Here is a 54,672-nt window from a genome sequence, read left to right on the forward strand (position 1 = left end):
CGCGCGCCACGCGCAGCACGTCCATGTCCGGCGCGCCGCCGGGCGGCGCGAAGCGCTTGTAGACTTTCTCCGTCATCAGCCAGTTCGTGACCTCGTCGTAAAATTTGACGTTGAACCAGTCGACGAGGCGACGCGTTTCGATGCGCGCCGACATTTCCTGCGGCAGCAAACGTTGCGCGCCACGTTCCGGGCCATAAATCTCGTCGATATATTCGGCGATGAGGCCGGCGCCAGGAACGATCGTCCCGTCGTCATCAACAAAAACCGGCGTGCGGCCGGCGGGGTCAAGCGCGAGAAACTCCGGGCGGCGGTCGCTGGCGCGTTCTTCGACGAGCGTCGCGTCAATGCCGTATTCGGACAGGATCAGCCGGATGAATCGGGAATGCGGGCAGAGCGGATGATGATAAAGCGTGGGCATGAGGCTTTCGAGAAGACGCGTGACGACGATCGGGCCGGGGTTCTGTATGCTGTTTGGATTAACGCCGCTACCGGGCGGTTTTGCGGCCTTGATAAGCTCAATGGCGCTCAGCTTTCGCTAGGATATGCCATGATTCGTTTCCTCCTCGCACTTTTGCTCGGCGCGACTCTCTTCTCGGCCGCCGTCCGCGCCGACACGCTGAAGGATGGCGTCCCAAATCTCTCAGTCATTGGCGAGGCTTACGAGGACGTAGCGCCGGACGTGGCGATTCTGCGCTTCGGCGTCGTCACCGAACGGCCGTCCGCCGCGGACGCCGCCACTGAAAACGCGCGCGCGGTCGAGGCTATCCTCGCTCAGCTGAAGGAGCTTGGCGTCGCCGACGCCGAAGTCGAGACGCTGGGCGTGACGCTTGCGCCGGCGACGATGGAAGAGCGGGACCCCAAGACCGGCAAGCTCAAGACGACGCAGAAATTGTTCCGCGCTCGAAATGATCTCCAGGTGCGGGTGACCCCGATCGCCAAGGCCGGAGAAGTCGCCGGAAGCCTGATCGACAAGGGGGTCAACAGTTTCGAAGGCGTCGATTTCGCGGTTGCGCATCCCGAGCAAAGGCTCGACGTCTTGCGGCGCGAAGCGGTCAAGGACGCCGAACGTCAGGCGAAAATCTACGCGGACGCCGCAGGAATGCGGCTGGCGCGCGTTTTGGAAATTCGTCCGATCGACGAAGCCGACATGCGTCCGCGCGCTTTCGCGGCGAAGGCCGGCGCTCCGGGCGCCGCCATGGAAATCCCGCTGCGCCCCGGACTTCAGCGTCTCTCGTCCCGCGTAAACATCATTTGGGGACTCGCGCGTTAGAACGCATCTGCCCGCCAAAGCGGCGCGGAGCCACGAAATTGCCTGCAATTTCCTCGATTAAGCCCATTTCGCGCCGCACAATTTCGCGCTAAGCTTTCACTGGCGCATGGGGCAAAGTGAGGGTCGCGGATGGCTCACGTGATTTTTTACGAAAAGCCGGGCTGCGCCGGCAATGCGCGGCAAAAGTCGCTTCTCCGCGCTTCTGGACATGAAGTCGAGGCGCGAAGCCTCGTGAGCGAACCCTGGACCGCATCCAGCCTGCGTCCCTATTTCGGCGCAAAGCCGGTGCCGGAATGGTTTAACGCCGCTTCGCCGCGGATCAAATCCGGCGAAGTCGACCCGGAGAAAGTCACGCCGCAGGAAGCATTGGTGATGATGATCCTCGACCCGCTGCTCATCCGTCGCCCGCTGATGCGCATCGGCGACCATTGCGAGGCGGGCTTCGATCCCAAAGCGGTCGACCGTTGGATCGGCCTGAAGGAAACCGGAGAGACGGTTGGCGACGGATGCCTGCTCTCCGCTGCGGACGACGCTGCATAGAGCGTGTGTTGACGCGAAGGACCGGGTTCCGTTTTTTCGCGAACCGCGAGCCAATCGCCGGCGTCGGCGGCCGGGCCTTTACCCTCAAGACCGCATGCGCTAAACCCCGGCGGTAACGAGCCCCGACGTTACCACGCGGGGCTTTTTCTGTTGGAGATTGAGATACGGCCATGGCGAATGTGGCGGTGGTCGGCGCCCAATGGGGCGACGAAGGCAAGGGCAAAATCGTCGATTGGCTGTCGCTCGAAGCCGACGTGGTCGTGCGCTTCCAGGGCGGACATAACGCCGGGCATACGCTGGTCATCGACAGCGTGACCTATAAGCTCGCGCTGCTGCCATCGGGAATCGTGCGGCCTGGCAAGCTTTCGGTCATCGGCAATGGCGTGGTCGTCGATCCGCATTTTCTGGTCGGCGAAATCGACCGGCTGCGGGAGCAGGGCGTCGAGATTTCGCCGATGAATCTCAAGATCGCGGAAAATGCGCCGCTGATCCTTTCACTGCATCGCGAACTCGACGCGCATCGCGAGGAAGCTGGCGGCGGCGCCAAGATCGGCACCACCAAGCGCGGCATCGGCCCGGCCTATGAGGATAAGGTCGGGCGCCGCTCGATCCGCCTCATGGACCTCGCCGAGCCCGATCTTCTCGACGACAAGATCGCGCGCGCGCTCGCGCATCATAATCCGCTGCGCCGCGGCCTCGGCCTGCCGGAGGTCAACGCTGGCGCCTTGCGCGAGGAATTGCTCAGCGTCGCGCCGCGTATTCTCCCGTTCATGGATGCGGTGTGGGAGCTGCTCGACGATGATCGACGCGCCGGCAAGCGCATCCTTTTCGAAGGCGCGCAGGGCGTGTTGCTCGACGTCGACCACGGCACCTATCCTTACGTGACTTCATCCAACACGGTGGCGGCGTCGGCGGCGAGCGGCTCTGGGCTCGGGCCCGGCGCGATCGGCTATGTGCTGGGCATCGCCAAGGCCTATACGACGCGGGTCGGCGGCGGCCCGTTCCCGACCGAGCTTCATGACGCGATCGGCCAATTGATCGGCGACCGCGGCCATGAATTCGGCACCAATACCGGGCGCCGGCGGCGCTGCGGCTGGTTCGACGCCGTGCTGACGCGCCAGGCGGTGAAGACCTCCGGCATCAACGGCCTCGCTTTGACCAAGCTCGATATTCTCGACGGTTTCGACGAGATCAAAATCTGCACCCATTACATGCTCGACGACAAGCGCATCGAGCGACTGCCGGCCTCGCAGGCGGCGCAGGCGCGCGTGCAGCCGGTCTACGAGAGCTTCCCCGGCTGGAAGGAATCGACCAGCGGCGCGCGCTCCTGGGCGCATCTGCCGGCGCAGGCGATCAAATATGTCCGCCGTATCGAAGAGCTGATCGAGGCGCCCGTCGCGCTGCTCTCGACCAGCCCCGAACGCGCCGACACGATTCTCGTGCACAATCCGTTTCAGGATTGAGCGTTCACCGTCCCCTTGAGGGGGAGGGTCGGCGCGTAGCGCCGGGGTGGGGTGGAGCCGCGCCGCACATCATTCTCGTTGGACCGCGCCGCCCGCTGTGCCTTTTCTGACGAAATTCTTCCGACTGTCACCCCACCCCGCATTGCGTCGCAATGCGACCCTCCCCCTCGAGGGGAGGGTGGGGAAGCGCCCTTCGGCGATTCTCGAAAGACCTAAGCGAGCGCCGTTCGTGAGGCTTGCGTCGCCGCACGCCCTTCGCCATATCGGGCGGAGGAGGAGAGGACATGGAACCGCCCAGCCGGCCTTGTGAAAAACACGCCTTGCGCCTGCATGCGCTCGACGGCGAAGACCTTTCGCTGCTGTCGGCGCATGTGCAGGACGCTCTGGTGCGCGTTGGCGACATCGCCTTTCTTCCCGACAAGCGCCGCTTCGCCATGGTCGGATCGCGTTTCGACTGGGCCGCCGAGCTTGACGGGCGTCTGGAGCGCTGCCGCTGCGGCCTGCATTTCGAAGGGGTGCAGCGCGTGCGCTGCCAGCGCGTCGCGCGCGAGCATCCTGAGGCCATTCTCGAACTCCTCGCAGTCACTTTCGAACCTGACCCCGAGCCGCCGTCTGGCGTGATTCGCCTCCATTTTGCCGGCGGCGCGTCGATCGCGCTCGATGTCGAATGCGTCGAGGCGCAGCTGTGCGACGTGGGTCCGCGCTGGAAAGTCGGGGCCCGCCCGGCCCATGATCTTGGCGGCGATCTTGGCGGCGAACTCGGCGGCGAACTTGACGAGGGCGCTCCCCGAGGGCCATGACAGCCGGACTTCCGGCTGGAGAGGATCATGACCCTGCGTTTGGACGCCGCGGCGCCCGATTTCGAAGAAGGTTTCGCGTCGCTGCTCGCCATGAAGCGCGAGGCGTCCCAGGACGTCGACGCGACCGTTCGCGGGATCATCGAGGATGTCGTCGCCCGCGGCGACGCGGCGCTCGTCGACTATTCCAAACGCTTCGACCGCATCGACCTTGAAGAAACCGGCATCGCCGTCTCGCGCGAGGAAATCGCGGCGGCGGAAGCCAAGTGTTCCGCCGAACAGCTTGCCGCGCTCGATCTCGCGCTCGAACGCATCACCGCCTTTCACGAGCGGCAGAAGCCGCAGGATTTGCGCTTTCGCGATTCAGCCGGCGTCGAGCTCGGCTGGCGCTGGTCGCCGCTCGACTCGGTGGGTCTGTATGTTCCCGGCGGCACCGCCGCCTATCCCTCTTCCGTGCTGATGAACGTCGTGCCGGCGAAGGTCGCCGGCGTGAAGCGCATCGTTATGGTGGTGCCGACTCCCGGCGGCCATGTCGAGCCGCTGGTGCTCGCCGCCGCGAAGCGCTCGGGCATCGACGAAATCTACCGAGTCGGCGGCGCGCAGGCGGTGGCGGCGCTCGCCTATGGCACGAAGACGATTGCGCCTGTCGCCAAGATCGTCGGGCCGGGCAACGCCTGGGTGGCGGCGGCGAAGCGCCGGGTGTTCGGCCAGGTCGGCATCGACATGATCGCCGGGCCGTCGGAAGTGCTGGTCCTCGCTGACGCGACCGCAAACCCCGACTGGATCGCCGCCGATCTGCTCGCGCAGGCCGAGCACGACGAATCCGCCCAATCAATCCTCATCACCGACGATTCGACGCTCGCCGACGCGGTCGTCGCCGCTGTCGAACGGCATCTCTCGACGCTGTCGCGCAAGGAGATCGCCGGCGCCTCCTGGCGCGACTATGGCGCGACGATCGTGGTGAAGCGCCTCGCCGACGCCATTCCGCTCGCCGACCGCATCGCCGCCGAACATCTGGAAATCATCAGCGAGGAGGCCGAGGCGCTGGCGGCGCGCGTTTCGAACGCCGGCGCGATTTTCATCGGCGCCTATACGCCGGAAGCCGTCGGCGATTATGTCGGCGGCTCGAACCATGTGCTGCCGACGGCGCGCTCGGCGCGATTCTCATCGGGCCTCAGCGTGCTCGACTTCGTCAAGCGCACCTCGATCCTCAAATGCGACGCCGACTCGCTGCGCGCCATTGGCGCCGCCGCGGTGACGCTCGGGGACGCCGAAGGCCTGGAGGCCCACGCGCGCTCGGTGTCGATCCGCCTCAATCAGCTTGGGGCGTAAGGCGTGGAGTCAAGCGAGTCGAAGCGGCTGATTTCCGTCACGCTCGACGAAAATTCGATCGGCCGCGGCTCCGCGGATCAGGAGCATGAGCGCGCCATCGCGATTTACGATCTTATCGAGGAGAACAGCTTCTCGCTGATCGGCCATGACGGCGGGCCTTACGCGTTGCTGATTTCGCTCGTCGACGCGAAGCTGGTTTTTAAAATCTGCGACGCCGAAGGCGCCTGTCTCGTCACTCACATTCTCTCGCTGACGCCGTTCAGACGCATTCTCAAAGATTACTTCATGATCTGCGAAAACTATTATGCGGCGATCCGCCATGCCACGCCGAGCCGGATCGAGGCGATCGACATGGGCCGTCGCGGTCTTCATAACGAAGGCGCGCAGCTCCTCCTCGAACGCTTGAAAGGCAAGATCGATACGGATCAGGACACGGCGCGCCGCATCTTCACGCTGATCACGGCGCTGCACTGGAAAGGGTGAACGCGGCGCGCGATCGCTTTGGCAGTTGGAACGCTTCGCATGGGCAAGAATAATTCGGATCATTTCGCCGAGCTGCGGCTGTCGATGGAAGCGGAAAGCGGCGAACTGCTGCGCGCCTTCGTGCGCGAAGCTTCGCTTGTCGAAGGCGTTCCGGCGGCGACAGCGAGCCTGATCGCCGGCGACGCCGAGCAGATTTGGCGTATTCTCTGCCAGTCGAGCGCGGGCCAGGAACGCGCTACGGCGCTTCTATCGTCATCCAAACGCGAAGTGCGCGTGCGGATTCTGCTCGACGGCCATTCCCGATTTTCGGCAATCCTCCTCTCGCTCGGCGCCCAACTGCGGCGGGAAGCAGGCGTTTCCTACCGGGAGCGCGGCGTCGACGGCTGGGAGATCGCGCTTCATCGCGGCATCGAGATCGCTCGCCAAGCGGCCGGCGCGGATGAGCAGCCGGCCGAAGTGTCGGCGCCGACGGAAGAAGTGCGGATCGACGCGCCTCGGCAAAGCGACTCGGCGGCGATCGCGCGCTGCTTTCTCGCCGTCTACGGGCATAATTACATTCATCGCGAAGTCTTCTCCCCGCGTCGCTATTGGCGGAAAGTCGAGAGCGGCGAGCTGATCCCGATGGTGAGCCGCGACGCGCGCGGCGAGGTGATCGGCCATGTCGCGCTTGAGCGCGAGCCCGGCGCGATGGTCGCCGAACGCGGCGAGGCGGTGGTGCTGCCCACTTACCGGGGACGCCATCTGCTGGAGCGGATGACCGAGCGGCTGACCGAAGAGGCCGTAAAACTCGGGCTCGTCGGAATCTACGCCGAGCCCGTCACCACGCATACATTCTCGCAGCGTAATGACGAGCGCGCCGGCATGCCGACGACCGCCATCCTGCTCGGCGCGGCGCCCGAGACGCTGCATTCGAAGGATTTGCCGGTGCCGACGGCCGGGCAGCGCCAGAGCCTTCTGTTGACCTTCCGTTTCCTGCAGCCGTCGGGCGATTACGAAATCGTCGCGCCGCAGGAATATCGCGACGTCATTTCGGCGACATATGGGCGTCTTGGAGTTAGCGTTTCTCCGCTCGATGGCAGGACGCCAAAAGAATCGCGATCGATGACCAGCATCGCCGTCAACGACGGCGGCTACGGCAGGATTCGCTTCGAGACGATCGGATCGAACGCCGCCATCGAGCTGGCCCAGGCGATGAGCGACGTCGACGGTCTGGGCGCGCGCGCCGTGCAGCTTTCCGCCCATATCGGCGATCCCGGCCTGCCGCTGCTGGTTGAGGCGGCGCGCGCTTGCGGATTTTTCTTTTGCGGCCTGGCGCCGGCCTTTTCCGATGTTGGCGACCTGCTGCTGATGCAGCGGTTGAGCGAGCCGCTCGACATCGGCGCGCTGCAATTATTCACCGATCAGACGAAGGAGCTTGCCGCCTTCATTGAACAGGACCGGCAGTGGACGACGAGCCGGCGATGAAAGCGGGTTAGCGACGTGACGCGACCCCAGTCGATCCTTTTCGCCTGCACGCTAAACACTGTTCGATCGCCCATGGCCGAGGCGATCGCGAAGCATTATTTTGGCCGCGAAATCTATTTCGCTTCGGCGGGATTGAAGCGCGGCGCGCCGGACCCTTTCGCCATTGCGGCGATGGAGGAGATCGGCGTCGATATTTCATCTCACAAGCCGCACAGTTTTGAAGATCTCGAAGATTCCAACTTCGATCTGATTGTGACGCTGTCGCCCGAAGCGCATCACAAGGCGTTGGAGTTTACCCGCACCATGGCGGTCGACGTGGTCTATTGGCCGACGCCCGACGCGACCGCCGCGCAGGGATCGCGCGAAGCGATACTCGACGCCTATCGCGACGTGCGCGAGAGGCTGACGGGTCGGATCAAGGATCTGCTCGGACGCCGGCCGCAGCCGAGCGGCTGAGGTCGGCCGCAGCGCTCACAGAGCTTCGCCGAAGTTGAAATGATAGTTGACGCCAAGTCGAGCAATGATGCCCTGATAATTGAAATTGGTCGTCGCTCCATTAATGATCGCAATCGAATTCGGGGCGGCCGGATTAATTACCGGACTGAATTGGCCGCGCACAGACTGAGACCCAAAATTGTAGTATAGCGCCTCGACTTTCGCGCTGCAGTTTTGCCAGAACATCCATTCCGCGCCGCCGCCAACGGTCCAACCAACGCTGATGGCGTCGAACGAAGTCCATGTCGGAACAACCGGATTATCGGGGTGCGCCGTCTCGTGTCCGGGGTGCCAGTGATAGCCGGTTGTGAGGACGCTCGCGTAGGTGTTTCCATAAGCGAAGCCGCCGGTGGCATAGAGCAGGAGTGACGGATTCGCCAAAAAGCCGACGCGACCTCTGACCGTGCCGATCCAGCCCAGTCCGGAGGAGACGTTTACTGCGCCGCTCTGCAGGTGCAGGAAGTTTTCATGAGGATCTAGCGTATTTCCAGAGCCGCCAGCGAGACCGTAACTCGCCCCGTTCCCCGATATGCCGCTTCCCTGAATATCGGTTTCGACGCCGAGCACGACGTTCGGATTGACCTGGAAATTATAGCCGAACTGTCCGCCGCCGACGACGCCGGTCTGCCCGACATTGGCGACGCCGCTCCGGTACCCCGAAGTCCAGCCGAACGGCAGATTGTAGACGCCTGCCGCCCAATCAAAGGCGGAATAGCCGATGGTCGAGACGCTCGTTGACGTGTTTGCGCCGCCACCCAAGTTCAGACCGGCGTAGAAGCCGGTCCACATCGGCGGCGGCGGAGCCGCGAACGCGGATGTGGCGGTCCAAGCAACCGCAGTGATGGTCGCCAGAGGACGTTTCATTGCTCATCCACCCCAATAAAGTCGATATTCAAGACCGATCCGCATCCAATCTGCATCCAATGCTCGAGGTCAATTGCGGACGCGCCGCAATGTCCGAAAAAGCCGACTGCGTTGCAGAAATGCATCAAAGGGCCAAAGCGCCGAGCGCGCGCCATAGACAGCAGGCGGCGCCGACGCGAGTGATCGGCGACCCAGATCAAGACCCCATATTTTTGGATTGTCTTTAAAGCGACTTCTTCATCTGCGCGCAGAGGCGCTGTGCGAAGGCGATCAATGCGCGATCGGCGCCATGGCGGCCGACGAAGGACAGCGCAACCGGCGCATCATTGGTTGGAAGCGGAATGCTGATCTGTGGCAGGCCGAAATAGCTGGCGATGAGAAAGAGCCGCATCATCTGATAGCGCTTGGCGTCGAGCGTTTCTTCGCTTTCGCTGAGCAGCGGCGCGCGAAACGGCGTCGTCGGCATCACGATGAATCCGCGCGCGCCGAGCACCGTGTCGATTTTTTTGCGCGCTTCGTCGCGAAAGGCTTCGGCGGCTTTCTTCTGGTCGGCGGTGACTTTCGCCGCATAGGCGAAACGCTCTTCGACGCCCTTGCCGAAGGCGGGGCTGTTCGCCGTGATCCAGTCGCCATCGGACGCCCAGGCCTCGAACGCCTGCATGTTGCGGAAATGCCCGAGCGCCGTCTTGAAGAATTCCTCGCCGAGCGTCGCCTCGCGCCAGGGCTCGAACGCCTTCAAGGCGTCGATCGGCTGCGCCGCCGCCGAGGCGAAGTCCATTTCGACTCCTAAGAAGGCGTCGGTGAGCAGCACGGCTTCGCCGACCTCGGCGTTCTTGGCATCGGCCGGCAACAAAACGTCGCCGACCGACGCCATGGCGTCGATGTCGCGGGCGAACCAGCCGATCGCGTCGAAGGACGGCGCCAGCGGAATGATCCCCTCCATCGACACTGCGCCATGCGATGCGCGAAAGCCCAAGACTCCGCAAAAAGCGGCGGGCGCGCGGCAGGAGCCGGCGGTGTCGGTGCCTATGGCGAAATTGACCTGGCCGGCGGCGACGGCGACCGCCGAGCCTGTCGACGAGCCGCCAGGATGCCGGTCCTGCGCGGCGGGATTGATCGGCGTGCCGTAATGCGGATTGGCCCCCAGCAGACTATAGGCCATCTCGTCCATATTGGTCTTGCCGACGAGACGCGCGCCCGCGTTAAGCAAGAGATCGACGACCGGCGCATTGCGCGCGGCAGCGGCGTGTGTTTTCGCCCATGTCGGATGGCCGTTCGTCGAGACGTGCCCGGCGACGTCGATGTTCTCCTTGACGACGAATGTCGCGCCGGCGAGCGGCCCCGGCGCTTCCGTGCCCTGGTTGAGAACGACGGAGAGCGCGCCGAGATCTACTTTCATCGCGGCATCCTTCCTGGTGCGGCCAGAGCGTCGGCGCGGCGGGATGAGAATTGCGCCTGAGCCGAATTATACTCAAGATTGTGGCGAGACGAAACGCGCGGGCCCCAGGCGCTACAGTTGCGCGGCGCGTGGGCTTTCGACAAAGTGCCGCCGCGGCGCGGGTTATTGGAGAGGCGAGATGGATGAATTCGGCGGCGGCTTCGTGCGCAACATGATGATCGGCTTCGCGCTGGCTCTGGCCTTTTCCATCGTCTACGTTTGGTACACGCGATAGGCGGCGCGCGAATGTTGTGGCGGGCTGCGCCTCAAAGCGAATGCGAGATTTTCACTATCGCAGCATTCGGTAGATGACGCTGAACAGGGTGGCGTTGACCGTCGCCAGGATCATGACGATCAGTAACGTCTCAGCTATTCGATCATAATCCCGTCCAGGCGACATTTGGCGCCTCGCGCATTCAAGTTGCGCAGCGACAAGCTAGTTAGCGCGCCGACGCCAAGCGACAATTCGCGGTTTTTCGAGTTGTCGCCTGCCAGCGGCGTCGGCTACGCCTTGGCGAATGAGCTGAACCAGTTGCGGTCGGCGCGGTTGGAGCCTCGCGTCAGCCCTTTTGCCCGCAGAAAAGAGCCGGCGCACAGCTCCTCTTTCATTCAACATGTCGACAACGCCATCGATCATGCCGTAATGGCGCAAAGGACGCACGCCAATCGCCGCGTCAGTAGGGCGATCGCCTATCTGCGCCGCGCGCGCAGGATCGCCTATGGGACCCATTTGGTGAGATTCTCGCGCAGAGGCGCCGCTTTGGCGAAGAAGGCGCTGGCGCAGCTTCAGGCGGCCGGGTGAGAGTCAGACCGACGGCGGATATTGGTCGGAGTGGCGGGATTCGAACCCACGACCCCTTGTCCCCCAGACAAGTGCGCTAACCGGGCTGCGCTACACTCCGACTGGCGCCCTTATAGTGAGCCGGCGCGGCGCTGGCAACGCCGGCTAGAGCTTGGTCAGCCTGAGCAGGCGCTTGCATTCTTCGAGCTCCGCGAGAACTTCGCGCAGCAGGCGCGCTTCGCGCTCGGCCGCTTGGCGCGGCTGGGCGCGATGTCCCGACGGCGCAAGAGTCGGGTCGTTGTCTTCGTCTGAAGCCGCATCGTCCTGGTCATCGGCCTCGGCCTGATCAGATTCGGGCGGACCGTCCTCGTCGTAAAGCGCGCCAGCCGGGAATGGCAGGCGCGGCGCGCCGATCGGCGGCTCCCCCTCCTGCCGGCGGCCGGCGCCGGCGATGACCGCCTCCACCCCATTTTCCTTGAGGATGCGCTGCACGCCCCGGATCGTATAGCCTTCTTCATAGAGCAGGCGCCGGATGGCGATGACGAGATCGATGTCGCGCTGGCGGTACAAGCGCCGTCCGCCGGCGCGCTTTAGCGGGCTGATCTGCTTGAAGCGGGTCTCCCAGAAGCGCAGCACATGCGCGGGAAGGTCGAGGCTCGCCGCGACCTCGCCAATCGTGCGCATCGCTTCTTCGGTCCTGGCCACCTGATTCCTCGACTCAAGGCAGGCTTATTCATACATCCGTCACAGCGCTCTTTTCAGCCCAAAATCGGGCCGCCTTGCGGGCGCTGGCCGCAGGGTGTGGACAAGCGGGCGCCCCATCCCTTAACTGGCCGCCGTATTTCGGCTCGAAACCCTCGGCGTCTCATGGAAGATTGGCTGCACTTCCCTCATCCGGTTCCCGCGATCAGACACCATGTCAACGAAGAGAACGCCATTGCCGTGCGCAACTGGCTGTGGGTGGTCGCGGCGCTGGTGTTTCTGATGGTCGTCGTCGGCGGCGCGACGCGGCTGACCGAATCGGGCCTCTCGATCGTGCAATGGAAGCCCGTCACCGGCGCGCTGCCGCCGCTGTCGCAGCAGGAATGGCAGGACGCCTTCGAGGAATACAAGCAAATTCCCCAATATAAGGAACTGTTCCCGGACATGGACCTTGCCGGGTTCAAATATATCTACGCCTGGGAATGGGCGCATCGCCTTCTCGGGCGGCTGATCGGCGTGGTTTTCGCCGTGCCGCTGATCTGGTTTTGGGCGAGAGGCCAGTTGCCGCGCTCGCTGAAGCCGAAGCTCCTCGGCATTCTCGCGCTCGGCGCGCTTCAGGGCGGCGTTGGCTGGTGGATGGTGGCCTCTGGCCTCGTCAATCGCATCGAGGTGGCGCAGGAGCGGCTGGCGATTCACCTGCTGATCGCGGCGCTGATTTTTTCCGCCTGTCTGTGGGTGGCCGGGGGTCTGGGACCTCGCGCCGTCTCTTTGGTGCATGAGGGCGCGGGCCGGTTGAAGGCGGTCGCGCTGACGATCCTCGCTGTGGTGTTTTTGCAGATTTTCGTCGGCGGCCTGGTCGCCGGGCTGCGGGCCGGGCTGATCGACAACACTTGGCCGCTGATGGATGGCGTCTTCATCCCGCCGGCCGATGTGTTGTGGCGATTGGATCCGGTCTGGACCAATCTCGTCGACAATCCGGTGACCGTCCAATTCTTCCACCGCATGATCGCCTATCTGATTTTCACACTGGCGCTCGGGCATCTCATCGACGCTTGGATGAATGCGGAAGGGCGCGCGCGGCGCGGCGCCGGAATCGTCTTCGGCCATGTGCTGATGCAGATCGCGCTCGGCATCGCGACACTGGTGCTGGTCGAACCGCCCTTCGCCGGCGCGCCGCATCTGGGGCTGGCGCTTGCGCATCAGGCGATCGGCATGGCAGTGCTGGCGGTCGTGACGCTGCAGGCGCGACGCCTTGCGCGAGACGCGGTTATGCATTGAGGCGGCGGCGTGCAGAATCTTCCCATTCTCAATCTTCCCGGCCCGGAATTTCTCAATGTCTTCGGGCTCGTCGTTATCATCGTGCTGGCCGCCGTTTATCTTTGCATCCGCCTCGCGGATCGCACCGATCGCCGCCCGCCGCCGCCCGTGCCGCAAAGCCCCGATGCAATCGAGGTCGCCTTCCTGCAGGGCGGCGTCAATCAGATCATTCGAACGCTGATCTACGATCTGGCGCAGCGCGGCTTTGTCGCGCTCGCGCCAAAGGATCATGTGGTCCCCACGGAAAGGCAGCCGCAGCCGGGCGATGTTTCCGCGATGGAGGCGGTTTTGCTTGACGCCGTTCAGGCGAAGCCGAAAGCGCATGAATTATTCGAAAATCGCGATTTGCGGCGGCGGCTGCTGGAGCAGCTCGCGCCGGTGCGCGCCAAACTTGCCGCGGAAGATCTGATCAAGCCGGAGTCGGTAAAGGCCTGGCGTCGCCGCGCGCAGATTGGCGGAACCCTGATTATCGTCAGTCTGGCGCTGGCGAAAATCTATGTCGAATCGGCGAAGGGTCCGGGAAACGTCGCCTATCTTATCTTCCTCGCGGCCGCCTCTGTCGCGGCGTTGTTCGCGCTCGCCTATGTGCTGACGCGCGTCCACGCCAGCCGCCGCGGCCACGCCTATCTCGAAGCAATGCGGCTCGCCTATGCCGATCGTCTCAAAACGGCGCTGGCCCATATCGGCTCGCCCGGTCCGGAAGCGCGCGCCTTTCACGGCGCGTCGCTCTTTCTCATCGGCCTTTACGGCTTTTCGGTTCTCAAAGGCACGACGGAAGCAATGTTCGCCGAGTCCTTCAAACGCGGCTCAGGGAGCAGTGGCAGCAGCTGTGGAACGAGCTGTGGCGGCAGTTGCGGCGACGGCGGCGCGGGCGATTGTGGCGGCGGCGATTGACGCGCCGGCGTCCGCCTTTTCGTTAGGGGCGCTCGGCTCCGGCCTCGGCTATCGCCCGCAGTTTCGCGCCGATCTTTTCGCGTTTCGAGAGAAGGTCGACTTCCTTGAGATCATCGCCGATCACTATCTCGACGCATCGCGCGAAAAGCTCGACGAGCTCGATCTGCTAAAATCGCACTTCACGCTCGTTGCGCATGGCCTCGATCTTTCGATCGGCAGCGCCGATGGCGTCGATTCGCGCTATCTCGACAAGGTCGCCGCGCTGCTCGAACGCATCGATCCGCCTTGGTGGAGCGAGCATCTGTGCTTCACGCGCGCAGGGGGCGTCGGCATCGGCCATCTAGCGTCTCTGCCCTATACGCAGCAGGCGATCGACGTCGTCGCGCGCAATGTCGAATGCGTGCGCAGACGCATAAGGACTGCGTTGATCCTGGAAAACATCACCTGCGTCGTGCGGGTTCCGGGCGCCGAAATGGACGAGCCCGAATTTTTATCGCGCGTCATTGAGGCGACGGGATGCGGCTGGCTGTGCGATGTCGCCAACATGCATGTCAACGCGATGAATTTCGGCGCCGATCTCGATGCGCAATTCGAACGCTGGCCATGGGACAGGCTCGTGCAGGTTCACTATGCCGGCGGACGTGAACGCAATGGCGTGCTGATCGACAGCCATGACGCCGCGACAAGCGATGCGGTTTGGAGGATCTATGAACGCGTTGTCGCGCGCGCGCCGGTCAAGGGCGTCGTTCTCGAGCGCGACGAAAACATTCCGCCGTTCGACGACCTCATCGATGAAGTGGCGCGGGCGCGCGCGACGCTCGTGGAAAATCGCCGATGGCGCTAGCCGAGACCCAGGCGCTGCTGGCGCGCCTCTTCACCGATGATGAGCTGCGCCGCGAATTCTTCGAGGAGCCGATCACCGTTGCGGCGCGTTACGGGCTAGGTGCGGATGAAGTGCAACGCCTCGCCGCACTCGATCGGCGCGAAACGGAGGCCTTTGCCAAAAGCCTTATCGGCAAGCGGACGCTTTATGCGCGTCGGGCGTTGCCGCTCACCGCGCGCCTATTGAGCGATCGGTTCGATGCGCTTCTGCGGGAAGCGATTCGCCGGCCTGCGAGAGGCGGAAAGCGCCGCACAGACTCGGCGGCGCTTGTCGCGCTTCTCAAAAAGAATCATACGGAGCGTGATTTGGGGCCGGTCTGGATCGTCGATCTGGCGCGTTTCGAACTCGCGTTCATCGAGGCGGGCGGTTCCGGCCCGGCGCTCGTTCTTCGACGATTCGACTTTGACGTAGCGTCGATCGCAACGTCTCTTGCCAGAAGCGAAGCGGTCAACGCTCTTCGTCGAGGAACATTCGGCGTTTGGGCGCGCCCGCCGCGCGGCAGGCTCCGCTGGCGGCTTTTCAGGAGCTAAGCGCGGCGAAAGGCCTCGGGCCTTTCGGCGTGGCGCCGATCGGCGACGACATCGATCATGCGTTCGGCCCCGCGGTCCCTCGCGTCCTGGCTTTGAGTCTTGGCGAGGTCTTCACTCGCTTCCTTATACTGCGCCTCGGCCTCATCGAGCTGCCCGCGCAATTCGTTGATCGACGCGAGGATATTCTCGCGCCGCGCGCGCGCGGCGCGCGCATAGGTCGGATAGGCGAAATGGTTGAGGTCGGTGATGTTGGCGCGCCGCTCTTCCTGGCCGATTTCACGTTCCAGCTCGTTCGCCATGCGCGTAAATTCGGCGATCATTCCATTAAGCTGGATGACGCGCCGGCGTTTTTCCTCGGTCTGAAACCGCTTCAGACGGACAAGCGTATCCCGCGACTTCATGCGACATGCTCCGTTACGCGAATTATGCGAAACAAATTCTTAACTCCGCGAGACGAGGCCTAATATGCCCCGCGGAAGTTGCTCGTTTGTTACCGGATGTGAATTTTTTGCCGGCTGTGGCCGCGGCGCCGCAGTGTCGGAAGCCGGAGAGTCCGTTCGCTTGAGGCTTGTCATTCCCGGAAGGCCGAAGGCCTGAGCGGGAAACCACGGTCAATCCAGAAGCGCTGCTGCATTGCGCGCGTTGGCAACGACATCCGAGCCGTTCAAACGAACTTCATATCAGGCGAGGAGCGCGAGTTGGCGACGCAATCTCTCGCGGCGGCGTTGTGTTGACGTCCGCACTAACGCTACGCCGTCTCTTTGGCGCGCGCCGTTGACGCCGAGGCGCCGCCATAGCGGCGGTAGGTGAAGTCGGGCGCGGGCGCATGCGATTCGACTTCGGCGTAAGCGGCGAAGCGCGCATGATCCGGCGACAGGTGGCAGGCGGGATCGGTCGCCGCCACGTCGCCGGCAATCGCGTACGCCTGACAACGGCAGCCGCCGAAATCGATGTCGCGGCGATCGCAGGACCGGCAAGGCTCCTTCATCCACGCCGCGCCGCGGAACGCGTTGAAGGCCGATCCGTTTCGCCAGATGTCGGCAAGAGATTTCTCGCGCACGTCGTCGAAGGTCAGTCCCGGCAAGGTCTGCGCGGCGTGGCAGGGCAGGGCCTTGCCCGACGGCGTCACCGCCATGATCGACCGGCCCCAGCCGCCGGTGCAGGCCTTAGGTCGCGTCGCGTAATGATCGTGGATGACGAAATCGAAGTTCAGCACGCCGACGAGACGCTTCTTCGCCTCATCAACGATTCCGACCGTTTCCATAAAGGCGTCGCGCGTCGGAATGAGCGCGGCGCGATTGATCTGCGCCCAGGCGTAATATTGAATATGAGCAATCTCGATGCGCTGCGCGTCGACCTCGACGGCGAAATCGATGATCCGTGAAAGATGCGCGATGTTCTGGCGGTGCATCGGCGCATTGATCGTCAATCCCAAGCCGACGTCACGCGCCCATCGCGCAACGTCGCGCTTCTTTTCGACGCCGCCTTGGAAGGCTGAGATGCGGTCGGCGCTCTCGGGAACGACATCCTGGATCGAGACCTGCACATGATCGAGACCAATCTCGGCGAGGCGCTGCAATCGCTCTCTCGTCAGCAGCACGGCGGAGGTGATGAGATTGGTGTAGAGTCCGGCGTCGACGGCATGTGCGAGTATCTCTTCGAGATCGCGCCGCGCGGTGGGTTCGCCGCCGGAAAGATGCAGCTGCAATGCGCCGATCGACGCCGCCTGACGGAAAGTCTCGCCCCATTCATCGGCGGTGAGTTCCGCATTCGAGCGCTCAAGCTCCAGCGGATTGGAGCAATAGGGACATTGCAGCGGACAGCGATGCGTGAGTTCGGCGAGCAGCCCCGCGGGCCCACCGGCAAATGGCGCGATTGACGCGGCGAAGGCGGAAGGCGCCGGCGCAGAAAATTCATCGCGCCCATCACGCAGCAGCCGCTTGTCGGCGAGCCCCTGCAGCAGAGCGCTCACGTCGCGCGTGATAATGTCGAGCGGCGCGGAATATTGCTCGGCAAGGCGCGCGCAAAGATCGGCGACGCGCGTTGCGCCGTCAATGGCGCGCAGAACGATGAGCCCGATCTGATCGAGTTCATAGGCGCGCTCGGGCGCGAGAATGACGGTGCGCGAACGCGCGCGGTCTTCGTGCAGCCGCGCATAGCGCGTGAAGGCCGGACGCGAGTCGGGGCCGATCACGAAACGCGCGGCATGCGCCTCAGACATTCGTTTCTCCGGGCCGCCATGCGCCGGGCGGGATCAGAGCCGGCGTGACGTAAGCGTGATGTAAGGCGTCGAGCTGCGCCCACAAGACGTCGCATTTGAACCGCACGGCGCCGACACAGGCTTCCTGTTCGGCGCGAGTCCTGGCGTTGTCGAGGACGAAGCCAAGCGCGAATTCGGAGTCGCGCGGCGCCTGGCTCAGCCGGCGCTTGAAATAGGCCATCACCTGGTCATCGACGAAGTCGTAATTTTCGAGCATGCCGGCGATACGCTCGCGATGAATCGACGGCGCGAAAAGTTCCGTAAGCGAGGAGGCGACCGCGACCGTGAGCGGCTGCTCGACGACGAAGCGCACATAGGCTTCGACCGCGAATTTCGTCGCGGGCAGGGCGCCGCGGCGAGAGGTCACGTAATCGCGCGAAAAACCGAGCGCGTCGGTGAGCGCGAGCCAGCGCTCGATGCCGCCGCCTTCCTCGCCGAGACCGTCGTGGTCATGGATGCGATGAATCCATTCGCGGCGCAATTCGCGGTCATGGACGCGGCTCATGAAGGCGGCGTCCTTGCGCGGCACCGCCTCTTGATAGCAGTATCGGTTGAGCGCCCAGGCGGCGACCTGGTCCTTATTGAGTTTGCCGCCATGCAGCAGCTTATGAAACTCATGCTTGTCGTGATAGCGCTCGGCGCCGACGGCGCGGATCGCGGCTTCGAATTCGTCGCGGGGGAGCGGCGCGGCCTCGCGCCAATCGATGGCTACGATCTCGTTCACAGTCTGACCTCCATGCCGTCCTCGCCGATTTCCCAGCCGGCCGCATGGGCGATCGCATATTCGTTCGAGAACGCGTTGAGCAGCGGATTGGAATTATTGATGTGCACGTAGATTTTGCGTTTCACGCCGAGCGGCGCGAAGGCGGCGATTGAGCCGTCGGCGCCGCTCACATTGATGTGACCCATGCGCGAACCGGTTTTGCCGAGCAGACCTTGCTCGATCATCTCGTTTTCCTGAAACAGCGTGCCGTCGAAGAACGCCAGCTTGGCGCCGCGCAGACGATCGGCGAGCGGCGCATCCACCTTCGCGCAGCCCGGGATGTAGAAGAATGAATCGCCGGTCGCGGCTTCAATGATCTCAAGTCCGAGCGTGTCGCCCGCGCTTGTGCCGAAATTCGGCGCATTGGCGTTTTCGAGATAGAGCGCGATTTTGCCCGGCACCGGAAAGGCGCGGATGGCGAGCCCCAGTTCGAGGCCGGCGCCTCTTATGGCGACTGCTTCGTCCATATGCAGTTCGATGCGCGGCACGAGCGGCGTCTGCAAGATTGTGAAAATCGGATTGGCGCCGAGCGCATCAAGAACCCGACCCGCGGCGTAAAGGCTGAAGGGCTGCGCTTCGCGCATGTTGAGAAGGCCGGCGACGTGATCGACGTCGCCATTGGTCAGCGCCACCGCCTTGATCGGACTCGCGCGCAGGCCGTCGTCGGCGTTTGGCGCAAGCTCGGGCGCAGCTGAGATTTGCTGACGCAAATCGGGAGAGGCGTTGAGCAAAAGCCAATCGGCGCCATTGGCGCTGACCGCGAGAGAGGACTGCGTGCGCGGTTTGAATCCTGGCGTTCCCGCGCGGACGGCGCGGCAATTGCCGCAATTGCAGTTCCATTGCGGGAAGCCGCCGCCGGCGCCCGACCCTAAGACCTTGATTTGCATTGGTTATTCCGACATGGCGGACGCGCCGCGCCGTCGGCTCTCCCTTACGTTGTTTTCTTGGCACTATGCGCAGGCGGGCGGCGTTCGCGCAAGTGCGACTGATTTGCGCGCCCTCATGAAATGATGAGACTTTTTCCCTGTCGCGACGGGCGTTTCGCCCCGCTTTGGTCGTTTTCTCGGGGCAAGAGAGAGGAAGGAGAGGCTATCGTCAGTCTGAGAGCGCCGATGTCTTCGACCGGCGGCTCATCGAGCCAATCAATTTGCGCAACCTTTGGATGAACATAGTCACGCGCTTATGCGCGCTGTTGCTCGCCGCGTCGCTTGCCTCATCGCTCGCCGGCTGCGTGTCGGACGGCGTGCGCATGGTCGACGGCCATGTCAACAATGCGGTGTCGTTCGTCGCGGGACCGGAAGGCGAGCCAGCGAATGTCGCGATTTTTGTCGCGTCGACCCGGCGTTCGGAAGGCGCGGCGGACGACGGGCGCGCGCATTTTTCGCTGACCTCGATCGGCGTGCCACTCAATCATCGCGCCGGAAGCGTCGAACGGCCAAGCTTCGGCGGAGCCGACCGGCGGCGGCATTTTACGGTGCTGTCAAAGCGCAATATGGATGGGCAGGAGTTCCGCGACGAGGTCGCCTCGCATGTCTCCGGCCGTATCGGCAATTCGCGCGACGTGCTGCTTTTCGTGCATGGCTTCAATACGAGCGCCGAGGACGCGCGTTATCGGCTGGCGCAGATCGTCGCCGACGGCCATTTCTCTGGAGTCCCCGCGCTTTTTGTCTGGAATTCCCGAGGCGGATTGTTCAATTATGAGTCGGACAAGGAAGCGGCCACCGTGTCGCGCGACGCGCTGGAAAAGCTCGTCATCGATCTATCGCACACGCCGGGCGTCGGACGAATCCATGTGCTCGCTCATTCGATGGGCGCATGGTTGACAATGGAGACGCTGCGCGGCGTCGCGCAATCAGGCCATGCCGATCTCGACGGGAAGCTCGGCGAAGTCATGCTCGCGGCGCCCGATATCGATCTCAATGTGTTTCGTCAGCAGGTCGCTCGCGTCGATCCTCGGCATGTGTCGGTATTCGTGGCGAATAATGATCGCGCGCTGTCGCTCTCGTCGCGCATCGCCGGCGACCGTCCGCGTTTGGGCGCGATGAATCCCAATGACCCTGAAGACCGGGCGGAGCTCGATCGGCTCGGCGTCGCCGTGCATGATATTTCGTCCTTCTCGACCGACTTCGTCGGCCATGGCGCCTTCGCCGAAGCGCCGGACGTGGTGCGAACGATCGGCGCGCAATTGACCGCGCCGCGCGCGGCGGAGGCCGACACGCAGGCGGTCATCGACGCGAGCGGCGGAACAGCCGCCGCCGGACCGCCACCGCTCAATCAGAAGGTGGAGACCCAGCCGCTGGCGCCGCTGGCGGCGCGGTAGACTTGATTTCAAACCGATCAGCTTCTATTTTCTTACGAATTAGCTATCGATCAAACGTCAGTATGAAAATGTCGGACACCGCCACGCTTTCCGCAAAATTTCAAATCTCGATCCCAAAAGCGGTTCGTGAAGCGCGCAAGTGGAAGGCTGGCCAGGAGTTCGCCTTCATCCCTAAAGGGTCGGGCGTGCTACTGGTTCCCGTTCCTGAGCGCGATCAGCTTGCAGGGATCGCAAAGGGAGCGAAGCCGAAAAATTACCGTGATCGCCAAGATCGCTTTTGATGCGGCTCGTCGATACTTCGGCTTGGATTGAATGGCTGATTGGCTCGCCCACGGGAAAGTCTCTTGAGTCGGCGATTCCTTCACGCGACGAGTGGCTTGTTCCAACGATCGTTCAACTGGAACTGTTCAAATGGATGAGCCGCGAGGCGGACGAAGATAAGGCAGAGCAGGTGATCGCCTTCACGCAGCTTTGCACGGTGGCTACGCTTGATACAAAAATTGCGCTCACAGCCGCGGAATTATGTTCAAAACATCATCTGGCGACCGCTGACGCCATCATCTACGCCACGTCCTTGGAGCATGGCGCAGACGTGTTGACGTGCGACGCGCACTTCAAGAATTTGCCTGGCGTCCTCTATGTCGCGAAAGCCAAGTCACTGTGACTGCCGCGCCTGTGACGCCTCGGTCGGCGCCGCCTTTTCCGCCTCCGCTTTCGCGAGCCTGTTGTAACGCCTCACACTGAGCGGAATGGCGGCGAGGAAAGCGACGCTGAGAACCGCGAGCAGCTCCATCGGGTAGATCGCCAGCAGCAGCGCCGTGACGCCCACCCCGAACAGGACGGGAATGACCAGATCGCGCGGGATACGGCCAATCTTTTTGCCGGAAAAATGCGGAATGCGGCTCGCCATCAGAAAGGCGATGCCCAGCACATAGACGATGTAGAAGGGCGTCAAGGCCTTGGACGCCGGCAGCTCCAAAACTGAAAAATGCAGATAGAGGGGCAGCAGCACCGTCACGGCGCCGGCCGGCGCCGGCATGCCGACGAAGAATTCGGCCTGCCATGCGGGTTTCGCCGGGTCGTCGATCGACACGTTGAAGCGCGCCAGACGCAGCGCGCAGGCGATGGCGAAGACCAGCACGGCGAACCAGCCGAGGCCTTTGATCTCTTGCAGCGTCCAGAGATACAGCAGCAGGCCGGGCGCGACGCCGAAATCGACGAAGTCCGACAGCGAGTCGAGCTCCGCCCCGAAGCGCGAGGTTCCTTTGATGGCGCGGGCGAGGCGCCCGTCGAGGCCGTCGAGCACCGCCGCCGCCATTACCGCGGTAACCGCCGTCTCGAATCGTCCTTCGATCCCGTAGCGGATCGCGGTCAGACCCATCGACAGCGCGAGCAGCGTCACGAGATTGGGCAGAACGATGCGCAGCGGAATATTGCGGAAACGCAGCCGACGCCGTTCCGAGGGCGTCAGCGCGCCCTCTTGCGAATCATGCCCGGAGAAGAAGGGATCGGCCATGGCGATATTCAACCCGCCTTGAAGCTGAGCGCGGCTGAGCCGGCGGTCATGTCGGCGAGAATCGTCTCGCCGGCGATTGCGCGCGATCCTACCGCCACCATCGGTCGCGCCGATGACGGCATGTAAACGTCGACCCGTGAGCCGAAACGGATCAGGCCGAAACGGTCGCCGACGCCGATCTGTTCGCCTTCCTTGACGAATCCGACGATGCGGCGCGCGACGAGGCCGGCGATCTGCACGACGCCGAAACGCCCATACGGCGCGTCGATGACCATGCCGCTGCGCTCATTGTCCTCGCTCGCCTTGTCGAGGTCGGCGTTAAGGAACAGGCCTGGCTTATAGGCGATTTTCGAGATGCGGCCGGTGATCGGGGCGCGATTCACATGCACGTCGAACACGCTCATGAATACGGAAATGCGCTGCATCGGCTCGGCGCCCAGTCCAAGTTCCGCCGGCGGCAGAAAGAAGCCGACCGCGCTGACCACGCCATCGGCGGGCGAGACGATCAGCCCCTCGCGCAGCGGCGTGATCCGCTGCGGATCGCGAAAGAAATAGGCGCACCAGGCGGTGGCGATGAAACCGATCCAGCCGAGCGTCGGCGACAAATAATCGAGCAAGAAGGCGGCGAGCGCGAAACCGGCGACGAAGACATAGCCCTCCGGATGGATCGGAACGAGCGATTTGCGGACGGAATCGATGATCGACATTCGGGCCTGCTTTCGTGGATCGCCGGCGAGCGCGCGCTTCCTTTGCCATGTTGCGGCGCCGGAGTCACGAAGGCGTGGCCTCGAATCAGGGCAGCCGAAGGATGCGACAGGGATCGCCCTTCGCTGCCGCCGGCGCGCCGGGCTCGCGGATCAGCAGCGCTTGGGACTGAGTCAGCTCGGTGAGGAGCGAAGAGTCCTGCAACGGCAGCGGCGTGGCGACGAGCGCCCCGTTTTCGTCGGCCGTAAGCCTCGCGCGCATATAGTCGCTCCGCCCCTTATTGGCGGGGAGGGCGCTGCCTGCGATCGCCAATTCGGTCCGATCGGCGCCTGCGTCAGGATCGCCCTGCAGGGCGCGCAGCAGCGGTGCGAGGAAAATCAGTGCGCATACATACGACGCGACCGGGTTTCCAGGCAGGCCAAGGATGCGCATGTCGCCGAGCGCGCCGTGGATCAGCGGCTTGCCCGGCCGCATCGCGATTTTCCAGAAGTCGAGCGACATGCCCTGGCGGGCCAGCGCCGGACGCAGCAGATCGCGGTCGCCGACCGAGGCGCCCCCGAGCGTGACGAGAACGTCGGCGCGCGCCTCGCGGGCAAGGGCGACGCCGCGTTCGAGTTCGGCGAGATCGTCGCGGAATATGCCGAGATCGACGATTTCGGCGCCGGCGTCTTCGGTGATGGCGGCGACCGCCAGATTGTTGCAGGAAATGATTTGCGAGGGGCCTGGCTCGGCGCCCGGCGGCACGAGTTCGTCGCCGGAAGCGATGATCGCCACGCGGGGGCGACGGGCGACCGCAACAGCGGCATGGTTCATCGCCGCAGCGAGGGCGAGCTCGGCCGGGCCGAGGCGTGTGCCGACCGTGAGCGCGACCACGCCTTCGCGAAAGTCGAGGCCGGCTGCGCGAATATGCGGGCCGGGCGGGGCGCTCGCGGTTAACGCATCCGCAGCGACGCGCGCGTCTTCCTGCAGCAAGATCGCGTCGGCGCCATCTGGAACAGGCGCGCCGGTGAAAATGCGCACGGCCTCGCCAGGATTGAGCGCCGCGCCATAGCCGCGACCAGCGGCGCTTTCACCGACGATGCGCAGCGGGCCGGCGGCAAGATCGGCGGCGCGCAACGCAAATCCGTCCATGGCCGAAACGGCGACCGGCGGCTGGGTGCGGCGCGCCGCGAGATCGGCGGCGAGCGTGCGTCTCCGCGCCTGCGCCAGCGGCGCTGATTCTTCGCCAAGGCGCCAAGCTCCCGCGAGCACGCGCACGAGGGCGTCCGAAACCGAAAGCAGCTTATCCAATCGAAACCTTATCCCCGCTTCGCGACGCGTCGGTAGATGAAAGCGCAGAGGCTTTCGACCGCGAGCGCGACCAGCACGATCACCGTCGCAAGCCCGGCGTCAATGTCGACGCTGGGATAGGCGAAGGTGAACGCCGCGCCAAGGGCGATCGCCAGCAAAAAAACCGCCACGACCCGAGGAAGGGACATTTTCATTTCGGCGCCTCCCCGCCGCTCTTCGCGGCCTCGGCGAAATGCGCGATGTCCGCCACCGCCGCACTGACCGGCTGCACCCAATCGGCGGCGGTCAGGACGATATTGGCGAGCTGGAGACGGAAATCGGAAAGACGCGCGCCATCGGAGAAGTCAGGTCGTTTCACCTGTGCGGCATAGGCGGCGACGAACAGCGAAAAGGCGCGCGGCCGCACATTAGTAAGATCGACGAAAAGGAAGGGCGGGGGAAGGGGCGAAAGATCGCTGATCTTGGTCGCATAGGTGAGAATATAGGGACCGCCGGAAAGATCATTCGCGCAAAGCTGGGCAACCGCCGGCGCCGGTCTGTCGCATAAATGGAAGAGCAAGCCCTGCGCCATGCCGAAATCATAGCTCCTGTCGAGGAAGCTCGTGAGCGCCGCCGTCTCGGCGTCGGCGGGGAAGGCGGGTTGCCCGCGCGAAGAAGCCTTTGTCGGGAGGTACAGGATGTTGATCCGCTGCTTCGCCTCGGTAACGTTCGACGCTGCGGGAAAATGGCCCACAATCTCGCGCAAAAAGGCGACGGCGCGTTCGCTGGGTCGTGGCAGGATGACGTAGGAATACAGGCCGTAGCCCGCCGTCTCGGCGCCTGGCGCGTAGAGGAAATCATAGGCCGTGCCCAGGATGGTGGGCCTTTCGGCGGGGCCGCCGCCTCCGCCGCCGCCCGGCTCCGATGGAGTCGCAGGGCTCGGCGCTCTAAACGAGGGCGCACGCCGATAGGCGTGCGGCCCGCCGGCGCCGCCCGCCGGATAGCCATAATGGCTCGGAGGATTGCCCATGCAGCGCCGATAGCAGGCCGCGTCGTCGCCGCACTGGCTCCGGCATTCGCTCGCGCGGTCGGCGACCGCGGGCGCGCCTGCGAGCAACAGCAAGGCGATAGCGAAAATAAAATGACGCATGGCGGCGCCTCCACCAATCATTAAATATGTCGAATTGTTACGATATCGAGCCGCGCAGCCCAAGTCGAACCATTCATTGCGGCCCAAGTCGAATTATTCGTCGCGGCGCCAGTCGCCGGATTTGCCGCCGCGTTTTTCGACGAGTTCGACGCTTTCGATGCGCATGGCGCGATCGACCGCCTTCAGCATGTCGTAGATCGTCAGACAGGCGACCGAGACGGCGGTGAGCGCCTCCATCTCGACGCCGGTCTTGCCGGCGACCGACGCTTCGGCCAGCACACGTAGACCCGGCAGGGCCTCGTCCGGCGTGATCTCGACAGAAATGCTCGACAAGGGAAGCGGATGGCAGAGCGGAATGAGTTCGCTCGTCTTCTTCGCCGCCATGATGCCCGCAATGCGCGCGGCGCCGAAAACGTCGCCTTTCTTGGCCTGGCATTCGACAGCGAGCCGCAAGGTCTCGTGCGCCATCTTAACCGCGCCGCGCGCGCGCGCCACGCGAGCGGTCTCGGCCTTCGCCGACACATCGACCATATGCGCTTCGCCAGCGGCGCCGAGGTGAGTCAGCGCGCTCATGTCATGCGCCGGCCGCTGACTTTGCTGCGCCCGAATTATGACTGGCTTGCGCGCCTTGCAGAAGTTCGCGCGTCGCGGCCTCCACATCCTGCTTGCGCATCAGGCTTTCGCCGACGAGGAAGGCGAAGATATGCGACTTTTCGAGGCGCAGACAGTCGTCATGCGTCGTGATGCCGCTTTCCGCGACGATGATTTTATCGCGCGGAATTTTCTCGGCGAGTTTTTCGCTTACTTCCAGCGAGACGTTGAAGTCATGGAGATTGCGATTATTCACGCCAATCAGACGCGTCTCGAGCTTTAGCGCGCGTTCAAGTTCGCTCTCGTCATGCACCTCGACGAGCACATCCATGCGCAGATCATGCGCGGCGGTGTTCAGCGCTCTCGCTTCGTCGTCGTCGACGGCGGCCATGACGATGAGAATGCAGTCGGCGCCGAAAGCGCGGGCCTCATAGACCTGATAGGGGTCGAACATGAAATCCTTGCGCAGCGCCGGCAGATGGGTCGCCTTTCGCGCTGCTTCAAGGTCTTCGAGCCTGCCTTTGAACGACGGCGCGTCGGTCAGCACCGACAGACAGGCGGCGCCGGCGGCCTGATAAGCGCGCGCCAGTTTCGGCGGATCGAAGTCGGGCCGAATGATTCCTTTCGACGGACTCGCCTTCTTGATTTCGGCGATGAGCGCGATGCGGCGTTCGTTGAGCTTTTGCTCGATCGCATGCACGAAGCCTCGCGGCGGATCGTGATCGCGCACCTTGCGCTCGAGCGTCGCCAAGGGCATGCGCACCTTCGCCTCGGATATCTCGGTGCGCTTATAAGCTTCAATCTTTCTTAAGATGTCCGTCATCTGTTCGCCTGCGGCGAAGTGGGGCCGCGACCGCCTCGCTCGAATTCATTCCGTCAACTGCCGGCCCGCTATGAATAGCCGATAAACGGCCGCAATCCTATCCCGATCGGACGGCGGTCAGGCGTCTCGGTTGGAGCAGCGGATCAGCGCGTCGAGCTTGTCCCGCGCCGCGCCCGAATCGAGCGCCGCCTCGGCGAGCGAGACGCCTTCGCGCGGATTGGCGGCCAGCCCGGCGACGACCAGCGCCACGCCGGCGTTAAGCACGGCGATGTCGCGATAGGCGTTCTTCTCGCCGGCTAGTACCGCGCGCAGCGCCCTGGCGTTATGGGCCGCATCGCCGCCGACGAGTTCTTGCGTCGTGGCGCGCGGCAATCCCGCGTCTTCGGGCGAGAAGTCGAAGGCGCTTATGACCCCGTCTTCGAGCGCGACGACATGCGTGAAGCCGGTCGTCGTCGCCTCGTCGAGTCCGTCGCTTCCATGCAGCAGCCAGACGCGCGTGGCGCCAAGTTCACGCAACACATTCGCCAAAGGTTCGAGCCAGTCGCGGGAGAAGACGCCGATCGTCTGACGCTCGACCCGCGCCGGGTTGCAGAGCGGTCCGAGCAGATTGAAAATCGTGCGCACGCCGAGTTCGCGTCTGACCGCCGCCGCGTGGCGCATGGCCGGATGATGCGCGGTGCCGGCCATGAAGCAGATGCCCGCCTCGCGCAGGGAGGCGGCGGCGGCGCCTGGAGTAATTCCGACCTTGACGCCGAGTTCGGCGAGCACGTCCGAAGCGCCGGACAGCGACGAAGCCGCCTTTCCGCCGTGTTTCGCGACGATCGCGCCGGCGGCCGCTGCGATGATCGCGGCCAGGGTGGAAATATTATAGGTGCCGGCGCCGTCGCCGCCGGTGCCAACGATGTCGATCGCGCCCGGCGGCGCTTCAACCGGCGTCATGGCGGCGCGCATCGCCTCAGCCGCCCCGATGATTTCGTCGATGGTCTCGCCGCGCAGCCTCAAGCCCATGAGAAAGGCGCCAAGCTGCCCCGGCGTGACTTCGCCCTGGAAGATCGAAGAGAACGCCGCTCGCGCCTCGTCGCGCGCGAGCGGCGCGCCGGAGGCGAGGGCGGCGATGTAGGATTTGAAGTCGGTCATGCGAGGAATAGTGAGTAGTCAGAGATTAGCTTCATCCTACTCACTACTTACTATTCACTACTCGCTCCGTCACCGTCACGCCGCCTTCTCGCGGCGGCGCGGCCCGTCGTTCCATTCCCGCGCAAGGTCGAGGAAATTCTGCAAAATCTTATGGCCGTGCTGAGAGGTGATGCTTTCGGGATGGAACTGCACGCCATGCGTCGGCAGGGTCTTATGCGATAGCGCCATGATCAAGCCGTCCGGCGTCTCGGCCGTGATCCGCAGGCTGTCGGGCAGGGTGTCGCGACTGACGATCAGCGAATGGTAGCGCGTCGCCTGAAAAGGCTCGCCGATGCCACGAAATACGGCGTCGCCATGGTGCAGGATCGTCGCCATCTTGCCATGGATCGGCAGGGGCGCGCGGATCACGTCGCCGCCAAAGACCTCGCCGATCGACTGATGGCCGAGACAGACCCCGAAAATCGGCACGGTCTCGGCGGCGGCCGAGATCAGCTCCATGCAGATGCCGGCCTCATGCGGCGTGCAGGGGCCCGGCGACAGCACGATTGCGTCGGGCCCGCCAGCGAGCACTTCGGCGACCGACACCGCGTCGTTCCGATGCACCGTCACATTCGCGCCTAGCTGGCCGAAATAATGGACCAGGTTGAAGGTGAAGCTGTCGTAATTGTCGATGAGGGTGACGTTGGACATTTGGCTGCGGTCCGGCGCCCCTGGCTGGGGCTTTTTTGGCGCGATTCTAAAGAGTGCAATAGGCCGCCGGCCGGCCTTAGGCAACCGTCGGAGGGCTGTCGTCGCGCGGCGCGAAGCGCCAGTCCGGCCGCGCTTCCCTGATCATCATGATCTCGGCCAGGGATTGGCGGGTCAGAAGGCCGAGCAGTCGCCCGTCCGCGTCGATGACGCCGACCGCTTCGCCCCCGGTGAGCTTGGGCATTGCGGCGTCGATGCTGTCGCTCGCGCCGATTGTCGCTGGCTCTCGGCGCATGAAGGGCGCGATCGGCGCGCCTGGTTCGGAACCCCGCAAGGCTTCGACAATGTTTGATCGAGACAGGAAGCCCGAGAGGCGACGCGAGGCGTCGACGACCGGGAATTCATCTTGCGACGTGGCCAGAAGAATATCGATCGCCTCGCGCACGGTCGATCCGCGCTCGATCAATGCGATGCGTGTCTCCATTGCGTCGGCCGCTTTCAGACCGCGCGCCGCTTCCGACATGGATGTCATCTGGGCCTCGCCGGCAGCGGCGACATAGACGAAAATCGCGATGAACAGCAGCAGCGGATTTCCGAATAATCCCGCGAAACCCAATAGAAAGGCGAAGCCCTGACCGATCTGGGCGGCGATGCGCGTCGCGCGCTCCTTGCCCAACCAATTCGACAGAGCGGCGCGGAGCACGCGGCCCCCATCCATCGGGAAGGCGGGGATCAAATTGAAAGCCGCCAGGAAAATATTCACCGCCGCCAGCCGTTTCAGAAGATTGACCGACGGATCGCCGATCTTGATTACGTCGGAAACGTCGACGGCGCCCAAAAACAGGATCAATCCGACGGCGATCACCAGATTGACGGCGGGACCCGCGAGCGCGATCAGCAGCTCCTGTCCCGGCTTGTCGGGCATTCGCTCCATGTCGGCGACCCCGCCGATCGGCAGCAGCGTGATTTCCGTCGACACGATGCCATAGCGGCGCGCGGTCAATATGTGGCCGAACTCATGCAGAATGACGCAAAAGAAAATCGCGACGATGAACAGAACGCTATCGCGCGCCGCGATCGCGCCGCCGCGCTGATAGGCCTCAAAACCGATCCAGCCCAAGAGCAGCAGAAAGGTGACGTGAATGCGCACGGCGGTTCCCTTGAAGGAGCCGATCGTGACGGACCATCGCATGTGGGCGTCCTGGGTCGTAGTTAACAGCCGGTAAGATAGGACCGATGAGAGGTTCCCGCTAGGTCGGCGCGAAACGAAAAGCGCCGGCGAAGCGGCCTCCAAGGCGCTTGCCGGCGAAAAAGGAGAAGTCGCGCGAGACCGCGTTACAGCCGATAACGGACCTGATCGGTCCAGAAACGCTCCAGCCGCGTCAGCGACGTATTGAGGTTGCGGAATTCGTCGCAGGAAACGCCGCCGATCTGCTCGACGGTCAGCGCGTGCTTTTCGTAAAGCTGGGCGACGATGTCGTGAATCTGCTTGCCCTTCGGGGTCAGGCTGATGCGCACCGAACGGCGGTCGAGGCGCGAGCGCGCGTAATGCATATAGCCCGTCTCGACAAGCTTCTTGACGTTGTAGGACACATTCGAGCCGAGATAATAGCCGCGCGTGCGCAATTCGCTCGCGGTCAGCTCCTTGTCGCCGATGTTATAGAGCAGCAACGCCTGCACCGAATTCACGTCGCCAAGATCGCGGCGATCGAATTCGTCCTTGACGACGTCGAGCAAGCGGCGATGGAGGCGTTCGACGAGAGTCAGCGCTTCGAGATAAACCGGCCGGATATCGCTGACGCGATCTTCTCGGGCCAGAGGGGCGGTCTTGGTCAAGGCGCTCATCGTCTTCTCCATCACGGCGGATGCGTCGGGCATCTCTTTATCGGCGTTCGATGAGGTCAAATTAGGTCGGGCCGGTGAAAGGCGGTTTAAGCAACAGCCTGAATCGCGCGTTTACCGCGACGCGGCAGGATTGCGGTGAATGAGAGATGAACCTAAAGGTTCGATTTACGCTAATGCGCCGCTAACAGACCCGATCGCTCAAGAAGGTTTTGGCGGCTTTCTGTCGAATCTGCGGCGACGGCGGCGTTCGCGCATGCGCTGCGCCTCCACGTCGCGCCCGGCCTCGAACGTCAGGCCGAAATACATCGCGATCAGCACGGCGTCGACGCCGATCAGCCAATAGCCGCCAATAAAGAAACTCGGCATGCTGAGCGTAAGAAAAATCTGCGCGCTCGCAACGAGCAGCCACAACACGCCACCCCATGGCGTCGCCAGCCACAGTCCGACGCCGGCGATTAAATCGAGCACCGCGAAGAAAATGACAGCGAAGGCCGCGCTCTGCGGCATGGTTTCAAAAATCGAACGATCAGCAGCGAGAATGATCCGCCACTGCATCAATCCCTGAACGAGCCAGAACAGCGCGACGATGCGCATGAAGCGCGAGAGCAGGACTCCCCATTTCGCGGCGTCGGCGCCATTAGGTTCGCCGACGCGGATCGCGCGGGAAGGATCGTCGCCGTCGTCGTAGATCGTTGGGCCGTCCATGAGATACGCCGCCGCCCTTTCCGCTGTCCGCGCATTTCCGCGGAATTGCTACTGGCCCCGCCGCGCGCGCGTCGCGAAGCGAACCGCTTCCTCTGCGGCGCGAAACAGCGCCTTCGCCTTGTTGACGCATTCGCGGTTTTCATATTCCGGCTCGCTGTCGTAGACGACGCCGGCGCCGGCCTGCACATGCATCTTGCCGTCCTTAACGATCGCCGTGCGCAGCACGATGCATGTGTCCATCTGTCCGCCCGCGCCGAAATAGCCGATGCAGCCGCCGTAGATTCCGCGCTTGTCGGTCTCGAGTTCGTCAATGATTTCCATCGCGCGCACCTTTGGCGCGCCGGAGACGGTGCCGGCGGGAAATCCCGCGGCGAGCGCCTCGATGCAATCATGGCGCGCGTCGAGCTCGCCTTCGACATTGGAGACGATGTGCATCACGTGACTGTAACGTTCGATCGTGAAACTGTCGGTGACGCGCACCGTTCCAGTCTTGGCGACGCGGCCGACATCGTTGCGGCCGAGATCGAGCAGCATCAGATGTTCGGCGCGCTCCTTTTCATCGGCGAGAAGATCGGCGGCGAGACGTTCGTCCTCGGTCTTGACCTCGCTACGCCAGCGCGTGCCGGCGATCGGACGGATGGTCACCTTGCCGTCGGCGACCCGCACGAGGATTTCGGGGCTCGAACAAACGATCTGGAAGTCGCCGAAATCGAGAAAGCATAAGAAAGGCGCCGGGTTGACGCGCCTCAATGCGCGATAGAGCGCAAAAGCGGTCAAAGCGAAGGGCGCGGTGAAGCGCTGCGACAGCACGACCTGAAAAATATCGCCGGCGCGAATATATTCCTTGGCGCGCTCGACCATGTCGAGGAAGCGCGATTGCGGCGTATTCGACACCGGCTCCTGAGCGAGGAGATGCGCATCGGCCGCGCCGTCGCGATGGTCCAACGGCGCTTCGAGCGTCGCGACGACCTTATCGAGACGCGCCAGCGCCGCTTCATAGGCCTGCTTCGCCGCGACGCCGGATGTGGGCCGCACGGGCGTGACAATCGAAATTTCGTCGCGGACCGTGTCAAAGACGATCATCAAGGTCGGACGGACGAACAGCGCGTCAGGCACGCCGAGCTTGTCTTCCTTCGCCGGCGCGAGGCGCTCCATCTGGCGCACCATGTCGTAGCCGAGATAGCCGAACACGCCCGCCGCCATCGGCGGCATGCCCACAGCCTGCGGCACGGCGGATTCGGCGATCAGTTCGCGCAAGGCGGCGAGCGGCGCCGCCGCGCAAGGCGTGAAGCCGTTCACGCCTTCGAGCGCGGCGCGATTGATTTCCGCTTTGTCGCCGACGACGCGAAAGATCAGATCGGGGTCAAGGCCGATCATCGAATATCGGCCGCGCGCGGCGCCGCCTTCGACGGACTCAAGCAGAAAGGCGGGGCCGCGCCGTTCGCGCGCGAGCTTGAGATAGGCGGAGACCGGCGTTTCGAGATCGCCGACCAGTCGCGTGACGATGAGCTGCGGCCGTCCCGCGTCGTAATCGGGGCCGAAAGCGTTGAAGTCTGGCTCGAATAGCGCGCCGTTCACCTGTCGCGTTCCGCTCCGGTCACGGCTTCGAGCGCCCGCTGGTTGATGTCGACGCCGAGCGCCTTCTCCAGACCGCCGACATATTGCTCCAGCAGATCATTATCCAACGCCGGCTTCAATTGCTGAGCGATCGTCTTCGATTCAATCGAGTTTGGATCGAAGACAGGGGTCGTCGCGTCGCGCACGAAAAACACCATCCGCCCATTGTCGACGACGACGGAGCCGGCGTTGCGCGGCGCGACTTCGAAGAATTGGACGATCACATTGGTGTTGAAGTCCGGACGCGCCTCGCGCTTCACGTCATTGGCGCGCTGCGCCTGAACGCCGAGCTCCTTGGCGAGGTCTTCGATCGTCTGGCCGGCGTTCAGCTTGGCGACGAGGTCGCTGGCCTTCGCGGCGAGCGCCTTTTGCGCCGCTTCGCCGCGCATCGCCTCGGCGACGGCGTCCTTCACTTCGTCAAAGGTCTTCTGCCGCGCCGGCTCAATGCCATTGACCTCATACCAGACATAGCCGCCGTCGCGCGTCGTCACGGTGTCGTTGTCGACGCCGACGTCCGACGCGAACGCCGCCTTGACGAGGTCGGGACCGGCGGGAAGATTTGCGATCGGCTTGCCGCCGCGGTCATTGCCGGCGTCGTCGACCGCCTCGTAAACATTGGTCTCCAGTCCCACGGCTTTCGCGGCTTCGGCTAGCGCCTTGCCGGAGGCGCGTTGATCCTCGATAGCCTCGTGCAGCTTGCGCACTTCAGGAGTCGCGCGCTGCGCGGCGATTTCGGCGCGAAGCTCCGGCTCGGCCTGTTCGAAGGTCTTGCTGTAGACCGCTGGGACAATGCTTTTGACCTGCGAAACGACGGCGCCGAAGGCCGTATGAATCGGCTCGGTCAGTCCCGGCTGCGGCAGCGCGAAGACCGCCGCTCCGACTTTGGGATCGCCGAAATCTCGCAATTCGACAAGTCCGAGATTTACGTCCTTGGGATTGAGTTTCAGCTCCGCCGCCAACGCGTCGAAGTCGGCGCCGGCTTTCAGTTTCGCGATCGCTTCTTCGGCTTCCTTATCGGTCTTGAACACGATCTGTCGCACGTCGCGCTTTTCCGGCGTTCCATAGCGCTTCGACTTCACCTCGTCGTAAAACTTGCGCGCGTCTTCCGTGGAAACGCTTTCCGGCTTGCCGATCGCGGAAGGGCTGACGACGAGCGTCGTCAATTTGCGATATTCCTTGGCGCGGAACGTCTGCTCGCGCTCGTCGAAATATTTCTTCAGCTCTTCGTCGGACGGCGCGGCCGCCGCCGCGACCAGGGACGGCGCCAGAACCACATAGTCGATCGTTCGCGATTCATTGCGGAAGCGGTGGATCGCCTCGATCATCAGTTTCGGCGGCTCCACCCCGGCGATGACGATGTCGGTGATCATCTTGCGCTGATAGGCGTTCTTCTGATCGGCGAGAAAGCCGCGCTCGGTGAAGCCGGCGTCATTGGCGATCTGCTTGAAGCGCGCCGCGTCGAATTTGCCGTCCTGGCCCTGGAAGACTTTTTCAGACTGGAGCAGGCGCTGGGCGGTCTCGTCGCTGACCGCCAGCTGGAGCTGACGCGCTTTCTGATCGAGCGCGACCTCGGTGACCAGACGCTCCAAAATCTGCAGGTCCAGTCCCGATTGACGCGCCTCCTCATTGGTGATCGCGCGCCGCATCCGCTGCTGAATGCGGCGAAGCTCGTTCTGATAGGCGTTGCGGTAGGTCTCGACGGAGACTTCGCCGGAGCCGACGCGGGCGAGCCGTTGCGTCGTCATGCCGCGAAAAACGTCTCCGACGCCCCAGATCGCGAAACTGACCACGATGACGCCCATCACCAGCGCCATGATGGCGCGGCCGATCCAGTTCTGCGAAGCGACGCGCAGGCCTTCTAACATGAGGGAAGCTTCCTTGGGTGCGTTCGAGCCGGCTCCCCGGCTTTTGGCGGCGGACTATAGGGAGGGGGCGCGCGCGTGGCAATGCGCCGGAAGCTCGGCCGAAGCGTCGAAATGGGATGTTGCTTTTATATTCGGAAAGATTGCAGTGTCACATTTGACCTGAAGCCGCGCCCGAGCCCCGGAAATCCCGAGAGCGCCGGAGGGGCGCTGGCGCCGAATATGGGCAGTCGACAATGGACGAAACCGCCGACGGCGTCGCCAAAGCTGGCTCAGCGGCTTCGCTGCCTAAAATCGAGCATGGCGCCGGGTTCGATCAAGGCGTTGACGAGGCGGCGCGCGCCCATGCGCCGCCATCGGATATCCGCCGGCTGCGCGCCGATCCGGAAGCTATTCGCAAGGCGTTCGAATCGGGAGAATTTCCATATAAGACGCGGCTCAGCGAAAAGGCCTATCTGCGGCGCATGGCGCTGCTGCAGGTGGAGCTTTTGAAAGCGCAGAGCTGGGTCAAGGAGACCGGCCAACGCATCGTCGCACTGTTTGAAGGGCGCGACGCGGCCGGGAAGGGCGGCACGATCAAGCGTTTCATGGAGCATCTCAACCCGCGCGGCGCGCGGGTCGTCGCCCTGGAAAAACCGTCCGAGCGCGAGCGCAGCCAATGGTATTTCCAGCGCTATATCCAGCACCTGCCTACCGCCGGCGAAATCGTTTTCTTCGACCGTTCCTGGTACAATCGCGCCGGCGTCGAGCGGGTGATGAATTTTTGTACGCCCAATGAATATCTCGACTTCATGCGCCAATGCCCCGAACTGGAGCGTATGTTCGTCAGCTCCGGCGTGCGCCTTTACAAATATTGGTTCTCGGTCACGCGCGAGGAGCAGCAGCGGCGTTTCCGTTCGCGCATGCACGATCCGCTGAAACAGTGGAAGCTGTCGTCGATTGATCGGCTTTCGATGAACAAATGGGACGATTACACCGAGGCCAAGGAGGCGATGTTCTTCTTTACCGACACGGCCGACGCGCCGTGGATCGTCATTAAATCCGACGACAAGAAACGCGCGCGCCTCAACTGCATGCAGCACTTTCTGTCGAGCCTCGATTATCCGAACAAGGCGCATAGCGTCGTTCACGGACCCGATCCGCTCATCGTCGGGGCCAGCGCGCATGTCATCGGCCGCGACGAGCACATTTTGGGCAAGTCGCTCGCGATGGACGTCGAGAAAAAGCGCAAGCGCTGACGCCTAAGCCGCCTTAAATCCGACAGGCTTCTTCAATATCCATGGCCTCGAAGCGGGACGAGGCGTATTTTCCTTGATTTGCCCAATCTCCAGCTAAAGGTTGCTAGGGCGCATTCGGGCGAAGACAAGCGACATCTTCAAAAAAATTTAACTATAAAGTTAAGGCCCCGCTTGCACTGTGATTAACCCTTGTTTAGAAATGAAACGCTGAAGCTGGAAGAGGCGCGAGTCGCTGCCCTTCCCCTTCTCGAAGGGCCCGAGACACGCGCTCGGTCGATTGAGCCCTGACAGCCATTTGGCGGCATGGCCGCCCTCAGCGAGCGCCCCAAAAAGGAAGTCCTATGCTGCGATCTCTCGGTCTTGCAGGAATGATGACGGCTGTACTTTTAACGGCTCCGGCGAACGCCTTTGACGTCATGGCCCCCGACTATGGCGGACGCGTCGAGCAATACCAGGCCAGGCTGGCTCGGGCGGAGGCTCGGGGCGAACCGATCCGGATCGGGCCGACGGAATGCGATTCCTCCTGCACGCTCTATCTGGCGTCGCACAAGTCGTGCGTTTCCGAAGGCGCGGTCTTCGGCTTCCATGCGCCCTGGTTCGGCGGCCCCGAGGGGGGAGTCATCGATCCGCGCATGACCGCGGTCTTCGCCGCCCATTATAAGCCCGCCCTGCGACGCGTCTTCATGGAACACGTCTATCGCCACGGCAATCGCGCGCCCGGCCCGATGCTGCGCATCACCGGCCGCCAGCTCGCGGCTTACGGCTACCGCCTCTGCTGATCCTCAGGGTATGTCGACGGGCGCGGAGAGTCGATCGGCGGATCGAAGCGCTCCGCGCTCATACCAGCCCTTGCTCCGATTGACGATCCAGACGACGCTCAGCATCACTGGAACTTCGATCAGGACTCCGACGACAGTAGCGAGCGCGGCGCCTGAATCAAAGCCGAACAGGCTGATCGCCGCCGCGACCGCGAGTTCGAAGAAATTGCTCGCCCCGATCAAGGCGGACGGGCCGGCGACGCAATGCGATTCTCCGGTCGCGCGATTGAGCAGATAGGCCAGTCCGGCGTTGAAATAGACCTGGATCAGAATCGGCGCCGCAAGCATGGCGATGATCGCCGGCTGGCGGATGATCTGTTCTCCCTGAAATCCAAAGAGCAGGACGAGCGTCGCCAGCAGCGCCACGAGCGACGCTGGGCCGATCCGCGCGAGCGTTTTCGCGAGTCCCGTTTCACCGCCCGCCGCGAGCAGCCGCTTGCGCATGATCTGGGCGGCGATCACCGGAACGACGATATAGAGGACGACCGAGAGGAACAGCGTGTCCCAGGGCACGACGATCGAGGACAGTCCGAGCAGCAAGCCGACGATCGGCGCGAAAGCGACGATCATGATCGCGTCATTGAGCGCGACCTGGCTCAAGGTGAAATGCGGCTCGCCCTTCGTGAGATTCGACCACACGAAGACCATGGCGGTGCAGGGCGCCGCCGCGAGCAGGATGAGGCCGGCGATATAAGAATCAATCTGGTCCGCCGGCAGATAGGGTCGAAACAGATAGCCGATGAAGAGCCATCCGAGCAGCGCCATCGAGAATGGCTTAACCGCCCAATTGACGACCAGCGTCACGCCGATGCCGCGCCAGTGACGTCCGACTTCGGCGAGCGCGGCGAAGTCGATTTTCATCAGCATCGGGGTGATCATCAGCCAGATCAGCGCGGCGACCGGCAAATTGACCTTGGCGATTTCGATCGCGCCGATCGCGTGAAACGCGCCGGGAATAAAATGGCCGAGGGCGACGCCGGCGACGATGCAGAGCGCGACCCAGAGCGAAAGATAGCGTTCGAAGATGGTCATGGCTTATTCCGCGACAGCGTTTCGTGACGTTGCGCCTTCCATGTCGCCGATGTCGCGCAGTCGCTGGCTGAGCGCGAGCTTGTCGAGACGATGCAGCGGAATGGCGCAGAACTGATCGACCCGGTTGCGCAGATAGCGGAAGGCGGTGGCGAAGGCGCGTTGCTTGTCGATGTCGCTTCCTTCGACCGCCGCCGGATCTTCAATTCCCCAATGCGCGGTCATCGGCTGACCGGGCCACGCGGGGCAGATTTCGCCCGCCGCGTCGTCGCAGACGGTAAAGACGAAATCCATGCGCGGCGCGTCCGATCCGGCGAATTCATCCCAGCTCTTCGAACGATAGCCGCTCATCGGCATGCCCATCGTCTCCAGCGTCTTGAGCGCATAAGGATTGACCTCGCCCTTGGGATGGCTCCCGGCGGAAAAGGCGTTGAACCGGCCGGCGCCGCGCGCGCGGAGCAGCGCTTCGGCCATGATCGATCGCGCGCTGTTGCCGGTACAGAGGAACAGCACGTTGTAAATCCTGTCAGTCATCGGGAAGACTCGCATGTGATAGCGGCGAGGCGGTCGGCGCTCGCGCATGCCGCGCCGCCGCAGCAGTCCTCGGCGAGAAAGCGCGTCAACGCGTTGAGCCGCGAAAGGTCGGCGCGATAGACAATGCTGCGGCCGTTGCGCGCGCTCATCACGAGTCGCGCCTGCGACAGCACGTTGAGATGCGCCGACAGCGTGTTTTGCGGCACGCAGAGCGCGCGGGCGACGTCTCCGGCCGGCAGTCCCTTGGGCTCATGCCGGACGAGCAGCCGAAAGGCCTCGAGCCGCGTCGGCTGAGACAGCGCGGCGAGACAGGCGAGAGCCGCTTCCATTTCCATAATTCCAGATATATCGAAATAAATGACGGCGCAATGACGGCGCTTGCGGACGCTTCCATGCCGCCCAGTCGGCGGATTGTTGCGCGGCCTTTGCTCTGTTACCCGTTTTCGAACGTCAGGAGCGCTTTTCATGACCCGCCGCCCGCTCGTCGCCGGAAACTGGAAAATGAACGGGCTGCGCGCCTCGCTTGCCGAGATCGAGGCCATGGGCGCCGCCTATGACGGCGCGCTGCGCGCCCGCGCCGAACTGATCGTCTGCCCGCCGGCTACGCTCATCGCGCTCGCCCGCGACATGGCGGCGCAGGGCGGATTGGGTCTTGGCGGTCAGGACTGCCACGCCGCGCCCGGCGGCGCCCACACCGGCGACGTTTCCGCCGAAATGCTCAACGACGCCGGGGCGTCTTATGTCATCGTCGGCCATAGCGAACGCCGTTCGGATCACGGCGAGACCAATGCGGATGTGCAGGCCAAGGCGGCGGCCGCCCTGCGCGCCGGGCTCACACCGATCATTTGCGTCGGCGAGACGCGCGCCGAGCGAGAAGCGGGCGAGGCCTTGAGCGTCGTCGGCGCGCAGATCGACGGCTCGCTGCCGGCCGATGCGCCAAGCCATATCGTCGTCGCCTATGAGCCGGTGTGGGCAATCGGCACGGGCCTGACGCCGACGTTGGCGGACGTCGCCGAAATGCACGCCTTCGCGCGCGAACGCATTGAAGCGCGGCTTGGCCGCGGCAAGAGCGCGCAGGTCCGCATTCTCTACGGCGGCTCCGTGAAGCCGTCGAACGCCAGCGAATTAATGCGCGTCTTGAATGTCGACGGCGCGCTCGTTGGCGGCGCGAGTCTCACCGCCAAAGATTTTATGGGCGTCGCTGGCGTTTATCGCTGAGCAGCGCTGGACAATCGCATTAAGGCCGATAGAGTCGCCGTGTTGGAGAAGCGCGGCGCTATCGAAATTGATTGGATGAGGGGACATATCATGGACCCTAACGATTTCGGCGCCATTGGGATGGGCGCCGGCGATAACGACTATTCCGGTTCACGCTTCGGCGAAGTTCGCGATGCGGTTTTCGCCAATCCCTATCAAAAGGTTTGGGGCCGGGAGGGAGAACCGCCGCTTCCCTTCGTAATGCCGACCTTTGTCGACATGATGCGCGAGATATGGAAGGGCAGGCACTTCCTCACCGAGGCCGCCAGGCGATCGGTCCACTCGCGCAGCGATCTGAGGTGGGGGCCTGACCGAAAAGGCTTCAGACGCATCGTCCATCCCTGGGGCGTCGTTCTGACCGGGCTTTGGGACATCACCGAAGACAGCGGCTACACCGGCTATTTCCAGAAGGGCAGCAAGGCGCTGATCGTCGCGCGCTATTCGGACGGCGGCGCGGTGCAGCGCGGCAAGCCGCGCGGGCAGGGCGTCGCCGGCAAGCTCTTCCCGACAACCGATCCTGACCATAAAGAGCCGTTGCGAACGGCGAATTTCTTCGTGATCGACGATATCGTCGGCGCGTCGACGCGCCACATCAATGATGTCGAATTCGTAAACGCGCCGAATGTCACTTTGTCGAACGACTGGCCGACCTCGCCGATCATCATGGTGGCGGGCGTCGTCTTCACCTTGGTCGACAAGAACGCCACCGAGCGTCAGCTCCATGAAATCGCCGAACTCGGCAAGCCTCCAAACCTTCCGACGCGCGCTCCGCGCTTCATGCGCCTGAGGCTGGCGCCGAACCATCCGCGGATTGAAGGAGAGGGACTGGATTCACGCGACGAATTGCTGGCGATGATGTTCGACAAGGGCGATCCGACGCCCAAACGCAAAATTGTATTCACGATCGACGTCACCGACGATGGCGAAGTGACCGGCCGAACGGGATTCAAGAAGGGGATTTTTCGCAATTGGCGGCGGATTGGCGCGATAACTTTCGATAACGCCGTCGCCTCCTATAATGGCGATCACGTGCTGCATTTCCACCATCCCTATTGGCGCACGGACCGCAACGATCCCGGGACCTAGTTCCGGCCGGGGCCGCGAACCAGCGAAGCGGAAATGGCCCAAGCTCTATAGGCTTGCCGCCCCGCGGGACGCCCGATATAAGCGCGACGCCCGACTATTCTCCAACGACGAGGCGATGCGCTCTATGGCGATCGAACGCACTTTTTCCATCATCAAGCCCGACGCGACGAAGCGCAATCTCACCGGCAAGATCAATGCGCTGATCGAAGGCGCGGGACTGCGCGTCATCGCTCAAAAGCGCATCCGCATGACGCGCGAGCAGGCGGAAACTTTTTACGCCGTGCATAAGGAGCGCCCGTTTTTCGGCGAACTGGTCGACTTCATGATTTCCGAACCGGTCGTCGTGCAGGTGCTCGAAGGCGAGAACGCCATCGCCCGCTATCGCGAAGTCATGGGCGCGACCAATCCGGCCAACGCCGCGCCGGGCACGATCCGCAAGGAACATGCGCTGAACGTCGGCGAGAATTCGGTGCATGGCTCCGACGCGCCGGAGACGGCGGCGGTGGAGATCGCCCAGTTCTTCTCCGGCAACGAAATCGTCGGCTGAGCGGCCATTCCCGCGCCTGCTGCGCGGGCGCCGGCTCGGCGCGACTCGGCCGGTCAAGCGGTCGGCGGAAAATACGACGACATGATCCTGTCGCGATAGGCGACAAGATTGGGTTTCGCGAGCGCGGCGTCGCGAATGGCGCTTTCCGCCATTGGGGCCAGCACCGTGGCCACAAAGGCGAAGACGGTCGCGTCGGCGCCGCAGGGCGCATCGCCAAAGAGATAGGGTTTGTCGCCGATCAGCGTCGCCAGCGCTTCGACGTCGCGCATGCCGAGCGCGTCGATTTCCGCCGCGCTGTGCCGGCCCATGCCCTGCGCCCATAGGGAGTTCGCGACCCTGCGGCGAATGAGCCATTTCGCCAGCGGGCGCACGATCGCCGGCGCGCTGTCGAAAAACCGCGCCGGGCCGCGTTCGAAATTGGCGTCGTCCATCCAGCGCATGTGGACGACGATCCAATAGAAATGTTCCTCGCACATTTTTTCGACGCACCAGGCGACGGCCTTTTGCTCGTCCGATAAATGCGCGTCGAAGTCCGCGCCGTGTTTCCGTTCGAGATGGAAACGGATGAAGGTCGAGTCGGCGATGATTTCGCCGTCGTCATCGATATAGGGCTGCTTGCCCTTCGGCGCCTTGGAAAATCCGCCGCGGTCTTCGACATAATCCAGTCCCGACATCTTCAAGAGAAGCATCGCCTTCGTCACGAAAGGCGATGCATCGGGCAGGCCGGCGACAGGACGAAAGCAATAGAGCGTGATGGTCATGAAATACTCCTGAGCGCCGCTGTTACGTCGGGAACGATAAGGCAGGCGTCATCAGGCGCCGGGGCGCCGAGCACCCGATTGCCATCGATCCGCACGGCGCCTGACGCGACCAGCCGCAGCGCCATTGGATAGATGACATGTTCCTGCGCCAGGACGCGTGCCGCGAGCGTGTCCGGCGTGTCGTCATCAAGCACTGGCGCGGCCGCCTGCGCCACGATCGGACCTTCGTCGATTTCGGGCACGACGAAATGCACCGTGGCGCCGTGAATTTTTACGCCGTCGGCGAGCGCCCGCGCATGCGTGTCGAGTCCGCGATAGGCGGGAAGCAGGGCGGGGTGGACGTTAAGCATGCGCCCGCGCCATTGGCCGACGAACCAGGGCGTGAACATGCGCATGAAGCCGGCAAGGCAGATGAACTCGATCCGATAGGTTTCGAGCACGATTTGCAGCGAACGCTCGAATTCCTCGCGCCCCGCGTAAATCTTGTGATCGACCGCGGCCGTCGCCACGCCGGCGGCCTTCGCCTTGGCGAGGCCGGGCGCATCTGGACGGTTCGAGAGCACGAGCGCGATCTCGGCCGGAAAGCTCGGATCTCTCGCCGCCGCGATCAGCGCGTCCATATTTGAGCCGCGCCCGGATATGAGAATAGCTGTGCGCAGCCGCGTCACAACGCCAGGGTTCCGCGCGTCACGACGCGCTCCGCGCCGTCGGCCTCGATGATTTCGCCGATGCGCAGGGGCTTTTCGCCGGCGGCGCGCAACGCGCTCTCCACTTCGCCGGCGCCGGGCGCTGACGCCACGACAACCATGCCGATCCCGCAGTTGAAGGTGCGCAGCATTTCGCCGGGCGCGATTTCGCCCGTCTGCGCCAGCCAGCGAAAAACCGGCCGAGGTTCGAATGCCGAGAGATCGAGCGCGACGCCGAGTCCGTCCGGCAGCACGCGCGGCAGATTGTCGGGAAAGCCGCCGCCAGTAATGTGGGCGAGGGCGGCGATATGCGGCGTCGCCTTCAGGGCGGCGAGAAGCGGCTTCACATAGATGCGCGTCGGCGTCAGCAGCGCCTTGGCGAGATTAAGATCGCGCGCGAAAGGCGCCGTGGCGTTCCACGCCAGTCCGGCCCGCTTCACAATGGCGCGCACGAGCGAAAAGCCATTGGAGTGGACGCCGGAGGAGGGCAGTCCAAAGAGGACGTCGCCCGCGCAAACGTCGCGGGGCAGAAGGCGGTTGCGCTCCGCGGCGCCGACGGCGAAGCCGGCGAGATCATAGTCGCCGCGCGCATAGAGGCCCGGCATTTCCGCGGTCTCGCCGCCTAGTAGTGCGCAGCCGGCCTCGACGCAGCCGGCGGCGATGCCCTTCACCACCGCCGCGGCGGCGATCGGGTCGAGTTTCGCGGTGGCGTAGTAATCGAGAAAGAACAGCGGTTCGGCGCCTTGAACGACGAGGTCGTTGACGCACATCGCGACGAGATCGATCCCGATCGTGTCGTTGAGACCGGATTCGATCGCGATTTTCACCTTGGTCCCGACGCCGTCATTGGCCGCGACGAGCACCGGGTCGGAAAATCCCGCGGCCTTGAGATCGAACACGCCGCCAAAGCCGCCGATCTCGCCATCGGCGCCCGAGCGCCGCGTCGAACGGACGGCGGGACGGATCAGATCGACGAGCCGGTTGCCCGCGTCGATGTCGACGCCGGCTTCGGCGTAGGTAAGGCCCGACGTTCGCTGTTGCATCTCATCCTTCGCGCAGGGGCGCCGGCGGTTAGATGGGCGCAAGCGGCGGGCGCTGTCAAATCCGCCAGGACGGGATACGCTATTGTGCGTTTGCACAAATATTTTTGTGGCGAGCCATGTTGAATGCGGCTTCAAAGGAGTAGCGCCATGAAGTTTCGTTTCACCATTGATGATATCGCCGCCGCGCGCGACGCCGGCGCGATCGACGCCGAGACATTCGAACGCCTGTCGCAATTTCTGGCGGCGGGGCGCGCCGCCGCGGCGGAAACGGCGTCCCAGTCGCCGCGCTATGACGTCGTCAATGTGCTCTGGTACGCCGGCGCGCTGATCGTACTCAGCGCCATGGGCCTCTTCTCGACGACGGCCTTCGGCCTCTGGGGCGACAAGGCGCTGCTCGTCACGGCGATCATCTACGCCGTCCTGTTCACATTCGCCGGCGCCTATCTGTGGAAGAAGCGCGATCTGCGCACGCCGGGCGGTCTGCTGGTCGCCTGCGCGGTCGGCATGGCGCCGCTGGCGATTTTTGCGCTGCAATCCATGTTCGGAGTCAATCCGGCGGGAGAGGCGCGTCCCTATGGCGACTTTTACGTCTGGATCAAATCGAGTTGGCTGCCGATGGAGCTTGGCACGATCGGCGCCGCCTCAATCGCGCTGCTCGCCTTTCCCTTCCCGTTCCTCGTGATGATCATCGCCTTCTCGCTGTGGTTCATGTCGATGGACCTGACGCCCTGGCTGATGGGCGTGCAAGAGTTTTCGTGGGATCAGCGGGCGAGCGTGAGCATGTATTTCGGCCTCGCCGTGCTCGCCGTCGCCTGGCTTGTCGATCTCAAGCGCTGGCGCGGCGGCGATTTCGCCTTCTGGCTGCATCTTTTTGGGCTGATGGCCTTTTGGGGCGGGCTCACGTCGCAGCACAGCGGCGACGAAATGGGCAAGGCGCTGTACTGCGGCATCAATGTCGCGCTGATTTTCCTGTCGGTGTTCCTGATGCGCCGGGCCTATGCGGTCTTTGGCGCCGTGGGGGTCACGATCTATCTCGGCTATCTCGCTGGCAGCGTTTTTCAGGATTCGATCCTCTTTCCCTTCGCGCTATCGGGGATCGGCGTACTGCTGATCGTCTTCGGGCTCATGTTCCATCGCTATGGCGCGGTCGTAAGCGCGGAGATCGGCGAATTGCTGCCGGCGCATTTGCGTGGACTGCGCCCGGCCCATGCGCGCGAACCAGAGTAAAGCTGGGCCGTCAGCCCAGTCCTCGTGCGGCGACGGCGCAGATGGGATTGATTGCGCTTTAGGCGGATGCGGATTATATAGGCGGCATCCCAACTTGGACGGTCGTTCTGTGGGTCGCTAGCGCCGGAGGCGCGGCGCCGGACGCCGCCGCTGTGTCTTGATCGAGGAGTTTCCAAGATGACCAACGCCCCGCTGATGCCGAAGGCCACGGCCGTCTGGCTCGTCGAAAACACGTCGCTGTCGTTCGATCAGATCGCCGACTTCTGTAAATTGCATCCGCTCGAGGTGAAGGGCATCGCCGACGGCGAGGTCGCCGCCGGCATTCGCGGCCATGATCCGATCACTTCGGGCCAGCTCACCCGCGAGGAAATCGAGAAGGGCGAGAAAAACCCCGACCATCGTCTTCATCTCTCGGTCTCGAAAGTGGTCGTGCCGGAGGTCAAGAAGGCGCGCGGTCCGCGCTATACGCCGCTGTCGCGCCGTCAGGATCGTCCGAACGCCATTCTGTGGCTCGTGCGCAATCATCCCGAGCTGAAGGACGCCCAGATCATGCGTCTCGTCGGCACCACCAAGACCACGCTGAAGGCGATCCGCGAGCGCACCCACTGGAATTCCGCGGCGCTGACGCCGATGGACCCGGTGACGCTCGGACTTTGCTCGCAGATCGAACTCGACTTCGAGGTCAACCGCGCGGCGAAGGACAAGCCGCCGGTCGAGGATCATGGTCAGACGCTGGTGCCCGCGAGCGTCACCACCAGTCCGCGCCCCGAACCGGCGACCACCGAGGATGTCTTCGGCAAGGCGACTCCGCCGGCGCCGTCCGAAGAAGAAGACAATTTCGACGCCGATCGCGTGTTCGGTCGGCTAAAGGACGTCGATTTCGGCGAATAGCGCCGCGCGGACGCGTGGGCCAATTGATCAACCTCATTCTCGCGCGTATCCTTCGCTTATGACGTCTTCCGCGCTCGCTTTCGACCGGCTCGCCTATGTCGATCGCCTCCGAAATGGGGGAATCGAAGAAGGGCAGGCGCGCGTCCACGTCGAGGCGCTCGACGCGGCTTTGAGGGATTCCGTCGTAATCAGAAATGAGTTGGATGACCGGGGCCGCGACTTGCGTCGACGAATCGGTGAGGTCGAGACAAGGCTCGAAGCCAAGATCGAAACCTCGGCAGCGAATTTGCGAGTCGAATTTCTTCGCTGGCTCAGCGTGACGCAAATCGCCCTTGCGGGCTTCGTCGTCGCGGCGATTAGATTCGTTCGCTAACCGGCGCGCGGCGCCATATCGGATCATGGACTCGCCGGATGCCCGATTCGCCTTATGATCGCGACCTCGAACGAAATCCCGCCAATTTCCAGCCGCTGACGCCGATCACCTTCCTGCAGCGGGCGGCGGCGGTCTTTCCCGAGCGCATCGCCATCGTTCATGGTCCGCTGCGACGCAATTATCGCGATTTTTACGCGCGCAGCCGGCGGCTCGCGAGCGCACTGGAAAAGTCTGGACTTGGGCGCGGCGACACCATTTCCGTCATGCTCGCCAACACGCCGGCGATGCTCGAATGCCATTACGGCGTTCCGATGATGGGCGGCGTGCTGAATACGCTGAATACCCGGCTCGACGCCGCGATCCTCGCCTTCACGCTCGACCACGCCGAGACCAAGGCGCTGATCGTCGATCGGGAATTTTCAGCCGTCATTCGCGAGGCGCTCGCGCTCGCCAAGACCAAACCGCTGATGATCGACTATGTCGATCCGGAATTTGACGGGCCCGGCGAGCGGCTGGGCTCCGTCGACTACGAGGAATTCCTGCTCTCGGGCGACGCCGATTATCGATGGTCGCCGCCCGGCGACGAATGGGATGCGATTTCGCTCAATTACACATCCGGCACCACGGGCGATCCGAAAGGCGTCGTCTATCATCACCGCGGCGCCTATCTGACCGCGCTCGGCAATGTGCTCACCGGCGACATGGGCCGCCACCCGGTCTATCTGTGGACGCTGCCGATGTTCCACTGTAACGGCTGGTGCTTCCCCTGGTCGATTTCGGTCAACGCCGGCATGCATGTCTGCCTGCGGCAGGTGCGCGCGGGCCATATCTATGAGCTGATGGCCGAACATGGGGTCACGCATCTCTGCGGCGCGCCGATCGTCATGTCGACGCTGCTCAACGCCAAGGAATCTGAGAAGAGGCCGTTGAAGCAAGCCGCGCGCTTCTTCACCGCCGCCGCGCCGCCCCCGCAGGCAGTGCTCGCCGGGATGAAGGCGGCCGGCTTCGAAGTCACGCATCTTTACGGATTGACCGAAACTTACGGTCCCGCCGCCGTCAACGAATGGCAGGACGAGTGGGATTCGCTCGAGGGAGCCGCGCAGGCGCAGATGAAGGCGCGTCAGGGCGTCCGCTATCTCGTTCTCGAAGACCTCGACGTGATCGACCCCGATACGATGCAGCCCGTGCCGCGCGACGGCGAAACGATGGGCGAAGTCATGTTTCGCGGCAATGTGGTCATGAAAGGTTATCTGAAGAACAAGGGCGCCTCGGACAAAGCCTTCCACGGCGGCTGGTTCCATTCAGGCGATTTGGGCGTGCGTCATCCCGACGGCTACATCCAGCTCAAGGATCGCTCGAAGGACATCATCATTTCGGGCGGCGAGAATATCTCGTCGATCGAAGTCGAGGATGCGCTGTTTCGCCATCCCAAGGTGCGCGCCGCGGCGGTTGTCGCCGCCCCCGACGACAAATGGGGAGAAACGCCCTGCGCCTTCGTCGAGCTGAAGGACGGCGAAGAGGCGACGGCGGAGGAATTGATCGCCTGGACGCGTCAGCATTTGGCGCATTTCAAATGCCCGCGCCATGTGGTCTTTTGCGAACTGCCGAAGACCTCGACGGGGAAAATACGCAAATATGTCTTACGGGAACGCGCACGAGAAATTTGGCCCGCGAATCCGACCACGGCGTCTCTGTGATGGCCTCGAAAGCTTGCGCCGACGTTCGAAATGCAGCGTCAAAAACTGAGAAGCCAGCAGTCCTTTGGACTGCCGGCTTCGCGTCGAGGGCGGAAGGCCGAACCTTTCCGCGCCTCGCGATTAATTCAAAATTAGAAGAACAGGCCGAGGCAGCCGCCCGCGAGACCGCCGACGACGGCAGCCGCGATCGTGTTCGCCAGGCCGCCCAGCGCCACAGAGGCGAGACCGCCGAGAATAACCGCGCCAATGCCGGCGAAAACGTAGGTGTTCGTGGTGAGTTCGAGTTCTTTAGCCATTATTCTTCACTCCTCTTTAATTCGTTCCCTGAGTCGCGCCTTGTTCGCTCGGCGCGTTCTCACCTATTGAGGGCGCGTCATTTCGACGCAGGCGGAGGTTAGCACAAGATGGCGATGAGTCAATCGTGGATGCGACAGGATGTCGCGCGTCTAATTGTATGATATAAAATCATATTCAACCGACGACGCGATTTTGGCGGCTTGAGGAGACAATCAAATCTCATCTTCAACACGCTTTTGTGACCGCCCGTCGGTCACGAACCTCCCGCCCAAATTCGTTTTCGTCGAAGACGGACGCTATACCCCCAGCCGATGACCAAAAAGAACTCTGACGTCGATTCCGCCGATCCAGCAGCTCGCAAAACTGATCGCGGTTTCAAGGCCACGCTCGCGCCGCTTCGGCCGCTGCTGCCCTATGCGCTCCGCTACAAGCGAACCATTGGGTTCGCCTTCATCGCGCTGCTCATGGCGGCGGGAGCGACTCTCACGCTGCCGTTCGCGGTGCGCGGCATGATTGATCACGGCTTTTCCGCCGACAGCGCCGGCGCGGTGAACGCCTATTTCGGCGCGATGATCGCTGTCGCCGCGACTCTCGCGATGGCGTCCGGCACCCGCTACTATTTCGTCATGACGCTTGGCGAGCGCGTCGTCGCCGATCTGCGCGCCGATCTCTTCAAACATCTCACGACTCTCGACGCCGCCTTCTACGACACGGCGAAGACCGGCGAGTTACTCTCGCGGCTCACGGCGGATACGACGCAGCTGAAATCCGCCTTCGGCTCGTCGGCGTCGGTCGCCTTGCGCAATCTCTTCATGTTCTTCGGCGCAATCGTGATGATGGTCGCGACCAGTCCCAAGCTTGCGGGGCTGGCGCTTGCGGCGATTCCGATCATCGTCCTGCCGCTCATCGGCTCCGGCCGCGCGGTGCGCGGGCGCTCGCGCCATGCGCAGGACACGCTGGCGCAGGCCTCGGCCTATGCCGGCGAAAACCTCTCGGCCGTGCGGGCGATGCAGGCCAATGGCGCGCAGGACTATACGACGGGGCGGTTCACGCGCGCGGTCGAGACCGCCTATGACGCCGCCCAGGCCGCGACGCTGCTTCGCGCCTTCGTGACCGCCGGCGCGATTCTCGTCGTGTTCACCAGCGTCGTCGGCGTGTTGTGGCTCGGCGCGCAGGATGTGCTCGCGGGTAGGATGACCTCGGGCGTACTGTCGCAATTCGTGCTTTACGCAGTGCTCGGCGCCAGTTCATTGGGCGAACTCTCGCAGACCTGGAGCGAGCTCTCCGCCGCCGCCGGGGCCGCAGGGCGTATCGCCGATATTCTCGCCATCGCGCCGCGGATCGTCGCGCCGCCGCGTCCGGTTCATCCGCCGGCCCGCTGGAAAGGCGGCATCGCCTTCGATCATGTGAGCTTCGCCTATCCGACCGCGCCTGACCGGCCCGCCTTGCACAATTTCTCGCTCGTCGTCCAGCCCGGCGAGCGAGTCGCGCTTGTCGGTCCGTCGGGGGCGGGCAAGTCGACGACCTTTGCGCTGCTCTTACGCTTCTATGATGTCGATTCCGGCGCGATTACCCTCGACGGCGTGGACCTGCGCGACCTCGATCCGGCGGCGCTGCGCAAAGCCATCGCGCTTGCGCCGCAGGATCCGGTGATTTTCGGTCTTACCGTGGCCGAAAATATCGCCTATGGCCGCGAAGAAGCGTCCAGCGAAAAAATCGTCGCCGCGGCCAAACGCGCCCAGGCGCATGATTTCATCATGGCGCTGCCGCTGGGCTACGACACGCTGCTCGGCGAGCGCGGCGTCACGCTCTCGGGCGGCCAGCGCCAACGACTCGCCATCGCGCGCGCGATATTGGCCGACGCGCCGGTGCTGCTGCTCGACGAGGCGACCTCGGCGCTCGACGCCGAGAATGAGGCGCTGGTGCAGGCCGCGCTGCATGACGTGATGCAGGGACGCACGAGCCTCGTAATCGCCCATCGTCTCGCCACCGTGCTCGAAGCCGATCGCATCATCGTCATCGATGACGGCAGGCTGGTGGAGCAGGGGAATCATGCGAGCCTGATCGCCGCCGGCGGTCTTTATGCGCGACTGGCGAAACTGCAGTTCGACACCGACCGCGCCGGCGCCGCCGCCTGAAGAGGGCGATCTTTGGCCGGGCTGGGAGGCGCCGTCTCACGGCCTGTGTCAGCCCTTGTCAAATCGAACGACCGTGATGACCGTTCAGCGCAAATCGCGCGCCGCCGAAGCGACGCTCTGGCGAAGCTGCGGCGCCGGCTCCGAATCTTCAAACTCTCTCAGCACTCTGGTGCGCAACAACGACCCGAGATATTTCACATATTCCTTGCCGATGAAGCGCGCAACGCGGGGATTGCTGACCCAATCCGCGACATCGATATGCTCGCTGACGACCGGAAACGGATAAAGTTCGACATCCGGCAGGGCGGCCGAGATTTCGACCAGGGCGCGCGGCATGTGGTAATTCGAGGTGACGACGATGAGCGTGCGGGTGATATTGTGCTGGCGCGCCCAGTCGCGGGTTTCCTTGGCGTTTCCGGCGGTGTCGAGCGCCTGGTAGCCGAGATCGACGCAGCAATCGAAAAGCTGGCGCGACACCGGCAATATTTTCGCGATGACGGCGCTGCGGGTGGCGCGATTGACGCCGGTGATCAGCATGCGGCGCGCCTGTCCGCTCGCCAGAAGGGTCGCGGCGTCAAGCACCCGGTCCGAGCCGCCGGTCAGCGCGACGATCCCCTCCGCCGGCGCCGGAACCGCGAATTCCTCGCGCGGCAGCGACAGAGCGAATCCGGCAAAGCCAAAAAGAAACGCCGCGCCAATCAGCGCGCCGCCGGCGAAGATCGCGCCAGCGAGCTTGCGGACGACTCTCAACCCTTTGTTTTCTCCTTGGCTTTGGGGAATCGTCACTTTTGTAATCCTTCGCCCATGCCCTTAAACGCGCGAAACGCGATTCTGTCGCGACTATAGTCGGATTTTGGCGCCGATGTTATTGGCGCCGGCCTGGAGCGCGCTGCGAAAAAGTGGGAACCGGCTTTTCGCATAGAACGCGCTTTAAACTTTTGGAATCGATCACGTAATCTGCGTTTAGGCGATTCCGCCTAAACGCAGCGTGATCTAGCCGAGGCGCCACAGATGGCGCAGCACAATATAGCGCGACAGATAGCCGGTCAGAGTCGCGACCGCGCCCACCAGCAGCAGGATCACCAGGAACCCGCTGGGACCGACCGAGAAATCGCCGAACATCGCCTCGATCTGCTCGCCGCCGCCGGTCGCGCGCCATCGCCGCGTCAGAAATTGCGCCAGGACGAAAAAGGCGACCGCGCCGCCGCCGCCGATCAGCGCGCCGCGAAAGCCAAGCGCCATGAAGCGGCGCTGAAATTCCTGGGCGATGAAAGCGTCGGCGGCGCCGACGATATGCAACACCTCGACGATCTCGCGATTGGTCGCGACCGCCGCCCGGGTCGCCGACGCCACCGCGACCGCCATGGCCGCCAGAATAAGAATGAAAACAAGGGCGGCGGTCGCCACCGCGGCGCGGGCCATGTCGCCAAGCCGCTCGATAAATACATGGTGATCATCGAGCACGGCGTTGGGGACGACGCGTTCGAGCTCCATGCGCAGCCTGTCGAAATCCGGGCGATTTTCGGTCTCGAGTTTCAGGACGATCATCCGCGGCGTCGGAAGTTCCGAAAGATCCAGCCCCTCGCCGAGCCAGGGAGTCAGCAGCGCCTCGGATTCGGACTTCGCGTAGACGAGCGCGTCACGGACTCCGGGCGTCTTCCGCATCGCCTCGGCCGCCGCCGTGACGTCGAGCTCAATATCGCGGCCGGGCGTGGGACGCACCTGCACGGTCGCCTCGCGCGCGATGTCGCTGCGCCATTCCACGCTGGCGTCCGCGACCAGAATGGCGACATTGGCGGCGAGCGCGGCAAGAAACGTCATGATCGCAATGACGATGACGAGCGAACGGCCGGGCACGGAATCTGCCGGCACCAGCGCGCTCTGCGCCGGAAATTCATCGGCGTCCACGTCGATGTCTGACGCATCAGGGCGGGTCGGGGACAAGAATTGCATCACGGCCATCGTCCGCTTATTCGAAAATGTGTAACCGGCCGTCGGCGAGCACGAGACGTCGCGCTTCCTCATACTGATCCATCAAGTTCATGTCATGGGTTGCGATGATGACCGCTGTTCCAGCCTTGTGAAGCTCGACGAACAGGCGAAGGATCCGCCGCGCCAGCGTCGGGTCGACATTGCCGGTCGGCTCGTCCGCGAGCAGCAGTTTGGGCTGGGAAATCAGCGCGCGGGCGATCGCGGCGCGCTGCTTTTCGCCGCCCGAAAGGATCGTCGGCAGCGCATGGGCGCGTTCCCCGAGCCCGACCCAGCGCAGGAGTTCGGTCACCTCCGCCCGATAGGTAGATTCTTCGCGGCCGAGCACGCGTAGGGGCAGGGCGACGTTTTCATAGAGCGTCAGATGGTCCAGCAGACGGAAATCCTGGAAGACGACGCCAATCCCGCGGCGCGTATCGGCGACCTCCTCATTGCTGAGCGCCGCCGTGTCCTTGCCGAAAATATTGATCAGTCCGCGGGTCGGCCGCAGGGCCATGATGATCAGGCGCATCAAGGTGGTCTTGCCTGCGCCCGATGGGCCGGTGAGGAACTGAAAAGAACGCGGCGCGATCTGAAAATTAATGTCGCGGAGGGTTTCGGCGCCGACGCCATAGCGCAAGCCGACGTTCTCGAAGTTCAGCACGAAGCCCTCTCTCCCTATGATTACAATGACGCTCGAGACATAGAGCGCGTTGCGAATAAGTTGAATCCGGCTTTTCGCGTGAAGCTCGCTCCAACCCTTTTGGGTTTGATCACATTATCTGCGTACGGGCCTTTACGCCCATAGTCAGCGTGATTTCGCGCGCCGTGGAACAATAGCAGTTCCTTGCCGCCTAGCCACATTCGTCTTGCCGAATGCTTACGCCGCAACCTCTATGTCCGGTTAACGACAGGCGCGAAACACAGGGTTGCGCCGCGGCGACGGGATTTATCCTAATGAACATCGCGCCTCGCTGTTCCGTCAATTGTCCGCCAACGGCAACACGAAGCTGAAGACCACGCCGCCGCCCGGGTTGGGCTCCGCCCAGATTTTCCCCTTATGCGCTTCGATGATCGAACGCGATATGGAGAGCCCGACGCCGAGCCCATGCGGCTTCGTCGTCGTGAACTGGCCGAAGAGCCTCGCTTTGACTTCCTCGGGCAGGCCTGGACCGGTGTCGGCGACGTCGGCCCGAATGAGATTGCCGTCAATCAGGCGGGTCGAAACCCTCATTTCGCGTCGTTCGCAGTTTTGCATCGCTTCGACCGCATTGCGCTTGAGATTGACGACGACCTGCTGAATCTGAACCTTGTTGATCACCACCATATCCGGCAAAGCGGCAAGGTCGACCGTCGTTTTTATGCTATGCTGCCGTGCCAGCGCATCGGTGAATTCGCAGGCGGTTCGGATCACAGCGTTCAGATGTTGCGGGGTTTTCGTCGTCTCGCCGCGCGCGATGAACTGGCGAAGATTGTCCATGATTTCGGAGATGCGGAAGACCTGCGCATCGGCGTTGTCGAGCAACTCCGCTACTTTCTCGACCGAAGGGCTTTTTTCCTTAAGCTGGCGGCGGGCGAAATTGAGATAGGCGCCGATCGCGGTCAAAGGCTGCTTGAGCTCATGTGCCAATCCAGCGGCCATGTTTTCAATCAGGTCGAGCCGGTTCGCCTGAAGCTCGTAAACGCCCTGTTCGAAGCGGCGGCGCTGACTGAGATCGCGGATCAAACTGATAAAAAGACTCTCCCTGTCGCAGACCACCTCGCTGACGCAAAGCTCCATCGGAAAGATCGACCCATCCTTGCGCAGGCCGTCGATGCGCCGACGAAGGCTTGGCGTTCCGGGATGAAGATCATCACGATAGCTGCGATCCGACTCAGGCGTCAGCATCTCGAAGTCTTGGCCAATGACCTCATCCAGCGCATAGCCGAATAACGCCGCTGCTTCGGCGTCCAATGCGCGCACCGTTCCGCGGACGTCGAGCGCGACGATTCCGTCGAAGGCGCCGGCCATCGTCGCGGCGAGATCAAGGCGGCCCTCGACGCTCGCCGGGACCGGCGCCAAAGAGGACTCCCGACCGCTGAGGGAACGCATACACTGCCCCCGGGGCGCGCAGCCAACGCCTTGCTCCCATCTTGCGGTAGCTAGACGCTTTGGAACGAAGGTCAAGCCTTTGCGCGGCGGACGCATTTGCAACCCCCGACAAATAGCCTAAGCAAGCGCCATGTCGCCTCTGCAAGCTCCAGCGCCGCTGCTCCTTTACAACGCCCGGCTGATCGACCCCGCTTCGGGCCGGGATGGGCGAGGCGGACTCGTGGCGCACAACGGCGTCATCGCGGAACTTGGCGAGTCGGTGCGACCGGCCGACGCTCCCGACGGCGCGCGCGTCGTCGACTGCGCCGGCGAAGTCGTCGCGCCCGGCCTCATCGATATGCAGGCCTTCGTCGGCGAGCCGGGCGCCGAACATCGCGAAACCATCGCCAGCGCGACGCTCGCCGCGGCGGCGGGCGGCGTGACGACGCTGCTCTCGACCGCGGCGACGCTGCCGCCGGTCGACGACCCCGCCGTCGTCGATTTCGTC

The 54,672-nt window shown here is 63.5% G+C and carries 60 protein-coding genes and 1 tRNA gene (2 of these 61 running past the window's edge); 27 read left to right on the top strand and 34 right to left on the bottom strand.

Translation table 11 applies throughout. From position 1 onward, the window contains the following. Positions 1–418: the 5' portion of a glutathione S-transferase family protein gene (locus U1E20_RS05395; RefSeq protein ID WP_409979550.1), read on the bottom strand. It extends 266 nt beyond the left edge of the window; the window shows 418 of its 684 coding nt (coding positions 1–418); it begins with the start codon at positions 416–418; the stop codon falls past the left edge of the window. 129 nt (positions 419–547) lie between these two features. On the opposite strand from U1E20_RS05395, the gene U1E20_RS05400 reads away from it, so the two are divergent. The 8 genes from U1E20_RS05400 (at position 548) to U1E20_RS05435 (ending at position 7,805) form a co-directional block, all read left to right on the top strand. After that, positions 548–1,270, top strand: a complete 723-nt coding sequence (locus U1E20_RS05400) for an SIMPL domain-containing protein (protein ID WP_409979551.1) — start codon at positions 548–550, stop codon at positions 1,268–1,270. A 129-nt stretch (positions 1,271–1,399) separates the two neighbouring features. After that, the gene (locus U1E20_RS05405) at positions 1,400–1,810 is read left to right on the top strand and encodes an ArsC/Spx/MgsR family protein (protein WP_409979552.1); all 411 of its coding nucleotides are present in this window, start codon (positions 1,400–1,402) and stop codon (positions 1,808–1,810) included. Positions 1,811–1,980: 170 nt separating this feature from the next. Then, entirely contained in the window at positions 1,981–3,273 is a 1,293-nt protein-coding gene (locus U1E20_RS05410; protein WP_409979553.1) for an adenylosuccinate synthase, read from the top strand. Positions 3,274–3,557: 284 nt separating this feature from the next. Beyond that, positions 3,558–4,073, top strand: coding sequence for a DUF2948 family protein (locus U1E20_RS05415; RefSeq protein WP_409979554.1), 516 nt, complete (start codon positions 3,558–3,560; stop codon positions 4,071–4,073). Between the two features lie 27 nt (positions 4,074–4,100). Further along, on the top strand, positions 4,101–5,402 hold the full coding sequence (gene hisD, locus U1E20_RS05420; protein ID WP_409979555.1) for a histidinol dehydrogenase: 1,302 nt from the start codon (positions 4,101–4,103) through the stop codon (positions 5,400–5,402). A 3-nt stretch (positions 5,403–5,405) separates the two neighbouring features. Continuing rightward, positions 5,406–5,885: a UPF0262 family protein gene (locus U1E20_RS05425; protein ID WP_409979556.1), complete on the top strand. Its 480-nt coding sequence runs from the start codon at positions 5,406–5,408 to the stop codon at positions 5,883–5,885. A 39-nt stretch (positions 5,886–5,924) separates the two neighbouring features. Next, positions 5,925–7,349 carry a hypothetical protein gene (locus U1E20_RS05430; protein WP_409979557.1) on the top strand — a complete coding sequence of 475 codons (1,425 nt, stop codon included), beginning with the start codon at positions 5,925–5,927 and terminating at the stop codon, positions 7,347–7,349. A gap of 15 nt (positions 7,350–7,364) precedes the next feature. Beyond that, positions 7,365–7,805, top strand: a complete 441-nt coding sequence (locus tag U1E20_RS05435) for a low molecular weight phosphatase family protein (RefSeq protein WP_409979558.1) — start codon at positions 7,365–7,367, stop codon at positions 7,803–7,805. Positions 7,806–7,820: 15 nt separating this feature from the next. On the opposite strand, the gene U1E20_RS05440 is transcribed toward U1E20_RS05435, so the two are convergent. Next, on the bottom strand, positions 7,821–8,633 hold the full coding sequence (locus U1E20_RS05440) for an outer membrane protein (RefSeq protein ID WP_409979559.1): 813 nt from the start codon (positions 8,631–8,633) through the stop codon (positions 7,821–7,823). A gap of 298 nt (positions 8,634–8,931) precedes the next feature. Then, a complete protein-coding gene (locus tag U1E20_RS05445) occupies positions 8,932–10,107 on the bottom strand; it encodes an amidase (protein ID WP_409979560.1) in 1,176 nt (391 codons plus the stop codon). Between the two features lie 682 nt (positions 10,108–10,789). On the opposite strand from U1E20_RS05445, the gene U1E20_RS05450 reads away from it, so the two are divergent. Further along, the gene (locus U1E20_RS05450) at positions 10,790–10,948 is read left to right on the top strand and encodes a hypothetical protein (RefSeq protein WP_409979561.1); all 159 of its coding nucleotides are present in this window, start codon (positions 10,790–10,792) and stop codon (positions 10,946–10,948) included. Positions 10,949–10,970: 22 nt separating this feature from the next. Here the strand turns inward: U1E20_RS05450 and U1E20_RS05455 are convergent. Together U1E20_RS05455 and U1E20_RS05460 are read right to left on the bottom strand one after the other, a co-directional pair. Beyond that, positions 10,971–11,048, bottom strand: a tRNA-Pro gene (locus U1E20_RS05455). A gap of 44 nt (positions 11,049–11,092) precedes the next feature. Next, positions 11,093–11,611, bottom strand: a complete 519-nt coding sequence (locus U1E20_RS05460; RefSeq protein WP_409979645.1) for a MerR family transcriptional regulator — start codon at positions 11,609–11,611, stop codon at positions 11,093–11,095. Between the two features lie 183 nt (positions 11,612–11,794). On the opposite strand from U1E20_RS05460, the gene U1E20_RS05465 reads away from it, so the two are divergent. The 4 genes from U1E20_RS05465 to U1E20_RS05480 are packed head-to-tail and all read left to right on the top strand — an operon-like array spanning position 11,795 to position 15,253. After that, positions 11,795–12,907: a COX15/CtaA family protein gene (locus U1E20_RS05465; RefSeq protein WP_409979562.1), complete on the top strand. Its 1,113-nt coding sequence runs from the start codon at positions 11,795–11,797 to the stop codon at positions 12,905–12,907. 9 nt (positions 12,908–12,916) lie between these two features. Beyond that, complete coding sequence (locus U1E20_RS05470) at positions 12,917–13,840, top strand: TIGR04222 domain-containing membrane protein (RefSeq protein ID WP_409979563.1); 924 nt, start codon at positions 12,917–12,919, stop codon at positions 13,838–13,840. After that, entirely contained in the window at positions 13,788–14,684 is an 897-nt protein-coding gene (locus tag U1E20_RS05475; RefSeq protein WP_409979564.1) for a DUF692 domain-containing protein, read from the top strand. The genes U1E20_RS05470 and U1E20_RS05475 overlap by 53 nt, the downstream gene beginning before the upstream one ends. Next, positions 14,675–15,253 (top strand): hypothetical protein, encoded by a 579-nt coding sequence (locus tag U1E20_RS05480; RefSeq protein ID WP_409979565.1) that lies wholly within the window; start codon positions 14,675–14,677, stop codon positions 15,251–15,253. Before U1E20_RS05475 ends, U1E20_RS05480 begins: the two co-directional genes overlap by 10 nt. Here U1E20_RS05480 and U1E20_RS05485 read toward each other — a convergent pair. From U1E20_RS05485 to pqqB, 4 genes are all read right to left on the bottom strand, one after another. Beyond that, a complete protein-coding gene (locus tag U1E20_RS05485) occupies positions 15,250–15,654 on the bottom strand; it encodes a flagellar export protein FliJ (RefSeq protein WP_409979566.1) in 405 nt (134 codons plus the stop codon). The two genes, U1E20_RS05480 and U1E20_RS05485, sit on opposite strands and share 4 nt — an antisense overlap. Before the next feature lie 347 nt (positions 15,655–16,001). After that, positions 16,002–17,474: a pyrroloquinoline quinone biosynthesis protein PqqE gene (pqqE, locus tag U1E20_RS05490; protein WP_409979567.1), complete on the bottom strand. Its 1,473-nt coding sequence runs from the start codon at positions 17,472–17,474 to the stop codon at positions 16,002–16,004. After that, positions 17,467–18,237 carry a pyrroloquinoline-quinone synthase PqqC gene (pqqC, locus tag U1E20_RS05495; RefSeq protein WP_409979568.1) on the bottom strand — a complete coding sequence of 257 codons (771 nt, stop codon included), beginning with the start codon at positions 18,235–18,237 and terminating at the stop codon, positions 17,467–17,469. Before pqqC ends, pqqE begins: the two co-directional genes overlap by 8 nt. Further along, the gene (gene pqqB / locus U1E20_RS05500) at positions 18,234–19,163 is read right to left on the bottom strand and encodes a pyrroloquinoline quinone biosynthesis protein PqqB (protein WP_409979569.1); all 930 of its coding nucleotides are present in this window, start codon (positions 19,161–19,163) and stop codon (positions 18,234–18,236) included. Before pqqB ends, pqqC begins: the two co-directional genes overlap by 4 nt. Before the next feature lie 275 nt (positions 19,164–19,438). Here pqqB and U1E20_RS05505 point away from each other — a divergent pair, with 275 nt between their 5' ends. The 3 genes from U1E20_RS05505 to U1E20_RS05515 all read left to right on the top strand — a co-directional run bounded on the left by U1E20_RS05505 (position 19,439) and on the right by U1E20_RS05515 (position 21,260). Next, positions 19,439–20,596, top strand: a complete 1,158-nt coding sequence (locus U1E20_RS05505) for an alpha/beta hydrolase (RefSeq protein ID WP_409979570.1) — start codon at positions 19,439–19,441, stop codon at positions 20,594–20,596. Between the two features lie 62 nt (positions 20,597–20,658). Further along, on the top strand, positions 20,659–20,877 hold the full coding sequence (locus U1E20_RS05510) for an AbrB/MazE/SpoVT family DNA-binding domain-containing protein (protein ID WP_409979571.1): 219 nt from the start codon (positions 20,659–20,661) through the stop codon (positions 20,875–20,877). Beyond that, positions 20,877–21,260, top strand: coding sequence for a type II toxin-antitoxin system VapC family toxin (locus tag U1E20_RS05515; protein WP_409979572.1), 384 nt, complete (start codon positions 20,877–20,879; stop codon positions 21,258–21,260). Before U1E20_RS05510 ends, U1E20_RS05515 begins: the two co-directional genes overlap by 1 nt. On the opposite strand, the gene U1E20_RS05520 is transcribed toward U1E20_RS05515, so the two are convergent. The 14 genes from U1E20_RS05520 to U1E20_RS05585 all read right to left on the bottom strand — a co-directional run bounded on the left by U1E20_RS05520 (position 21,252) and on the right by U1E20_RS05585 (position 34,506). Then, on the bottom strand, positions 21,252–22,112 hold the full coding sequence (locus tag U1E20_RS05520; protein ID WP_409979573.1) for a CDP-alcohol phosphatidyltransferase family protein: 861 nt from the start codon (positions 22,110–22,112) through the stop codon (positions 21,252–21,254). The genes U1E20_RS05515 and U1E20_RS05520 overlap by 9 nt on opposite strands. An 8-nt stretch (positions 22,113–22,120) precedes the next feature. Further along, positions 22,121–22,819 carry a phosphatidylserine decarboxylase gene (locus tag U1E20_RS05525; protein WP_409979574.1) on the bottom strand — a complete coding sequence of 233 codons (699 nt, stop codon included), beginning with the start codon at positions 22,817–22,819 and terminating at the stop codon, positions 22,121–22,123. Positions 22,820–22,904: 85 nt separating this feature from the next. After that, on the bottom strand, positions 22,905–24,107 hold the full coding sequence (glp, locus tag U1E20_RS05530; RefSeq protein WP_409979575.1) for a gephyrin-like molybdotransferase Glp: 1,203 nt from the start codon (positions 24,105–24,107) through the stop codon (positions 22,905–22,907). Positions 24,108–24,115: 8 nt separating this feature from the next. Then, positions 24,116–24,301 carry a hypothetical protein gene (locus U1E20_RS05535; RefSeq protein ID WP_409979576.1) on the bottom strand — a complete coding sequence of 62 codons (186 nt, stop codon included), beginning with the start codon at positions 24,299–24,301 and terminating at the stop codon, positions 24,116–24,118. Further along, positions 24,298–25,236 (bottom strand): hypothetical protein, encoded by a 939-nt coding sequence (locus U1E20_RS05540; protein WP_409979577.1) that lies wholly within the window; start codon positions 25,234–25,236, stop codon positions 24,298–24,300. Before U1E20_RS05540 ends, U1E20_RS05535 begins: the two co-directional genes overlap by 4 nt. 93 nt (positions 25,237–25,329) lie before the next feature. Continuing rightward, positions 25,330–25,809 carry a cyclic pyranopterin monophosphate synthase MoaC gene (moaC, locus tag U1E20_RS05545; protein ID WP_409979578.1) on the bottom strand — a complete coding sequence of 160 codons (480 nt, stop codon included), beginning with the start codon at positions 25,807–25,809 and terminating at the stop codon, positions 25,330–25,332. A gap of 1 nt (position 25,810) precedes the next feature. Continuing rightward, positions 25,811–26,650 carry an indole-3-glycerol phosphate synthase TrpC gene (trpC, locus tag U1E20_RS05550; RefSeq protein ID WP_409979579.1) on the bottom strand — a complete coding sequence of 280 codons (840 nt, stop codon included), beginning with the start codon at positions 26,648–26,650 and terminating at the stop codon, positions 25,811–25,813. Positions 26,651–26,767: 117 nt separating this feature from the next. Next, a complete protein-coding gene (gene trpD / locus U1E20_RS05555) occupies positions 26,768–27,787 on the bottom strand; it encodes an anthranilate phosphoribosyltransferase (protein ID WP_409979580.1) in 1,020 nt (339 codons plus the stop codon). A gap of 75 nt (positions 27,788–27,862) precedes the next feature. After that, positions 27,863–28,477 carry an anthranilate synthase component II gene (locus U1E20_RS05560; protein WP_409979581.1) on the bottom strand — a complete coding sequence of 205 codons (615 nt, stop codon included), beginning with the start codon at positions 28,475–28,477 and terminating at the stop codon, positions 27,863–27,865. Between the two features lie 76 nt (positions 28,478–28,553). Then, on the bottom strand, positions 28,554–29,666 hold the full coding sequence (locus U1E20_RS05565; protein WP_409979582.1) for a site-2 protease family protein: 1,113 nt from the start codon (positions 29,664–29,666) through the stop codon (positions 28,554–28,556). Between the two features lie 143 nt (positions 29,667–29,809). Then, positions 29,810–30,319, bottom strand: coding sequence for a transcriptional regulator LdtR (ldtR, locus tag U1E20_RS05570; protein WP_409979646.1), 510 nt, complete (start codon positions 30,317–30,319; stop codon positions 29,810–29,812). Between the two features lie 198 nt (positions 30,320–30,517). Further along, positions 30,518–31,024 carry a DUF6163 family protein gene (locus U1E20_RS05575; protein WP_409979583.1) on the bottom strand — a complete coding sequence of 169 codons (507 nt, stop codon included), beginning with the start codon at positions 31,022–31,024 and terminating at the stop codon, positions 30,518–30,520. A gap of 48 nt (positions 31,025–31,072) precedes the next feature. Then, on the bottom strand, positions 31,073–32,602 hold the full coding sequence (gene trpE, locus U1E20_RS05580) for an anthranilate synthase component I (protein ID WP_409979584.1): 1,530 nt from the start codon (positions 32,600–32,602) through the stop codon (positions 31,073–31,075). Then, on the bottom strand, positions 32,599–34,506 hold the full coding sequence (locus tag U1E20_RS05585; RefSeq protein WP_409979585.1) for a SurA N-terminal domain-containing protein: 1,908 nt from the start codon (positions 34,504–34,506) through the stop codon (positions 32,599–32,601). Before U1E20_RS05585 ends, trpE begins: the two co-directional genes overlap by 4 nt. Positions 34,507–34,739: 233 nt before the next feature. Here U1E20_RS05585 and ppk2 point away from each other — a divergent pair, with 233 nt between their 5' ends. Further along, positions 34,740–35,741: a polyphosphate kinase 2 gene (gene ppk2 / locus U1E20_RS05590; protein ID WP_409979586.1), complete on the top strand. Its 1,002-nt coding sequence runs from the start codon at positions 34,740–34,742 to the stop codon at positions 35,739–35,741. A 341-nt stretch (positions 35,742–36,082) separates the two neighbouring features. Next, the gene (locus U1E20_RS05595; protein ID WP_409979587.1) at positions 36,083–36,520 is read left to right on the top strand and encodes a hypothetical protein; all 438 of its coding nucleotides are present in this window, start codon (positions 36,083–36,085) and stop codon (positions 36,518–36,520) included. A gap of 3 nt (positions 36,521–36,523) precedes the next feature. Here the strand turns inward: U1E20_RS05595 and arsB are convergent, their stop codons facing one another. From arsB to U1E20_RS05610, 3 genes are read right to left on the bottom strand one after another with little or no spacing between them, the layout of a single operon-like run. Further along, on the bottom strand, positions 36,524–37,591 hold the full coding sequence (arsB, locus tag U1E20_RS05600) for an ACR3 family arsenite efflux transporter (RefSeq protein WP_409979588.1): 1,068 nt from the start codon (positions 37,589–37,591) through the stop codon (positions 36,524–36,526). A gap of 3 nt (positions 37,592–37,594) precedes the next feature. Beyond that, positions 37,595–38,122: an arsenate reductase ArsC gene (locus tag U1E20_RS05605; RefSeq protein WP_409979589.1), complete on the bottom strand. Its 528-nt coding sequence runs from the start codon at positions 38,120–38,122 to the stop codon at positions 37,595–37,597. Continuing rightward, positions 38,119–38,457: an ArsR/SmtB family transcription factor gene (locus U1E20_RS05610; protein ID WP_409979590.1), complete on the bottom strand. Its 339-nt coding sequence runs from the start codon at positions 38,455–38,457 to the stop codon at positions 38,119–38,121. Before U1E20_RS05610 ends, U1E20_RS05605 begins: the two co-directional genes overlap by 4 nt. A 130-nt stretch (positions 38,458–38,587) precedes the next feature. Here U1E20_RS05610 and tpiA point away from each other — a divergent pair, with 130 nt between their 5' ends. From tpiA to ndk, 3 genes are all read left to right on the top strand, one after another. Next, entirely contained in the window at positions 38,588–39,340 is a 753-nt protein-coding gene (gene tpiA, locus U1E20_RS05615) for a triose-phosphate isomerase (protein ID WP_409979591.1), read from the top strand. A 90-nt stretch (positions 39,341–39,430) separates the two neighbouring features. Beyond that, positions 39,431–40,465: a hypothetical protein gene (locus tag U1E20_RS05620; protein WP_409979592.1), complete on the top strand. Its 1,035-nt coding sequence runs from the start codon at positions 39,431–39,433 to the stop codon at positions 40,463–40,465. Between the two features lie 124 nt (positions 40,466–40,589). Beyond that, positions 40,590–41,012 carry a nucleoside-diphosphate kinase gene (gene ndk, locus U1E20_RS05625; protein WP_409979593.1) on the top strand — a complete coding sequence of 141 codons (423 nt, stop codon included), beginning with the start codon at positions 40,590–40,592 and terminating at the stop codon, positions 41,010–41,012. Between the two features lie 53 nt (positions 41,013–41,065). On the opposite strand, the gene U1E20_RS05630 is transcribed toward ndk, so the two are convergent. The 3 genes from U1E20_RS05630 to purM are packed head-to-tail and all read right to left on the bottom strand — an operon-like array spanning position 41,066 to position 43,502. Beyond that, entirely contained in the window at positions 41,066–41,773 is a 708-nt protein-coding gene (locus U1E20_RS05630; RefSeq protein WP_409979594.1) for a glutathione S-transferase family protein, read from the bottom strand. Beyond that, the gene (purN, locus tag U1E20_RS05635) at positions 41,770–42,441 is read right to left on the bottom strand and encodes a phosphoribosylglycinamide formyltransferase (protein WP_409979595.1); all 672 of its coding nucleotides are present in this window, start codon (positions 42,439–42,441) and stop codon (positions 41,770–41,772) included. The genes U1E20_RS05630 and purN overlap by 4 nt, the downstream gene beginning before the upstream one ends. After that, positions 42,438–43,502: a phosphoribosylformylglycinamidine cyclo-ligase gene (gene purM, locus U1E20_RS05640; protein ID WP_409979596.1), complete on the bottom strand. Its 1,065-nt coding sequence runs from the start codon at positions 43,500–43,502 to the stop codon at positions 42,438–42,440. The genes purN and purM overlap by 4 nt, the downstream gene beginning before the upstream one ends. Before the next feature lie 147 nt (positions 43,503–43,649). Between purM and U1E20_RS05645 the strand changes: the two genes are divergently transcribed. From U1E20_RS05645 to U1E20_RS05660, 4 genes are all read left to right on the top strand, one after another. Then, entirely contained in the window at positions 43,650–44,729 is a 1,080-nt protein-coding gene (locus U1E20_RS05645; RefSeq protein WP_409979597.1) for a hypothetical protein, read from the top strand. 177 nt (positions 44,730–44,906) lie between these two features. Next, positions 44,907–45,620 (top strand): DUF1013 domain-containing protein, encoded by a 714-nt coding sequence (locus U1E20_RS05650; protein WP_409979598.1) that lies wholly within the window; start codon positions 44,907–44,909, stop codon positions 45,618–45,620. 58 nt (positions 45,621–45,678) lie between these two features. Then, positions 45,679–45,993 carry a hypothetical protein gene (locus tag U1E20_RS05655; protein WP_409979599.1) on the top strand — a complete coding sequence of 105 codons (315 nt, stop codon included), beginning with the start codon at positions 45,679–45,681 and terminating at the stop codon, positions 45,991–45,993. 38 nt (positions 45,994–46,031) lie between these two features. Then, positions 46,032–47,690, top strand: coding sequence for an acyl-CoA synthetase (locus tag U1E20_RS05660; RefSeq protein ID WP_409979600.1), 1,659 nt, complete (start codon positions 46,032–46,034; stop codon positions 47,688–47,690). A 131-nt stretch (positions 47,691–47,821) separates the two neighbouring features. Here the strand turns inward: U1E20_RS05660 and U1E20_RS05665 are convergent, their stop codons facing one another. Further along, positions 47,822–47,986 carry a hypothetical protein gene (locus U1E20_RS05665; protein ID WP_409979601.1) on the bottom strand — a complete coding sequence of 55 codons (165 nt, stop codon included), beginning with the start codon at positions 47,984–47,986 and terminating at the stop codon, positions 47,822–47,824. A 312-nt stretch (positions 47,987–48,298) separates the two neighbouring features. Here U1E20_RS05665 and U1E20_RS05670 point away from each other — a divergent pair, with 312 nt between their 5' ends. Continuing rightward, a complete protein-coding gene (locus U1E20_RS05670) occupies positions 48,299–50,125 on the top strand; it encodes an ABC transporter transmembrane domain-containing protein (protein WP_409979602.1) in 1,827 nt (608 codons plus the stop codon). Between the two features lie 84 nt (positions 50,126–50,209). Here U1E20_RS05670 and U1E20_RS05675 read toward each other — a convergent pair whose 3' ends face one another. The 4 genes from U1E20_RS05675 to U1E20_RS05690 all read right to left on the bottom strand — a co-directional run bounded on the left by U1E20_RS05675 (position 50,210) and on the right by U1E20_RS05690 (position 54,155). Beyond that, the gene (locus tag U1E20_RS05675; RefSeq protein ID WP_409979603.1) at positions 50,210–50,911 is read right to left on the bottom strand and encodes a YdcF family protein; all 702 of its coding nucleotides are present in this window, start codon (positions 50,909–50,911) and stop codon (positions 50,210–50,212) included. A 207-nt stretch (positions 50,912–51,118) separates the two neighbouring features. After that, positions 51,119–52,078 carry a cell division protein FtsX gene (locus U1E20_RS05680; RefSeq protein ID WP_409979604.1) on the bottom strand — a complete coding sequence of 320 codons (960 nt, stop codon included), beginning with the start codon at positions 52,076–52,078 and terminating at the stop codon, positions 51,119–51,121. A gap of 16 nt (positions 52,079–52,094) precedes the next feature. Next, a complete protein-coding gene (gene ftsE / locus U1E20_RS05685) occupies positions 52,095–52,757 on the bottom strand; it encodes a cell division ATP-binding protein FtsE (protein WP_409979605.1) in 663 nt (220 codons plus the stop codon). A gap of 318 nt (positions 52,758–53,075) precedes the next feature. Continuing rightward, complete coding sequence (locus tag U1E20_RS05690; RefSeq protein ID WP_409979606.1) at positions 53,076–54,155, bottom strand: sensor histidine kinase; 1,080 nt, start codon at positions 54,153–54,155, stop codon at positions 53,076–53,078. Positions 54,156–54,315: 160 nt separating this feature from the next. Here U1E20_RS05690 and pyrC point away from each other — a divergent pair, with 160 nt between their 5' ends. Further along, positions 54,316–54,672 carry the start of a dihydroorotase gene (gene pyrC, locus U1E20_RS05695; protein WP_409979607.1) on the top strand. The gene runs 945 nt beyond the window's last position, so only the first 357 of its 1,302 coding nucleotides appear in the window; the start codon lies at positions 54,316–54,318; the stop codon falls past the right edge of the window.

Source organism: Methylocystis sp., from assembly GCF_046349115.1.
Taxonomy (GTDB): Bacteria; Pseudomonadota; Alphaproteobacteria; order Rhizobiales; family Beijerinckiaceae; genus Methylocystis.

Excerpts from the sequence above, each read along its gene's own strand:
- U1E20_RS05645 (WP_409979597.1), top strand. The coding sequence starts at position 43,650 with ATGAAGTTTCGTTTCACCATTGATGATATCGCCGCCGCGCGCGACGCC.
- U1E20_RS05575 (WP_409979583.1), bottom strand. The coding sequence starts at position 31,024 with ATGGACGGCCCAACGATCTACGACGACGGCGACGATCCTTCCCGCGCG.
- U1E20_RS05450 (WP_409979561.1), top strand. The coding sequence starts at position 10,790 with ATGGCGCAAAGGACGCACGCCAATCGCCGCGTCAGTAGGGCGATCGCC.
- U1E20_RS05610 (WP_409979590.1), bottom strand. The coding sequence starts at position 38,457 with ATGGAAATGGAAGCGGCTCTCGCCTGTCTCGCCGCGCTGTCTCAGCCG.
- U1E20_RS05460 (WP_409979645.1), bottom strand. The coding sequence starts at position 11,611 with ATGCGCACGATTGGCGAGGTCGCGGCGAGCCTCGACCTTCCCGCGCAT.
- U1E20_RS05485 (WP_409979566.1), bottom strand. The coding sequence starts at position 15,654 with ATGAAGTCGCGGGATACGCTTGTCCGTCTGAAGCGGTTTCAGACCGAG.
- U1E20_RS05565 (WP_409979582.1), bottom strand. The coding sequence starts at position 29,666 with ATGCGATGGTCCGTCACGATCGGCTCCTTCAAGGGAACCGCCGTGCGC.
- U1E20_RS05650 (WP_409979598.1), top strand. The coding sequence starts at position 44,907 with ATGACCAACGCCCCGCTGATGCCGAAGGCCACGGCCGTCTGGCTCGTC.
- U1E20_RS05630 (WP_409979594.1), bottom strand. The coding sequence starts at position 41,773 with ATGACCATCACGCTCTATTGCTTTCGTCCTGTCGCCGGCCTGCCCGAT.
- U1E20_RS05585 (WP_409979585.1), bottom strand. The coding sequence starts at position 34,506 with ATGTTAGAAGGCCTGCGCGTCGCTTCGCAGAACTGGATCGGCCGCGCC.
- U1E20_RS05415 (WP_409979554.1), top strand. The coding sequence starts at position 3,558 with ATGGAACCGCCCAGCCGGCCTTGTGAAAAACACGCCTTGCGCCTGCAT.
- U1E20_RS05670 (WP_409979602.1), top strand. The coding sequence starts at position 48,299 with ATGACCAAAAAGAACTCTGACGTCGATTCCGCCGATCCAGCAGCTCGC.
- trpC (WP_409979579.1), bottom strand. The coding sequence starts at position 26,650 with ATGACGGACATCTTAAGAAAGATTGAAGCTTATAAGCGCACCGAGATA.
- U1E20_RS05510 (WP_409979571.1), top strand. The coding sequence starts at position 20,659 with ATGAAAATGTCGGACACCGCCACGCTTTCCGCAAAATTTCAAATCTCG.
- U1E20_RS05605 (WP_409979589.1), bottom strand. The coding sequence starts at position 38,122 with ATGACTGACAGGATTTACAACGTGCTGTTCCTCTGTACCGGCAACAGC.
- U1E20_RS05430 (WP_409979557.1), top strand. The coding sequence starts at position 5,925 with ATGGGCAAGAATAATTCGGATCATTTCGCCGAGCTGCGGCTGTCGATG.
- hisD (WP_409979555.1), top strand. The coding sequence starts at position 4,101 with ATGACCCTGCGTTTGGACGCCGCGGCGCCCGATTTCGAAGAAGGTTTC.
- U1E20_RS05525 (WP_409979574.1), bottom strand. The coding sequence starts at position 22,819 with ATGTCGATCATCGATTCCGTCCGCAAATCGCTCGTTCCGATCCATCCG.
- U1E20_RS05655 (WP_409979599.1), top strand. The coding sequence starts at position 45,679 with ATGACGTCTTCCGCGCTCGCTTTCGACCGGCTCGCCTATGTCGATCGC.
- U1E20_RS05595 (WP_409979587.1), top strand. The coding sequence starts at position 36,083 with ATGCTGCGATCTCTCGGTCTTGCAGGAATGATGACGGCTGTACTTTTA.
- moaC (WP_409979578.1), bottom strand. The coding sequence starts at position 25,809 with ATGAGCGCGCTGACTCACCTCGGCGCCGCTGGCGAAGCGCATATGGTC.
- U1E20_RS05410 (WP_409979553.1), top strand. The coding sequence starts at position 1,981 with ATGGCGAATGTGGCGGTGGTCGGCGCCCAATGGGGCGACGAAGGCAAG.
- U1E20_RS05465 (WP_409979562.1), top strand. The coding sequence starts at position 11,795 with ATGGAAGATTGGCTGCACTTCCCTCATCCGGTTCCCGCGATCAGACAC.
- tpiA (WP_409979591.1), top strand. The coding sequence starts at position 38,588 with ATGACCCGCCGCCCGCTCGTCGCCGGAAACTGGAAAATGAACGGGCTG.
- U1E20_RS05620 (WP_409979592.1), top strand. The coding sequence starts at position 39,431 with ATGGACCCTAACGATTTCGGCGCCATTGGGATGGGCGCCGGCGATAAC.
- ldtR (WP_409979646.1), bottom strand. The coding sequence starts at position 30,319 with ATGAGCGCCTTGACCAAGACCGCCCCTCTGGCCCGAGAAGATCGCGTC.
- U1E20_RS05505 (WP_409979570.1), top strand. The coding sequence starts at position 19,439 with ATGAACATAGTCACGCGCTTATGCGCGCTGTTGCTCGCCGCGTCGCTT.
- U1E20_RS05445 (WP_409979560.1), bottom strand. The coding sequence starts at position 10,107 with ATGAAAGTAGATCTCGGCGCGCTCTCCGTCGTTCTCAACCAGGGCACG.
- U1E20_RS05665 (WP_409979601.1), bottom strand. The coding sequence starts at position 47,986 with ATGGCTAAAGAACTCGAACTCACCACGAACACCTACGTTTTCGCCGGC.
- ndk (WP_409979593.1), top strand. The coding sequence starts at position 40,590 with ATGGCGATCGAACGCACTTTTTCCATCATCAAGCCCGACGCGACGAAG.
- U1E20_RS05535 (WP_409979576.1), bottom strand. The coding sequence starts at position 24,301 with ATGAAAATGTCCCTTCCTCGGGTCGTGGCGGTTTTTTTGCTGGCGATC.
- U1E20_RS05515 (WP_409979572.1), top strand. The coding sequence starts at position 20,877 with ATGCGGCTCGTCGATACTTCGGCTTGGATTGAATGGCTGATTGGCTCG.
- trpD (WP_409979580.1), bottom strand. The coding sequence starts at position 27,787 with ATGACCGACTTCAAATCCTACATCGCCGCCCTCGCCTCCGGCGCGCCG.
- U1E20_RS05680 (WP_409979604.1), bottom strand. The coding sequence starts at position 52,078 with ATGCAATTCTTGTCCCCGACCCGCCCTGATGCGTCAGACATCGACGTG.
- purM (WP_409979596.1), bottom strand. The coding sequence starts at position 43,502 with ATGCAACAGCGAACGTCGGGCCTTACCTACGCCGAAGCCGGCGTCGAC.
- U1E20_RS05520 (WP_409979573.1), bottom strand. The coding sequence starts at position 22,112 with ATGGCCGATCCCTTCTTCTCCGGGCATGATTCGCAAGAGGGCGCGCTG.
- U1E20_RS05480 (WP_409979565.1), top strand. The coding sequence starts at position 14,675 with ATGGCGCTAGCCGAGACCCAGGCGCTGCTGGCGCGCCTCTTCACCGAT.
- arsB (WP_409979588.1), bottom strand. The coding sequence starts at position 37,591 with ATGACCATCTTCGAACGCTATCTTTCGCTCTGGGTCGCGCTCTGCATC.
- U1E20_RS05400 (WP_409979551.1), top strand. The coding sequence starts at position 548 with ATGATTCGTTTCCTCCTCGCACTTTTGCTCGGCGCGACTCTCTTCTCG.
- pqqB (WP_409979569.1), bottom strand. The coding sequence starts at position 19,163 with ATGCAAATCAAGGTCTTAGGGTCGGGCGCCGGCGGCGGCTTCCCGCAA.
- U1E20_RS05660 (WP_409979600.1), top strand. The coding sequence starts at position 46,032 with ATGCCCGATTCGCCTTATGATCGCGACCTCGAACGAAATCCCGCCAAT.
- U1E20_RS05560 (WP_409979581.1), bottom strand. The coding sequence starts at position 28,477 with ATGTCCAACGTCACCCTCATCGACAATTACGACAGCTTCACCTTCAAC.
- U1E20_RS05405 (WP_409979552.1), top strand. The coding sequence starts at position 1,400 with ATGGCTCACGTGATTTTTTACGAAAAGCCGGGCTGCGCCGGCAATGCG.
- pqqE (WP_409979567.1), bottom strand. The coding sequence starts at position 17,474 with ATGTCTGAGGCGCATGCCGCGCGTTTCGTGATCGGCCCCGACTCGCGT.
- U1E20_RS05540 (WP_409979577.1), bottom strand. The coding sequence starts at position 25,236 with ATGCGTCATTTTATTTTCGCTATCGCCTTGCTGTTGCTCGCAGGCGCG.
- ppk2 (WP_409979586.1), top strand. The coding sequence starts at position 34,740 with ATGGACGAAACCGCCGACGGCGTCGCCAAAGCTGGCTCAGCGGCTTCG.
- U1E20_RS05440 (WP_409979559.1), bottom strand. The coding sequence starts at position 8,633 with ATGTGGACCGGCTTCTACGCCGGTCTGAACTTGGGTGGCGGCGCAAAC.